The sequence below is a fragment of the Actinomadura verrucosospora genome (assembly GCF_039540335.1).
GTDB classification, from domain to species: Bacteria; Actinomycetota; Actinomycetes; order Streptosporangiales; family Streptosporangiaceae; genus Spirillospora; species Spirillospora verrucosospora.
This window is the reverse complement of sequence record NZ_BAABEV010000052.1, coordinates 1-54,865: the sequence shown is the minus strand read 5'-3', so window position 1 is coordinate 54,865 and position 54,865 is coordinate 1. Positions and strand designations below refer to the sequence as shown.

Here is a 54,865-nt window from a genome sequence, read left to right as displayed (position 1 = left end):
TGATCCTGCTCGGCCTGGTGTTCCTGGACGGCGGCCTCTACGCCGACGCCGGCCTCCAGGTCGTCTACGTCGCGCTCCAGCTCTACGGCTGGTGGGTGTGGCTGTACGGCGGGGACGGCCGCGACCGGCTCCCGGTGCGGCGCACGCGGGGCGCGGAGTGGGCCGCCCTGATCGCCGCGGGCGCCGCCGGCACCGCGTTCCTGACCTGGGCGCTGTCGGCATGGACGGACTCCACCGTCCCGTTCTGGGACGCCCTCACCACCGCGCTCTCCCTCATGGCGACCTACGGGCAGTCGCGCAAGCTGCTGGAGTCGTGGTGGCTGTGGATCGCCGCCGACCTCGTCTACATCCCGCTGTACTTCGCCAAGGACCTCAAGCTCACCAGCGCCCTCTACGTCGTGTTCCTGGCGCTGTGCGTGTCCGGGCTGCTGGCGTGGCGCCGCGACCTGCGCGCGCGGCCCCTCGCCCCGGCGGTGGCCGCGTGAAGCACGAGCACGGCCTGGTCATCGGCAAGTTCTATCCGCCGCACGCCGGGCACCACCATCTGATCGACACGGCCGCCGCGTCCTGCGCCCGGGTGAGCGTCGTCGTGGCGGCGTCCACGGCGGAGAGCATCCCGCTGGCGCTGCGCACGGCGTGGCTGCGCGAGGCGCACCGGCAGCCGCACGTGGAGATCGTCCCGGTGGTGGACGACGCGGAGATCGACTACGAGTCCGACGAGGCCTGGTCGGCGCACGTCGCGGCGTTCCGGGCGGGCCTGGCGATGCGGTCGGGGCTCGGCGCGTCCGTCCCGCCGGTGGACGCGGTGTTCAGCTCGGAGGCGTACGGACCGGAACTGGCCGAGCGCTTCTCGGCCGCGCACGTCCCGGTCGACCCGCCGCGCGAGCGCTTCCCGGTGAGCGGCACCGCCGTGCGGGAGGACCCCGTGGCCCACTGGGAGTACCTCTCGCCGCCCGTCCGGGCGTACCTGGCGCGGCGGGTGGTGGTCGTGGGCGCCGAGTCGACCGGCACGACCACGCTGGCCCGCGCGCTCGCGGCCCACTACGCGCGGCGGGGCGGGGTGTGGGAGGCGACCCGGTGGGTGCCGGAGTACGGCCGGACGTTCACCGAGGAGAAGCTGGCCGCCGTCCGGCGGCGGGACGGCGACCCGTCCCTGCGCCTGGAGGACCTGGTGTGGAAGTCGGCCGAGTTCACCCGGATCGCCGAGCACCACGCGGCCCTGGAGGACGCGGCGGCCCGGTCGGGCTCGCCGCTGCTGGTCTGCGACACCGACGCGTTCGCCACGGTGATCTGGCACGAGCGCTACGTCGGCGCGTCGGCTCCCGAGGTCGAGGCGGTCCACGGGCGGACGCCGCACCACCTGTGGATCGTGACCGATCACACGGGCGTCCCCTTCGAGCAGGACGGCTGGCGCGACGGCGAGCGGATCAGGTCGTGGATGTCGGAGCGCTTCCAGGAGGAACTGGAGAAGCAGGGCCTCCCCCACCTCACCGTGACGGGCCCCCACGAACGGCGCCTGGCCGCCGCCGTCGAGGCGATCGACGCCCTGCTCGCCGAGGGCTGGCACTTCGACCCCCCGCTCACCCCCTAGCCCCCGCCCACCGAGCCAACCGGCGTCAGGTCAGGCGACGTCGGGTCAGCCGGCCCAGCTGATATCGGTGATGTGGAACTCCTTGATATCGCGGACGACCAGATACTCGATGGACGCGTCGATGTCGTCGAGCGAGACCGCATAAGCGACTCCGGCCTCGTCGAGCGGCTTCCCTGGCGGCGGTAACCCCAGGTCGACCGCGGCACCACCCTGCCAGGCCAGCTCGCAGAGGTACTCGACAAGGCGGTCTTCGATCTGTTTCGGGAGGGAGGAGTGGAGGATCAGGCCCGCCGTCTCAGAGCAGAAGACCGTCCAGCCGCTCTTGCGAGCGGTCACTCGTTTCCGCTGCGAAAGCGGCGTCCGGCCCTGATCTCCTCCAGGGAGATCTTTCTTCCCGCCCTCATCTCCTCGGTCGCCCTCGCGCGACGCTCCTCGCGGTCGGGCACCTGGCCGAACATCGCTTCCGCATGCCATCCCGACAGCAGGTTCGTCAGTTCAGGGCCGAACCTGGCGTCCATGACCTCGCCGAGAAACTGATCCCGCTTCTCCCGGGGCAGGCAGTCGGCGATGCCCTTGATCGTTCTCGGGACGCGGTGGACCTGCCCGGGGAGGAGTGGCTCTACGGGTTGTGCGCTCATGTCGCTCCTGTCCGTTCGTCGTCCCCTCTCCACCAGTACACCGGAGACCTTACCGGGCCCCACCGACAGCACAGAGGGTCATTTCGCGGTACGCAGCGTCCTGATCTCCTAAGAACTCAAGGGGCGCAAAAGCGGTTTGTAGGCACAGGTTCGTTTCGGGCGGTTTTATCATTCGCGCCGGTCAGCCCTTCACGCCGATGCGGGCGGGCGGGCCCGGGGCTCCTCGCCGGGGTCGGACGGGGGCGCGAGACGGAACAGGTCCTCGTCGATCCTGTCGAGGGCGAGGCGGACGGCGCCGAGGGCCACCGACTCGTCCCCGAGTTCGGAGCCCTCGATCCGGACCGGGCTCAGGGACAGCGGGGCGACCCGCTCGCGCAGCGCGGCGACCAGCGGCGCGCCGGCCCCGGCCAGGGGGCCGCCGACCACGATCGTCTCCGGGTCGAGGGCGAGGGCCATCGCCGCGACGCCGCGCGCCATCCGGGCGGCGAGCCGCTCCACCCGCTCCCGCGCCTCGGCGGACCCGCGCCCGGCCGCGTCCAGGACGCGCTCCGCCTCCTCGACGAGGAGGGGGCCGGATCCGGCGTCCGGCACCAGGGAGGCGGCCGTGTCCCGCAGGCCCAGCTCGTCCAGCATGCCGATCTCGCCCGCCGCCCCCCAGCGGCCCCGGTGCAGGCGGCCGCCGATGATCGCGCCCATGCCGGTGTGCAGGGCGGCGTAGACGCAGACGACGTCGTCGGCGTCGCGGGCGGCGCCGCGCCACCGCTCGGCCATGGCGGCGAGGTTGGCGTCGTTCTCGACGAGGACGGGGCAGGAGAACGAGCGGCCCAGCTCGCGGGCCAGGTGGACGCCCTCCCACCCGGGCACGACCGTGCAGGACGTGATCGTCCCGTCGGGGGCGACGACGCCGGGGGTGCCGACCGCGACGGCCCGCAGCGACCGCCGGTCGACGCCCGCCCCGGCCAGGCACGCCCTGACCGCGGCGCGCACCGCCGCGATCCGCTCGCCGGGCTCCGCGCCCCCGGGGAGGCCGGCGCGGTGCCCGCCGACGACCTCGCCGGAGAGGTCGGCGAGGAGCAGCCGCACCCGGTGCGCGTCGACGTCGACGCCGAGGGCGTGCCCGGCCTCCGCGCGGAACCGGTAGCGGCGGGCGGGACGGCCGAGCCCGCCGCCCGGGCGCGGCGCGTCCTCGGCGGCCAGGCCGCGGTCGATCAGCTCGCCCAGCACGCCCTCGGTGGTGGGCCGGGACAGCCCGACGCGCCGGGCCAGCTCCGACAGCGTCGCCTCGCCGCCGTCGCGCAGCGCCCGCAGCGTCGCGGCGGAGTTGAGCCGGCGGAGCACCGAGGGGTCGCCTCCGTGGAGAGAGTGGTGCGGCACGGGTACCCCTTGACAGCGTTCGGCGGACGGACGACATTATGGCCAGACTACTTATGAAAGCACCTTGCGTAAGTCGGCCCCCGGTTCCCCGGCGGCGCGGACGGCCAGGTCGGAAGGGCGCGGCGATGCAGCGGACGGGGCCGACGATCGCGGTGGCCGGAGCGGGGCTGCGCGGCCGCGCTTACGCGGCACGGATCCGGGAGGCCGGGATCGGCCGGATCGTCGCGGTCGCCGAGCCCGACCCCGCGCGGCGCGCCCGGTTCGCGGCCGAGCACGGCCTCGCACCGGATCAGGTCTTTCCCGGTTGGCGGGAGATGGCCGCCGGGGGCCGCCCCGCCGACGGAGTGATCATCGCGACGCAGGACGCCGAGCACGCCGAGCCCGCGATCCGGTTCGCCGGCCTCGGCTGCCACATCCTGCTGGAGAAACCCATGGCGACGTCCGAGGCGGACGCGCTGCGCATCGTCGACGCCGTCGAGCGCGCCGGGGTGATGCTCGCCGTCTGCCACGTGATGCGCTACAGCCGGTACACCCGCGCGTTCAGGAGGCTGATCGAGGACGGCCGGATCGGCGCCCCGGTCAGCGTCCAGCACCTCGAACCGGTCGGCTGGTGGCACCACGCCCATTCCTACGTGCGCGGCAACTGGCGGCGGGCGGACGAGTCCGGGCCGATGCTGATGACGAAGTCGTGCCACGACCTCGACTGGCTGATCCACGTGATGGGCGAGGTCCCCGCGCGGGTGTCCTCGTTCGGGCGGCTGTCGCACTTCCGCCCGCGGGAGCGGCCGCCCGGCGCCGCCGACCGCTGCGTCGACTGCGCCGTGGAGCCCCGCTGCCCCTACTCCGCGACCCGGCTGTACCTGGCGTGCCTCGGCGATCCCGCCCGCGAGAGGTGGCCGCTCGGCGCGGTCACCGACGACCGCACCGAGGCGGGCGTCCTGCGGGCGCTGCGCGAGGGCCCGTACGGGCGCTGCGTCTACGCCTGCGACAACGACGTGGTCGACCACCAGGTCGTGAACATGGAGTTCCCGTCCGGCGCGACCGGCGTGTTCACCATGACCGCGTTCGCGGCGGCCGCCCCGCGCCAGACGCGCGTCTTCGGGACGTCCGGCTCCCTGGAGGGCGACGGCCTCCGCATCACGGTCCGCGACTTCGTCACCGGCGAGAGCGAGACCGTCGAGCCCGGCGCCGCCCCTCCCGGCGGCGCGTCCGACGGACGGCACGACGATGACGACGACGCGCTGGCCGACGCGTTCGTCGCCGCGCTGGCGGCGGGCGACCCCGCCCCGCTCAGCACCGGTCCCCGGGAGAGCCTCGCCTCGCACCGCGTCGTGTGGGCGGCCGAACGGGCCCGGCTGGACGGCGCCGTCATCGAACTCGACCCGCGGTCGTCCCCGGCGAAAGGCGCGGTGAGCCCATGACCACCAGACTCCTGCCGGCCGTCGCCGCGGCGCTGTCCCTGGCCCTCGCGGCGGCCGCGTGCGGCGGCTCGTCCGGCGGGTCGTCGCCCGCGCGCAACGACGGCCGGGGGCCCATCACGGTCGCCACCGGCAAGGACCTCACCGGGACCGTGCAGCGGCTCGTCGCCGCGTGGAACGACGGCCACCCAAAGGAGAGGGTCCGGCTCGTCGAGCTGCCCGAGGACGGCGACCAGGCGCGGCAGCAGCTCGTCCAGAACATGCGGATCGAGTCGGACGCCTACGACGTCGTCCGGCTGGACGCGGTGTGGACGGCGGAGTTCGCCGCGCGCCGCTGGATCCTGCCATTGCCGGACGGGCTGGTCGACGCCTCCTCGTTCGTCCCGGCGGCCCTGGAGACCGGGAAGTACCGCGGCAGGCTGTACGCGGCGCCGTGGCTGACCGGGACCGGCGTCCTCTACTACCGCGAGGACCTCCTCGCCGAGGCCGGGGTGAAGGGGCCGCCGAAGACGTGGGCCGAGCTGCGCGACGCCTGCGCGAAGGTCCGCCGGACGCCCGGGGGCAGGGGCGTCGACTGCTACGCGGGCCAGTACGGGAAGTACGAGGGGCTCACGGTCAACTACTCCGAGGCCGTCCAGTCCGCGGGCGGAGAGGTCTTCGACTCGTCGGGCAGGCCGCGGGTGGACACCCCGCAGGCCAAGGCCGGGCTGAGGTTCCTCGTGGACGCTTTCCGGAACGGCACCGTCCCGCGGAAGGCCATCACCTTCAAGGAGGAGGAGGGCCGCCGCGCGTTCCAGGAGGGGCATCTCGTCTTCCACCGCAACTGGGCCTACGTCTACGCCCTCGCGGCCGGGAAGGACGGCTCGGAGGTGGCCGGGAAGTTCGGCGTCGCGCCGATCCCGGGAGAGGACGGGCCGGGCTCGGGGACGCTCGGCGGCAACAACCTGGCCGTGTCGGCGTTCTCCAGGCACCAGGCCACCGCCCGCGACTTCGTCGCCCACATCGTCAGCCCGGCCGTCCAGAGGGAGTACGGCAGGGCCCAGTCCTTCCCGCTGTCCCTCGCCGCCCTCTACGGCGACCCCGAAATGATCAAGCGGTACCCGTACCTGCCGGTGCTGAGGCAGGGCATGGACAAGGCGCGGCCGCGCCCGGTCGTCGTCCGCTACAGCGAGGTCAGCGCCGCCGTCCAGGAGCACGTCACCGCGGCGCTCACCGGGAAGAAGCCGGCAGACCAGGCGTCCGAGGACCTCCAGCGGGCACTGGCCGCGCTCGCCGACTAGCGGAGCGGTAGGCGCTCGGGGTCACGCCGAGCCTGCGGACGAAGTGCAGGCGCAGGGAGTCGGCGCTGCCGAGGCCGCAGCGGCGGGCGACCTGCTCCATCGGGAGCGCGGTGCCCTCCAGCAGCTCGCGGGCCCGGTCGATCCGCTGGTGCAGCAGCCACTGCAACGGGCTGTGGCCCGTCTCCGCGTGGAACCGGCGCGTCAGCGTGCGGGTGCTGACGCGCGCGTGCCGGGCCAGGTCGGCGAGGGTGAGCGGCTCCCCCAGGCGCCGCACGGCCCAGGCGCGGGTCTCGGCGAGCGACACGTCCGGTCCGGCGGGCAGCGGGTCTTCGAGGCGCTGGACCTGGCCGGCGGGACGCGGGGGCGCCGCGACCGTCAGCCGCGCCGCCCCGGCCGCCACCGCGGCGCCGTGGTCCTCGCGGATCAGGTGCAGGCACAGCTCGATCCCGGCGGCGGCCCCGGCCGAGGTCAGCACGGTTCCGTCCGTGACGTACAGGACGTCGGGGACGACCTTCGCGGCGGGGAAGCGGCGGGCCAGGTCGCCGGTGAGGCCCCAGTGCGTCGTGGCGCGGCGCCCGTCCAGCAGGCCCGCCTCGCCCAGCACGAAGGCCCCCGTGCAGATGGCCGCGACGCGTTTCCCCGTGCCCTCCGCGGCGCGCAGGGCGTCCAGGACGGGCCGCTCGATGCCGGTGCGGCCCCCGCTGCCCACCACGATGACGCTGTCCGCGCCGCGCACGGCGTCCAGCCCGTGCTGGGCGACGACGTCCAGGCCGCCGACGGTCTCCAGCGGACGCCCCGGCTCGGCGGCGCAGAGCAGCAGCTCGTAGGCGGGACCGCCGCCCGCCTCGGCGGCGCCCAGCACCATCTCCGGGATCGTCACGTCGAAGCTCATCACCGGCGGGACGACGACGACCGCGACCGTGTGCATCTGGCCAGAACCTCCGGACGATTGGCGATCGGGCCCCTGCCGCCCGGGGGCGGCGGACCGCAGAGTGGAGCGTGCGACGGCCGGATGCCCGGCCGCTACCTCACTGGAGTGAATCATGCCGTTTCATGTCGTCGTCGGCAGGGGAGCCACCGCCACCGCCACCGCTCTCCTCCTCGCCGACGCGGGCGACCGCGTCCGGATGGTGTCCCGCAGCGGAGCGGGGCCGGAGCACCCGCTCATCGAGCCGCTCGCGCTGGACGCCACCGACACCGGCGCGCTCAGCCGGCTCGCCGAGGGCGCCGCGACCGTGTTCAACGCGGCGGCGCCCGCCTACCACACGTGGCCGGACCTGCTGCCCGCGCTGTTCGGCTCGATCCTGACCGCCGCCGAACGGTCCGGCGCGGGGTACGTCATGCTGGGCAACCTCTACGGATACGGGCCGGTGGACGGCCCGGTCACCGAGGAGCGCCCGCTGGAGGCGACCGGGTCCAAGGGGCGGGTGCGCGCCGAGATGTGGCTTCGGGCCAAGGAGGCGCACGACGCCGGTCGGGTGCGGGCCGCGGAGGTGCGCGCCGGCCAGTTCATCGGCGCCGGGGCCTACTCCGTCTTCACGCTCATGGTGCAGCCGAAGGTGCTCGCCGGACGCCCGGCGCTCGTCCCGGCGGAGCTCGACGTCCCGCACGCCTACTCGGCGATCGGCGACACCGCCCGCGCGCTCGTCGCCGTCGCCCGCGACGCGCGCGGATGGGGCCGGCCGTGGCACGCCCCGACGATCACCGCGTCGGTGCGCGAGGTCGCCGGACGCCTCGCCGCGCTCGCCGGCGTCCCCGAACCGCGCCTGGACACCATGACGGACCGCGAACTGACCCTGCTGAGCCTCACGGACCCGTTCTGGGAGGAGATGTGGGAGACGCAGCACATGTCGCACCGGCCGTTCACCGCCGACTCCTCAGCGATCGAGGAGACGTTCGGGGTCGCCGCGTCGCCGCTAGACGACGTCCTGAAGGAGGCGCTCACTCGTACGTGAGGCCGTAGCCGAAGGGGAACAGGGGCTTCTTGCCGTCGCCCCTGTTGATGGGCTGCTGGGAGGCCGCTCGCATCCACGTCACGGGAAGCCTGCCGGTGGGTGCGGCGGCCCCGTACAGGACGTCGGCGACGCCCGCCCCCTCGCTGCCCGGCAACCACGCCTCGACGAGCGCGCTCCACTTCGGCAGCTGCGAGGCGATGTCCAGCGGACGTCCCGACACCAGCACCACGACCACCGGGACGCCGGACGCCCGCAGCCGGTCGATCGTCTTCAGGTCGGCGTCGTCGAGGCCCATGCCGCCGGTGAGGTCGCCGTGGTACTCGGCGTACGGCTTCTCGCCGACGACCGCGATCGCCGCGTCGTAGGACCTGTCGATGCCCGTCCCGTCCCTGCTGTAGGCGACGGTCGCGGACGGGTCCGCCGCCCTGCGGATGCCCTGCAGGATCGTCGTGCCCTTCGTGACCGGGCCCGGCGCGCCCTGCCAGGTGATCGTCCAGCCGCCCGACTGCATGCCGATGTCGTCGGCGCTGCGACCCGCGACGAAGACCTTGTCGTCGTCGTCCAGGGGCAGGACGCCGCCGGCGTTCTTCAGCAGCACCTGCGACCGGGCGACCGCGCGCCGGGCGAGCGCGCGGTGCGCGGTGCTCCCCACCGTCCTCAGGTACGAGCGGTCGGCCAGCGGCCGCTCGAACAGGCCCAGCTCGAACTTCTTCGTCAGGATGCGGCGGTTCGCGTCGTCGACGCGCGACATCGGGACGGCGCCGTCCTTCACCGCGTCCCGCAGGTGGTCGATGAACCGGCGCCACTCGGTCGGCACCATGACCATGTCGATCCCGGCGTTGACCGCGGCGGCGACCTCCTCCTCGGTGAACCCCCGCTTCCCGTCGATCTCGTCGATGCCGTTGTAGTCGGAGACGACGAAGCCCGTGAAGCCCAGCTCGCGCTTGAGGACATCGCTGATCAGATACTTGTTCCGGTGCATCTTCAGCCCGTTCCACGAGCTGTAGGAGACCATCACCGAGCCGACGCCGCGCTTCACGGCCTCGCGGAACGGCGGCAGGTGGACCGCGCGGAGCTCCTTCTCCGAGATCCGGGTGTCGCCGCGGTCGTCGCCGCCCTCGGTGCCGCCGTCCCCGAGGTAGTGCTTCGCCGTGGCCAGGACGGACGCGGGGCCGCCCAGCCGGTCCCCCTGGAGCCCCTCGACGAGCGTCGTCATCATCGCGGGCAGCTCGGGCACCTCGCCGAACGACTCGTACGTCCGGCCCCAGCGGTCGTCGCGGACCACGCACACGCAGGGCGCGAAGTCCCAGTCCGCGCCCGTCCCCGTCATCTCCTCCGCGGTCGCCGCGCCGATCCGGCGGACGAGGGCCGGGTCGCGGGCCGCGCCGAGCCCGATGTCGTGCGGGAAGATCGTCGCCCCGGCCACGTTGTTGTGGCCGTGTACCGCGTCGACGCCGTACATCATCGGGACGCGCAGCGGCGCGGCGAGCGCGGCCCGCCGGAGGCCGTCGGTCATGTCCGCCCAGCTCCGCGGCGTGTTCGGGCTGGGCGACGACCCTCCGCTGGACAGCACCGACCCGATCCGGTAGCGGGTGACCTCCTCCGGCGTCACGTAGCGCCGCTCCGGCTGCGTCATCTGGCCGAGCTTGTCGGCGAGGCTCATCCGGTCGAGCAGGTCGTCGACGCGGTCCTCCACCGAGAGCCGCGGGTCGAGGTAGGGCGCGGGGCCCGAGGCCGCCCGGGCGGGACCGCCGTGGACGGTCAGCGCCAGCACGGCGAGCAGGCTCAGGCCGACGACGCGGGTCCGCAACGCCCGCGGGGAGGAACAGTACATGCGGAAGGTTTTTCCAGGTTCGATCAAACGCAACGCAACCGGATACCAGCACCTGAGCAATATCTGCCGGTCACGGTCGGACAAAATGCATAGGGCTCTCGGTCGGGATCGAACCGACACTTCCAGGACCACAACCTGGTGTGCAGACCACTACACCACGAAAGCCGTATCTCCGGCAGGAATCGAACCTGCGACCTCCGGGTCCGCAACCCGGCGCGCTCTCCACTGCGCCACGGAGACGTGTTCTTGCGTGCTGAGCGCAGGAATCGAACCTGCCTGCTGCGGTTTATGAGACCGCCGGACGCACCAGCGTCCCTGCTCAGCGCGGAGGGTGCGAGATTCGAACTCGCGCAGGGGTGACCCTGACCACGGCTTAGCAAGCCGCTGCCTTTCCGCTCGGCCAACCCTCCGGAAACGAAAAAGACCGCCCGTGGTCTTCGGGCGGTCGGCGTCAGGACGTGCGGGTCACGTCCGTCGGCGGCTCCCGAGACCGGAATGGCTGCTGCGCATTCGACGTCGCATCGCGACTCCCCTTCCCGATCCCGTCTTTCCGGCTTTCTCCCCTACGACGTCCATGGTGCCGGGGCGGTTCCGCCCCGGCAACCCATTTATCGGCTCATTCCTCGAAATCGGTGCCCCGGGAGATCGGCTCCCAGGCCGCGAACTCCTTCCGCGCTCCGGCGAGGGCGGCGTCCACGGCGTCCGCGGCGTCGTTGCCCAGCGGCAGCCTGAGCGGCGTGTCGTCGGCGTCGAGCGCCTTCAGGATCGCCGCGGCGGCCTTGGCCGGATCGCCCGGCTGCCTGCCGTCGCTGCCCGGCAGGTTCGCCCGGACCGGGCCGACGCTGCCCGCGTACTCCGGCATCGCGGCCGTCTGGTGAAGGCCGCCGCCGGCGAACGACGTCCGGAACGCCCCCGGCTCGACCACCAGAACCTTGATCCCGAAAGGCGCGACCTCCTGCGCCAGCGCCTCCGACAGGCCCTCCAGAGCGAACTTGGTCGCCGAGTAGGCGCCCACGCCGGGGAAGGAGAACCGGCCGCCCATGCTCGACATCTGCACGACGGCGCCGCTCCCCTGCCGGCGCATGTGCGGCAGCACCGCCCGGACCAGCGCCGCCGGACCGAAGAAGTGCAGGTCCATCAGCTCGCGCAGCTCGCGGTCGGTGGTCTCCTCCACGGCGCCGACGACACCGCGCCCGGCGTTGTTGACCAGCACGTCGATCCGCCCGTGCCACAGCACCGCGTCCGCGACCACGTCCGCGACCCTCGCCTGATCGGTGACGTCCAGCGCGACCGCGGCGACCCGCCCCGGGTGGCGCGCCACGAGGTCGTCCAGCGTCTCGGGCCGCCGCGCCGCCGCGACCACCGTGTCCCCGGCCGCCAGCGCCGCCTCGGCGATCGCCCTTCCGAAGCCCGAGTTCGCCCCGGTGATCAGCCAGACACGTCCATTATCAGAAATGTTCGTCATGACCACAGTTATCGCAGCTCAGCGGCCCCGCCGTCCAAGACAGAACTTCTCCCGCCCGATAAAGAGCGTTTATGATGCCCGGATGGAGCTGCGCCAGCTGCGCTACCTCGCCGCGATCGCGGACGCGGGCAACCTCGGCCGGGCGGCCGAGGCCCTCTACGTCAGCCAGCCCGCGCTCTCCTACGCCCTGCGCAGGCTCGAAGCCGAGCTCGGCGTCCGGCTGTTCGACCGGCACGCGGGCGGCGTGACCCCCACCCCGGCCGGCCGCGACGTGATCGCCGAGGCGCGCCGCACCGTCCGGCAGGCCGACCGCGTCGCCGCCGTCGCCGAGCGGCACCGACGCGGGCAGACCGGCGTCCTGCGCGTCGGGTTCGAGGCCAGCGGCGCCGGCGAGCTGACGACCCGGGCCCGCGCCGAGTTCGCCCGCGCCCACCCCGGCGTCCGCGTCGAGCCCAAGCGCTTCGACTGGGGCGGCGAGACCGCGGCTCTCCGCGCCGGGCAGGTGGACGTGGCGTTCGTGTGGCTCCCCGCCGACCTGGGCGGCCTGCACTCCGAGACCGTCCACACCGAGCCCCGCGTCGTGGGCCTCCCCGCGGGCCATCCGCTCGCCTCCGCCGAGGGCGTCTCCATCATGGACGTCAAGGACGAGCCCCTCATGTGGACCGAGCGCGCCCCCCGCGAGTGGGTGGACTGGTGGGCGGTCAACCCCCGCCCTGACGGGTCCGCCCCGCGCTGGGGGCCCACCAACGACAACGTCGAGGAGATGCTCGAACAGGTCGCCGAGGGCACGGCCATCTGCTTCGCGCCGTCCAGCATGGCGCTGTACTACGCGCGTCCCGGACTGTCCTGGGTGCCGCTCACGGACGTGGAGCCGCTGCGCGTCGCGCTCGCCTGGGCGGACGGAGGCCCGCTCGTCGAGGCGTTCGCCGCCATCGTCCGCAGCCTCGCGGGCGTCACGCGAACGTCCGCGGCGTCTCCACGGCCGCGCTGAGCGCCCGGAGCGCGTGGTAGACGCGGACCTTGACCACGTCGACCGGCACCCCCAGCGAGGCGGCGGCCTCGTTGACCGACCGGTCCCGGAAGACCGTCTCGGTGAGGATCTCGCGGTGCGCGGGCGGCAGCCCCTGGAAGGCCCGGGCGACCACCGCGGGGCGCATCCGCTCCCCCGGCTGACCGAGGGCGAACGAACCGGTGTCTTTGCCCATTCGCAGTGCCACACCACGAACCTCGCACCGTTCCCCGGCCCCGCCGCCCTCCTTATGGCGTCTTTAAGGAAGCGTTGAGGGTCTGGTTCAGGAGGTGGGGCGCAGGGGTTCGCCGGAGGCGAGGAGGGCGAGGGCGGCGGCGCCGTAGAGGCCGGCGTCGCGCTCCAGGGTCGTGGAGGACACGCGCAGGTCGCGCAGGTGCGGCATGCCGGCGCGGGCGGTGATCGCGGCGCGCAGCGGATCGAGGAGCAGGTCGCCCGCGGCCGCGACGCCGCCGCCGATGACGACGTCGCGGACGTCGAGGACGGAGGCGGTGTTGAGGATCGCGGTGGCGAGGGCGCCGGCGGCGCGCCGGAAGGCCGCGAGCGGGACCGGGGCGCCGGCCCGGGCGGCGGCGGCGAGGGCGCCGGCGTCGGGGCGGCCCGTCGCGGGGGCGAGCGTCCAGCCCTGGGCGAGCGCCCAGCGGACCATGCCGAGGCCCCCGGCGACCGTCTCCAGGCAGCCGCGGGCGCCGCAGACGCACGCCTCGCCGTCGAGGTCGACGACGACGTGACCGATATGGCCCGCGTTGCCGGTGCGCCCCGTCCAGGGGCGGCCGTCCATGACGAGGCCGCCGCCGACGCCGGACGACACCACGACGCCGAGCAGGGACCCGCAGTCGTGGCCGCCGCGCCACCACTCGCCGAGCGCCATGCACTGGGCGTCGCCCGCGAGGGTGACGGGGACGCCGGGGACGAGGCGCTGGACGGCCGCGACGAGCCGGTAGCCGCGCCAGCGGGGGATGTTGCTCGGGCTGACGGTGCCGGCGGCCGCGTCGATCGGGCCGGCCGAGCCGATGCCGACGCCCGTCAGGGAGCGGCGCGTCCGGCCGTCCCCGGCGAAGTCGGCGACGAGGCCGCGCAGGGTCGCGGTGGGCGCCTGGCCGACGGGGTGCTCGGCGCGGTCGAGGAGCCTGCCGGCGGCGTCGACGCGGGCGACGGCGAACTTGGTGCCGCCGATGTCGAGGGCGAGGACGGTCATGACCCGATCCCCGGGAGCACGCGGTAGAGCGTGCCGTGTCCGGTGAGGCGGGTCGCGGGGGCGCCGGCGGGGACGAAGGCGGCCTCGCCCCGGGCGAGCGTCAGGGCCGGCTCCGCGGTGAGGCGGGCCTCGCCCTCCAGGCAGAGGAGCGTCTGCGGGAGGCCGGCGGGCAGGTCCTCGAGGACGCCCGCGAGGTCGTGGCGGACGAGGGTGAACTCCTCGGCGGCCGTGCGGTACCGGTGGTCGGCCGTGGGCTCGACGCGGTGCGGCCGGGACGGGGCGAACTCGACGACGCGCATCAGCTCGGGGACGTCGATGTGCTTGGCGGTGAGACCGCAGCGCACGACGTTGTCGGAGTTGGCCATGACCTCGATCGCGAGGCCGCCCAGGTAGGAGTGGGGCACTCCGGCGCCGAGGAAGAGGGCCTGGCCGGGCTTGAGCTCGACGTGGTCGAGCAGGAGCGCGGCGAGGACCCCCGGGTCGCCGGGGTGGGCGCGGGCGATGTCGGCGTAGACGCCCGTCAGGGCCGGCTCGACCGCGGTCTGGAGGGGGCGGGAGCGCTCGTCCAGCATCTGGGTGAGGACGGTCCGGAGCGCATCGGCGGGCGGCTCGGCGCGGAGCGTCTTGATCCACGCGTCCAGTTCGGGGACCTTCAGGTCTTCGAGGAGCGCGGCGGTCTCGGCCGGGTCGCGGAAGCCGCACAGGCCGTGGAACTCGGTGAGGGCGCAGACCATCTCGGGCTTGTGGAAAGGGTCCTTGTAGGTGCGGGCGGCGTCGTCGACGGGGATGCCCTGCGCCTCTTCACGGGCGAAGCCGGCCTCGGCCTGCGCCGTGGTCGGGTGCACCTGCAGCGACAGCGGCTTCTCGACGGCCAGCACCTTGAGCAGGTAGGGCAGCGTGGGCCCGAACCGCTCCACGCTCGGGGCGCCGAGCATCCCGATGGGGTCGCGGTCGATGAGGACGTCGAGGGGCGTCCCGTCCACGCGGGAGGGGGCGGCCGGGTGTGCGCCCGCCCACAGCTCGGCCTGCGGGCGCCCCGTCGGCTCGACGCCGAGCAGCTCGGCCAGGGCGGTCCGCGATCCCCAGTCGTAGGGACGGATCGCGGTGGTCAGCGGCAATGGCACCAACCTGCGCGATCTCCTTGCTCGGGGCACCGTGACCGGACGACGGCGCGCGTGAGGGACAGCGTACAAGCGTCGGAGGGGAAGGCGAACGCGACTCGGCGGGGCGCGCCGCGACGTCGTCCGGCCCCGGTTCGGGGGTTCGCCGGAGCTCGGGGTGAACCCGGAGGGCCCTGTCAGCGAACTGATAAGCGGGCACGGCATGCGAACTGCCGAGCCCTTAGGATGAACTCCCAGGGGGTGGTGGACTTGGGCAAGCACAACAAACCGGCGACGCGGTCGTGCCCCGGTTGCAACGGCACCGGCACCAGCACCGCCACCCACGAGCGGTGCAACGTCTGCCGCGGCACCGGCCGCATCTGACCCGGATCACGTCCGTCCGATCTCCTGCCCGGCCTGCTCGGCCCCGGGCGCGCGGCGGCGGGCCTGCCCGGCCGCGACGGCGACGGCCCCGGCGCACGACGCCCAGGCCAGGACGGCGTACCCGCCCGCCGACAGCACCGCCGTGGACAGCAGGCTCGCGGCCGCGGCGATCGTCCAGACGGCCGCGTCGACGGCTCCCTCGACGTGCGGGCGTTCCGCCTCGGGCAGGTCGCGGGCGAGGCGTGCGCTGCCGCCGACGAAGCACAGGTTCCAGCCGTACCCGAGAAGGAAGAGCGCCGCGACGCGCCCCGGCGACCCGGTCGCGACCGCCGCGAGCGCCGTGGAGAGGGCGAGCACGGCGAGACCCGCGAGGATCACCGGGTGCGCGCCGTACCGGTCGGTCATCCGCCCCGTGAGCGGTGACAGGGCGAACATCCCGAGGGTGTGCGCGGACAGCGTCATGCCGACCGTCCCGAGGCCGTCGCCGTGCATGTGCATGTCCAGAGGCGCCGCCGTCATGACGGCCACCATCACGACCTGCGCCGTGACCATCACCGCCAGCGCGGAGCGGGCGGCCGGCGTACGGGCGAGGCGGCGCAGCGGCGGCGGCGAGCCCTGGGCCCCCGCCCTGCCGCCGGGTCCGCCGGTCGCGGCGGCGGCGGCGACCGCGCAGGTCAGGACGGCCAGCAGGAACGGGCCGGTGAACGCGGGCAGGCCGGCGTCCGCGGCGGCCTCGCCGGACGGGTCGAGCAGCAGCGGCCCGCCGACCGCGCCGGCGGCCGCGCACCCCACCACGAGCCCGATGGCGAAGCCGCGCCGTCCCGCCGGGTGCAGGTCCGCCGCCGCGTACCGGGAGAGCTGGGCCCCCGCGTTGCCGAGGCCGAGCAGCAGCATCCCGAGGCACAGCCCCGCGACGTCGCCCTTCGCGACCGCGAGGGCGGCCAGGCAGGCGCCCGCCGCCGCGGCGGCGTAGCCGAGGACGAAGGCGCGGCGCCGGCTCGCCCGCACGAGCCGGGTCAGCGCCAGGGCGCCGGCGCCCGTCCCGACGATGCCGGCGGTGTTCGGCACGCCTCCCCACGCGGCACCGAGCCGGTCCGCGGCGACCAGGGTCGCGGTCGCGCTCGCCACCGCCATGGACGCGTTCATCAGGGCGACGCCCGAGCAGAGGGCGGCCATCGGACGGGATCGTTTCTCCATGCCTTAACGCTAGAAAGGCTATTTACCGGAAGGAATGGATGATCCCTGGCCTTCAGCTCTTTCGGCCTATAGATTGCAAAGCGATTTCCCGAAGGGACTTTCCACATGGACCAGACGGACTGGCGGATCCTCGCCGAGCTGCAGCGGGACGGCCGCCTGTCGTTCAACCGGCTCGCGGCCCTGGTGAACCTGTCGTCCCCGGCGGTCGCCGAGCGGGTGCGGCGCCTTGAGGAGGCCGGTGTCATCACCGGTTACCAGGCGCGCGTCGATCCGGCCAGGGTCGGCCAGCCGCTGACGGCCTTCGTGCAGATGCGGTGCGCCCTCGGCCGCTGCCTGCTCAAGACGTCCGCCGCCGAGGACCTGCCCGAGGTCACCGAGGTCCACAAGCTGAGCGGCGGCTGGTGCTCGATGCTGAAGGTGCGGGTGGCGTCGATGCAGCACCTGGAGGGGCTCCTGGAACGCCTCGGGGAGCACGGGGAGATGAACTCGCACATCGTCCTGTCGACCGCCTACGAGGGCCGCGCGGTGGAGCCGCCCGCCCCCGGCGCCCGTACCGTCACCCGCTCGGAGGGCTGGACGCGCTGAACCGGCGCGCCCGGCGGCCCGCGGGTTCGCGTTTCTTCGCCCGGCGCGGCGGTGCCGGAGATGATTCAATCGGGCGTTATGTGGCACTCGTCACTGCGCTCCTCGCCCTGGCACCAGTGGTATCAGCCCGGGGTCCCCCGGGAGGTCGACATCCCGGACGTCCCCGTCACGCGCCTGCTCGACGACGCCGCGGACCGGTTCCCCCGCAACCACGCGCTGATCTTCTTCGGCCGGCGGATCTGCTACCGGGACCTGCGCGAGGCCGTGGACCGGTTCGCCGACGGCCTGCACCGGCTGGGAGTGCAGCCCGGCGACCGGGTGGCGCTGATCCTCCCGAACTGCCCGCAGCAGGTCATCGCGTTCTTCGGCGTGCTGCGCAGGGGCGCGATCGCGGTCCAGCACAACCCCCTCTACACCGAGGAGGAGATGCTCAGGCAGCTCGCCGACTGCGGCGCGCGCGTCGCCGTGGTGCTGGATCGTTCCTACGAGACGGTGAAGGCCGTGCGGTCCCGGGCGGGTCTGGAACACGTCATCGTGACGTCCCTGGCCGACTTCCTCCCGGCCACCAGGCGGCTCGCCCTGCGGCTCCCGCTCGTGCAGATGCAGCGGCGGCGCGCGGCCATCACCGCCGACGTGCCGCGGGAACCCGGCGTGGTCCCGTTCAAGGAGTTGCAGAGGCCGCCCGCGCGCCGCGTCCGGCAACTGCCCCTGGACCCGTCGAGGCATCTGGCCGCCATCCAGTACACCGGCGGGACGGAGGGGCGGCCCAAGGGCGCGATGCTGACGCACCGCAACCTCGTCGCGAACGCCTGCCAGCAGCACGCGTGGGACCTCGAAGGGCGTCCCGGCGAGGACGTGACGCTGGCGGTGCTTCCGCTGTTCCACTCGTTCGGGCTGATGAGCTGCCTCGTCGCGCCCGTCATGACCGCCGGGGCGGTGGTGCTGCTCCCCCGCTACGACGGCGACCGCGTGGTCCGCGCGATACGCAGGTACCGGCCGACGATCTTCCCCGGGGTGTCGACGCTGTACGAGCAGGTGCTCGACAGCCCGCGGTTCCGGCCGGACGACCTGCGCTCCCTGCGCATCTTCATCTCCGGGGCGATGGGGCTGTCGCAGAGCACGATCGACCGGCTCGCCGAGGTCGGGGCCAAGGGCCTGATCAACTGCTACGGGCTGACCGAGGCGTCCCCGGCCGTCACCGCGAACCCGCTGGGCGGCGGGGCGCGCAACCTCACCGTCGGGCTGCCGCTGCCCATGACCGACGCCGTCATCGTCGACCAGGACGAGCCGACGAAGGTCCTGCCGCCGGGCGGGACGGGAGAGGTCGTCGTGCGCGGGCCGCAGGTGTTCGCGGGCTACTGGAACGCGCCGCTCGCCACCGCGCAGACCCTGTCGAAGGGCTGGCTCCGCACGGGTGACATAGGCGTGATGGACGAGAAGGGCTTCATCACCATCGTGGACCGCCAGCGGGACATGATCAAGGTGAGCGGCTTCACCGTGTCCCCGTCCGAGGTGGAGAAGGTGCTGCGCCGCCATTCCGCCGTGCACGACTGCGCCGTGGTCGGCGTGCCGGACGCCCGGCGGGGCGAGCGCATCATCGCCCACGTGGTGGAACACCCCGCCTACCCGTTCTCCGCGGACGAGCTGCGTCGGCATTGCGAACGCTTTCTGTCGCACTACAAGGTGCCCTCCGAGTTCCTGCCCCGGACGGAGCTGCCCCGGAACATGCTGGGCAAAGTCGTCCGGCAGCGGCTGCGGGACGAGTTCGCCGCCTCGTCGGCGCAGCGGATGGGCCCCGCGCGGAGTGGTTGACTGGTCGCGTGCAAACCGAGACCGTCCAGTCAGGGCTCTTCACGCGGCTCGCCGAGATCGGGCGTCAGAGGGCCACCCAGGACGGACGGCCGGAGACCTTGTACGACCGGCACGGTGTGCTCGTCGTCCGCGTCGGCGACGTGGTCGTGAAGGCGCACCAGGCCGACCGGGAACACGGCTCCCCCTTCCTCGCCCGGATAGCGCTGGCGGAGGCCCTGCCCGATCTGGTCGTCGGCGCCTTGGGGCCGCCGCTCACCGTGGACGGCCGCACGGTCACGCTCTCGGCGTTCGGTGAGCCGGTGGATCCTGCCGGGGAACTCCCCTGGGAGGAGGGCGCCCGGCTCCTGGCGGCGCTGCACGCGGTGCCCGTCCCGGCCGACGCGCCGCCGTGGGGACGTCCGACCCGCGTGGCGCGCCTGGTCTCCCGCCTACAGGACGGCCCCGCCGCGGACGCGGTGCGGCGCGCGTTCACCACTCTCCCCGCCTGGATACGCGGCGAGGAGAAGGAGCCCGAGGAGCGCGCCCGCCGCCTCATCCACGGCGACTGGCATCTGGGCCAGATGGTCCGCGCAGCGGACGGGCGGTGGCGGCTCATCGACATCGAGGACCTCGGCGCGGGCGACCCCGCCTGGGACCTCGCGCGGCCCGCGGCGCTCTACTCCGGCGGGGTTCTCCCGCCGCGGGACTGGGAGCGCTTCCTGGGCGCGTACAGGGAGACGGGCGGCCCGGCCGTGCCCGCGCAGGGCGATCCCTGGACGGCCCTGGACGTACCCGCGCGAAGTCTTGCGATCCAGATCGCGGCCACGTGCGTCATATCCGCGGGGAGGGAAGATCGGCCGCTCGACGGCGCGGAGCAGGCGATGGTCGACGCCTGCGTGAGAATATCCGCGGCGGGGGACGCGGCATGACGTGGCGCCCAACCTGTCCTACATTTAGCCTCTACCTGGGGATCCATACCGGAAGGATGACAAGGCGATGCACTGCCCTAAATGTCGTGGCGTGATGCGGACCTACACCCGCAGCGGCGTCCACATCGAGCAATGTGACAGCTGCCGGGGCATCTTCCTCGACTACGGCGAGCTCGAGGCCCTGAGCCAGATGGAGTCGCAGTACCGGGCGGCGCCCCCGCCCGCCGCGGCGCCCGGCTGGGGCGCCCCGGCGCCGGCGGTCCACCACCATCACCACGGCGGGCACCACCGCCCGCACCACGGCAGCGTGTTCCACATGCTCTTCTCGACCTGACCCGCGGCCACGGCCCGCCGCTCTGGGGCGGGCCGTGGCGCGCGGAACGGTCACAGGCGCGGGTCCACCGGCTCCGACTCCAGCGCCAGGACGGCGAAGACCGCCTGGTGGACGCGCCACAGCGGCTCCCCGCCGGCGAGCCGGTCGAGGGCCTCGACGCCCAGCGCGTGCTCCCGCATCGCCAGCGACCGCTTGCGCCCGAGCGACCTGCGGCGCAGCCGTCCGAGGTGCTCGGGCTCGCGGTAGTCGGGCCCGTAGATGATGCGCAGGTACTCCGGCCCCCGGCACTTGACGCCGGGCTGCACCTTGGCGCCCTCCGGAAGCGGCCCCAGCGGCTTGACGACCATGCCCTCGCCGCCCGCCGCGGTGAGCTTCTCCCACCACTCGGCGGCCGCGGCCTCCGACTCCGGCGCCCCCAGGTCGACGGTCATCGACCCCGTCCGCTGGACGAGCCCGCTCACGTCGCCGTCCGCCAGCCGCCCGGCCACGGACATGTGCCACTCGTGGTCGCGCAGGACCGCCCACGAGCGGCCCTCCCCCGCGAGGACCTGGAACGGCGCGAACCGCACGCCGGTCAGCCCGTCCACCGGCCAGCAGTAGCGCGCGTACGCGTCGCGGAACCGGAACGCGTTCGCGGCCCGCCGGTCGACGCGCTCGCGCAGCCCGCCGAGGTCGAGCCCCCGCCCGTCCGCCCGCGCGAGCGCGTCGGCCGCCACGGGCAGGGCGGCCCGGGCCGCCGCGCCGGTCGCCGCGTACTGGGTGCGGATGAGGTCCATCGCCTTCGCCGACCACGGCAGCATCTCGCCGTCGAGGACGAGCCATCCGGTGTCCAGCTCGTCCCAGAGCCCCGCCGCGCCGACGGCGGCGCGGAGCCGGTCCAGGACCTCGGCCGTGCGGGACGGGTCGCGGAAGAAGGACCGCCCGGTGCGGGTGTAGACGGCGCCGGTCGTCCCGTCGTCCACGCCGAACCGCTCGGCGGCCACCGAGGCGTCGCGGCACACGACCGCCACGGCGCGCGAGCCCATGTGCTTCTCCTCGCACACCACGCGCAGGACGCCCTTGTCCCGGTACGCGGCGAGGGCCTCGGCCGGATGCTCCAGGTATCCCGGCAGGGGCGACGTCTCGGCGGGGGCCATGGTGGGCGGCAGGTAGACGAGCCAGCGCGGGTCCACCGCGAACCGGCTCATCACCTCCAGCGCGGCCAGCGCGTTCTCCTCCCGGACCGAGACGCGGCCCATCAGGCGGGTCTCGACGCCCTGGTTCCCGAGGACGTCCCCGATGTTGAGGACGTCGTTCTCCCGGTGGCCGCCCGCGCTCGCCTTGGCCGGCGCCTCCAGCGGACGCGTCGGCTCGTACCAGACCTGCCGCGCCGGAACCGACGCCAGCTCGCGCTCCGGATACCGCAGCGCCGTCAGCTTCCCGCCGAACACCGCACCGGTGTCCAGGCAGATGGTGTTGTTCACCCACTCCGCCTCCGGGACGGGCGTGTGGCCGTACACGACCATCGCCTTGCCCCGGTAGTCGCGCGCCCACGGGTAGCGCACCGGAAGGCCGTACTCGTCGGTCTCCCCGGTCGTGTCGCCGTACAGCGCGAACGAGCGGACCCGTCCGGACGCGCGGCCGTGGTAGTCCTCCTTGAGCCCGGCGTGGGCCACGACCAGGCGTCCGCCGTCCAAGACGTAGTGGCTGATGAGGCCGTCCATGAACCGCAGCGCGCCGTCGCGGAAGTCCTCGTCCTCGGCGGCGAGCTGCTCCAGCGACTCGGCGAGCCCGTGCGCGAGCCGCACCTTGCGCCCGCGCAGCGCGCGGACGAGCTTGGCCTCGTGGTTGCCCGAGACGCACAGCGCGTCGCCGGCGGCCACCATGCCCATCACCAGGCGCAGCACGCCCGGCGAGTCGGGGCCGCGGTCGACCAGGTCGCCGACGAAGACGGCGGTCCGCCCGCCGGGGTGGCTCGCGCCGGCGGCGCGCCCCCGCGCGTCCCGGAGGATCTCGTAGCCGAGGTCGGCGAGGAGGTCCTCCAGCTCCGCGCGGCAGCCGTGCACGTCGCCGATGACGTCGAACGGGCCGGTCAGCTCGCGCCTGTCGTTCCAGGCCTTCTCGTACCGGATCGTCGCGGCGTCGATCTCGTCGGGACCGGTCAGGACGTGGACGCGGCGGAACTCGCGGCCCAGCGAGCGCATGCCGCGCCGCAGCTCGCGGCGCTGGCGCGGGATGACGTGGGGGGCCAGGTCGCGCTCCGGGCGCCCGGCGTTGCGCTCGGCGGCGAGGGCCTCGGGGACGTCCAGCACGATCGCCACCGACAGGACGTCGTGCTCCTTGGCCAGCTTGAGCAGCGACTCCCGCGCCTTGGTCTGCACGTTGGTCGCGTCCACCACGGTCAGCAGTCCGCGCCGGAGGCGCTTGCCCACGATGTAGTGCAGCAGGTCGAACGCGTCGCCGGTGGCCGACTGGTCGTTCTCGTCGTCCGACACGACCCCGCGGCAGAAGTCCGACGACACCACCTGGGTCGGCTTGAAGTGCTTGCGCGCGAAGTGCGACTTGCCCGACCCGGACACGCCGACGAGCACGACGAGCCCCATCTCCGGGACCTTGATCTCGGTCATCTGGATTCCTCCATGGATGCCCCGGCCGTCAGGCCAGGGAGAAAACGCGCCTCTGCGGAGCAGAGCGGCGAAGCCGGGGCGTTACGACTTCCGTCAGGTCGGCTCGCACCGAAGCTGTTAGAACGTGTGGCATGGCGCGGCAGGTCAAGCGGGCGTTCAAATACCGCTTCTACCCGACCGGCGAGCAGGCGGCTGAGCTGTCTCGCACGTTCGGCTGCGTGCGCATGGTCTACAACAAGGCACTGGAGGAGCGGACCCGGGCCTGGTACGGCGAGGGGCGCCGGATCTCCTACCCGCAGTCGTCCGCTCTTCTGACGCAATGGAAGAAGACCGAAGAACTCGCCTTCCTGGCCGAAGTGTCCTGCGTCCCGCTCCAGCAGGCGCTGCGCCATCTGCAGACGGCGTTCGCCAACTTCTTCGCCAAGCGGGCCGCCTATCCGCGGTTCAAGTCGCGCAAGCGGTCGCGTGCGTCGGCCGAGTACACCCGGAGCGCGTTCATTTGGCGCGACGGGCGCCTCACTCTGGCGAAGATGTCCGCGCCGCTGGACATCCGCTGGTCGCGTCCGCTGCCCGAGGGTGTGGAGCCGAGCACGGTGACGGTGTCGCGCGACAGTGCCGGGCGCTGGTTCGTGTCCCTGCTCTGCCAGGACTGCGTCGCCTCCGCCCCCACCACGGACGCGGCGGTCGGGGTGGACGCCGGGATCACTTCGCTGGTGACCCTGTCGACCGGGGAGAAGATCGCCAACCCCCGGCACGAGCGGCGTGACCGCGCCCGCCTGGCCAAGGCGCAGCGCGAGCTTGCCCGCAAGGCCCCCGGCTCGGCGAACCGCGACAAGGCCCGCCGCAAACTCGCCCGCTTGCACGCGCGAATCAGCGACCGGCGCCGCGACTTCCTGCACAAACTGTCGACTCGTCTCGTCCGTGAGAACCAAACGGTCGTGATCGAAGACCTCGCCGTCCACAACCTGCTCAGGAACCGCACGCTCGCGCGCGCCATCTCCGACACGGCGTGGGCGGAACTGCGCGCGATGCTGGAGTACAAGTGCGCCTGGTACGGCCGCGAACTCGTGGTGGTCGACCGCTGGTTCCCCTCCTCCAAGCTGTGCGGAACCTGCGGAACCATCCGCGCCAAGCTGCCGCTGGACGTCCGCGAATGGACGTGCGGCTGCGGCAGCGTGCATGACCGCGACGTCAACGCCGCGCGCAACATCCTGGCCGCCGGGCTGGCGGTGACCGCCTGTGGAGACGGTGTAAGACCTCAACGGGACGCCTCCCGGACGAGGCGGTCGTCGGCGAAGCAGGAAACCCAGCGAGCAAACGCTGGAACCCCCTGCCTCTAGGCCGGGGGAGGAAGTCAACGGGTGAACACTCCCATCTGCGTCGGCGCGCCGACCTCGGGGTCGTCGTCGCCGACGGGAACGTGGCGGACGCTGTAGCCGTGCTCGGCGGCGACCCGGTCCGCCCATGCGCGGAACTCCGGGCGCGTCCATTCGAAACGGTGGTCGGGGTGGCGCATCGCCCCGGGCGCCAGCCCCTCGTAGCGGACGTTGTGCTCGGCGTTCGGAGTCGTGACGACCACGACGCGGGGCGCGGCGTGGCCGAACACGACCCGCTCGACGGCGCCGAGGCGCGGCGGGTCGACGTGCTCGATGACCTCCATCAGCACGGCCGCCTCGTACCCGCGGAACCGGTCGTCGGCGTAGGTGAGCGCGCCCTGGAAGACGTCCCGCACGCGGTCGTTCTCGCGGCGCGGCTGCTTGTCCAGCCGCAGGCGGCGGGCGGCGTGGCCGAGCGCGCGGTACGAGACGTCCGAGCCGGAGATCTCGCTGAAGAACTCGTCCTTGGCCAGCCGCGCCATGAGCTTGCCCGAGCCGCAGCCGAGGTCGATGACCCGGCGGGCGTCCTCGTCATGCAGCGCCTGCACCACCGACCGCAGCCGCAGCTCCGCGAGCGAGACGGACGCCTCCTCGGGCGCCGCCTCCGCCTGCCCGTCCTCTTCCTCCTCGACCTCCACCGGGTCGAGCTCCTCGTCGGACGCGTCCTCGGCGTCGGCGAGACGGCCCAGCGCGGACTGCACGAGGCTGCGCCGGTTGGCCAGGTACCGGCGCGTGATGGCGCCGCGGTCGGGATGCGCGGCCAGCCAGCCCTCCCCCGCCCGGATGAGCTTGTCGACCTCGTCGGGCGCCATCCAGTAGTGCTTGGCGTCGTCGAGGACCGGCAGCAGGACGTACAGCTGGTTGAGGGCGTCGGCGAGCCGCAGCGTCCCGGTCAGGGTGAGCGTCACGTACCGGGAGTCGCCCCACTCGGGGAAGTCGGGGTCGAGCGGCACGGGCACCGCCGACACGTCCCAGCCGAGCGGAGCGAAGAACCGCTCGGCCTGGCCGGGCCCGCCCCTGCACGGGAGGGCGGGCAGGACGATCTCCAGCGGGACGGGCGTCTCCGCCAGTTCGGGACGCAGGTCGCAGCGTCCCCGCATGGCGGTGCGGAACACGTTCGCCATGGCCGACGCCAGGAGCGACGACGCCGCGTACGGGCGGTCGTTCACGTACTGGCCGAGAGAGAAGTCGGGCGTGCCTCTGCCGCGCGTGCGCACGAGCTGGACCGGGTCGACGTCCAGCAGCAGGGCCGCCGTGCAGCGCCCCTCCTCCGCGTCCGGGTAGAAGACGTGCGCCGTGCCGTAGGACTGCTCGAAGCGCTGCACCCGGTCCGGATGCTTGTGCAGGAGGAACCCCAGGTCGGTCGCCTGGCTCATCGTCGTGGTGATCGTCAGAAGCACGTCCCAAGTGTGGCGGAACGCATCGAACACCCCTATCCATTTTCCGGAACGCTGGACTTAAAGGGTTTGCGCCCGGTTCGCCTGACCAGCAGAATCCGGAGCGACATGAGCAGACACCCCCGCCGGATGACCGCGCAGGAGACCGTGGCCATCCTCGAACGCGGCGACTACACCGCGCCGTCCGGCCGCACCGTCCCGATCGCGGACGACCTGGCCGAGGCCGTCCGCCGCACCGTCCTCTACCGGCCGGGCGAGCTGGACACGCTGCTGGAGAACCTTCCTCCGGCCGGCCCCGGCACGCGCACGCGGATCGAGGTGACCGGCGAGACGACGCTCGCCGCCGCCCGACGGCTGCGCGCCCCCGGGACGACGCCGTTCGCGCTCAACTTCGCCTCCGCGAAGAACCCGGGCGGCGGCTTCCTCAACGGGGCGCACGCCCAGGAGGAGGGGCTGGCGCGCTCGTCGGGCCTGTACGAGTCGCTGCGCTCGGCCAGGGAGTACTACGACTTCCACCGCGCCCAGGGAGACCTCCTCTACAGCGACCACATGATCTACTCGCCGGACGTGCCGGTGTTCCGGGACGACTCCGGGCGGCTGCTGGAGGAGCCCTACGGCGTCACGTTCCTGACGTCGCCCGCGCCGAACCGCGGCGCGATCAGGGACGCCGCCACGGCCGAGCGGATTCCGGCGGCGCTGCGGCTGCGCGCCCGCAAGGTCCTCGCCGTGGCGCTGGCCAACGGGCACACCCGGATCGTTCTCGGCGCCTGGGGCTGCGGCGTCTTCCGCAACGACCCCGCCGAGGTCGCCGAGGTGTTCGCCGAGGCGCTGCGTCCGGGCGGAGAGTTCGCCGACCGGTTCGAGCACGTGGTCTTCGCCGTCTGGGACACCGCCAAGGGCGCCCCCAGGCACGCGGCCTTCGAGCGCGCCTTCGCCTAACCGTCCTCCTCGGGGCGGGACGCCTCCGCGGCGTAGGAGGCGATTCCCCGGACGAGCATGTCGAGGCCGAACTCGAAGCGCCCGTCGCCGCTCTCCGCGGTGAGCTCGTCCACCATGCCGGAGATCGTCGGGTAGCGGTCCTCGGGCAGGGCGGCGAAGTACTCGCGGATCTGGTCGAGGTACTTCTGGAAGTACGTCCACGGGTCCCCCGCTCCCGGGGGCGTCTTGGCGTGGTGGAGCGTGTCCTCGATGGCGTCGGCGTCGAGGAACATGCCGAGGGTGCTCACGGCCAGCCCGGCGATCCGCTTCGGGACGCCGCCGGCGCGCATGAGGGCGAGCTGCGTCTCGGCGACGTCCAGCAGGTGGGGCCCGGTGGGAATGAGCGCCATCGACACCACCGCGATGTCGCGGTGCGAGGTGTAGACGCGGCGGATCTCGCGCGCCAGCTCCTTCAGCTGCTCCTGCCAGCGCGCCGGGTCGGGGACGGGGAGCCGGATCTCGGCGGCCACCCGGTCGAGCATCAGCTCGCGCAGCTCCTCCTTGCCCGAGACGTGGGCGTAGAGGGACGCCGGACCCGTGCCGAGCTCCTGCGCGACGCGGCGCATGGTCACGGCGTCCAGCCCCTCGGCGTCCAGGACGCGGATCGCCGTGTCGACGACGAGCTCCTGCGTGAGCGGCTGGCGGGCGGGCGCGGCCCTGCGCGGCCTGCGGCCGGGCGGCGTCGGCATGTCCGGGCGTGCGGTGACCACGTCAGGACCTCCTGATCTCGCGATGCATCTTGACTATCGCGAATCGCGATATATCTTCTCTATCGGAGAGAGGATTTCTCGTACACGAACATCGTACTTGACACGAACAGCGTTCGCCCGTAGAACACTGTTCGTAGACAACGAACACTGTTCTCCCGGAGTGACCATGACCGAAACCCTGACCTCCCCCGCCCGGGGCACCGCCGACGGCGGCTACCGCTGGCGCTGGGTCGCCCTGTTCGTGATCCTCGCCGGCGAGGTCATGGACATGCTGGACGCCCTGATCACGGCCATCGCCGCCCCCACGATCCGCGCCGAGCTCGGCGGGTCGGCGGCCACCATCCAGTGGCTCGCCGCCGCCTACACCCTCGCCATGGCCGTCGGGCTCATCACCGGCGGACGCCTCGGCGACCTCTACGGCCGCAAGCGGATGTTCCTCATCGGCGCGGCCGGCTTCACGGTCGGCTCGCTGCTGTGCGGCATCGCCGGCTCCCCCGGGATGCTGGTCGGCGCCCGCGGCATGCAGGGCCTGTTCGGCGCGCTGATGCTGCCCCAGGGCATCGGAATGATCAAGCAGATGTTCTCGGCGAAGGAGATGGGCGCCGCGTTCGCCATGTTCGGGCCGGTCATGGGGCTGTCGTCGGTCGGCGGCCCGGTGCTGGCCGGCTGGCTGATCGACGCCGACCTGTTCGGCACCGGCTGGCGGATGATCTTCCTGATCAACCTGCCGCTGGGCGCCGCCGCCGTGCTCGCCGGGCTGAGGTTCCTGCCCGAGGGGCGCGCCGAGCACGCCTCCCGGCTCGACCTCACCGGCGCGGTCCTGGCCTCCCTCGGCGCCGGGCTGCTGATCTACCCGCTCGTCCAGGGCCGCGAGCACGACTGGCCCGCCTGGACGTTCGCCATGATGGCCGCCTCCCTCGTCGTGTGGGGCGTGTTCGCCTGGTACGAGACCCGCAAGCAGCGTCTCGGCGGCGACCCGCTGATCGTGCCGAGCCTGTTCCGCAAGCGGGGCTTCACCGGCGGCCTCGTCGTCGGCCTGGTGTTCTTCTCCGGCGTCGCCGGCCTCGGCCTGGTGCTGGCGCTGTTCTTCCAGCTCGGGCTGGGCTACTCCCCGCTCAAGGCCGGCCTCGCGCAGATCCCGTGGTCGGTCGGCATCGTCATCGGCTTCGGCCTCATGCAGGCCGTGCAGGGCCTCGGCCGCAAGGTGATCCATGCGGGCGCCGTCGTCATGGCCGCCGGGATCGCCGGGCTGTACTTCACCCTCCGGTACGCCGGGACCGACGTCACCCCCTGGCAGCTCATCCCCGCGCTGACCGTCACCGGGATCGGCATGGGCCTGCTGATGGGGCCCTTCTTCGACACCGTGCTGGCGGGCGTCGAACCCGAGGAGACCGGCTCGGCGGGCGGCACGCTCACCGCCGTCCAGCAGCTCGGCAGCGCGCTCGGCGCGGCCGTCCTCGGCACGGTCTTCTTCGGGCTGCTCGGCGGGCACGTCGCGTCCGCCGCCGACGACGGCGCCGCCGCCCTGCGCCGCGACCTCGCCGCCGCGTCCGTCCCGGCCGCGCAGCGGGACCGCGTCGTGGACGGCCTGCGCGACTGCGGCCGCGACCGCGCCACCGCCAAGGACGCCGCCGCCGTGCCCGCGTCCTGCGGCCGCCTGGAAAATGCCGTCGGCGCCGCCGTCGCCGCCGCGCCGCAGTCGGCTCCCGCCGTCCAGAAGGCGGTCGCCGGGGCGGGCGAGCACGCGGCCAAGGTCGGGTTCGGCGACGCCATGAAGTTCACGCTGTGGGTCGAGGTCGGGCTCCTCGGCCTGACCTTCCTGGTGACGTTCCTGCTTCCGATGCACGCGCGCCCGGAGGAGGAGACCGCCTGACGTGACGCACGGGGCCCGCGCCCAGGGGACTCCCCCGGGCGCGGGCCCCGCCTCGCCGTCAGAGCTTGCTCATCACCTCGGAGGCCAGCAGCTCCACGTGCTCCAGGTCGCTCATGTCGAGGACCTGGAGGTACAGGCACTCCGCGCCCAGCTCGCCGAACTGGCCGATCTTGTCGACCAGCTCCTGCGGGGTCCCGGCCAGCCCGTTCTCGCGCAGCTCCGGCACCTTCCGCCCGATGGCGTCGGCGCGCCGCTTCAGCTCCGCCTCGTCCCGCCCGCAGCACACGACCTGCGCGGCCGAGTACACCAGCGGCCTCGTCCGGCCCGCCTCGGCGACCGCCGCGCGGACCCGGTCGAACGCGCCGCCGGTGTCCTTGACCTGGTGGAACGGGACGTTGTACTCGTCGGCGTAGCGGGCGGCCAGCCGCGGCGTCCGCTTCGCCCCCGCGCCGCCGATGATGATCGGCGGCCCGCCCGGCCGCACCGGCTTGGGCAGCGCGGGCGACTCGGTCAGGGTGTAGTGCCGCCCGCTGAAGGAGAACGTCTCGCCGGACGGCGTCCCCCACAGCCCGGTGAGGATCTGCAACTGCTCCTCGAGCCGGTCGAAGCGCTCGCCGAGGCTCGGGAACGGGATGCCGTAGGCGGCGTGCTCCTCCTCGAACCACCCCGTCCCGAGGCCCAGGTCGACGCGCCCGCCGCTCATCTGGTCGACCTGCGCGACGGAGATCGCCAGCGGCCCCGGATAGCGGAACGTTCCCGCCGTCACCAGCGTGCCGAGCCTGATCCGGCTGGTCTCCCGCGCCAGCGCGCCCAGCGTGATCCAGGAGTCCGTCGGGCCCGGCTCGCCCGAGACGTCCCCCATCTTGACGAAGTGGTCGGAACGGAAGAACGCGTCGAAGCCGAGCTCCTCGGCCGCCTTGGCGACGGCGAGCTGTGTCTCATACGTCGCCCCCTGCTGGGGCTCGGTGAAGATTCGAAGTCGCATGTCCCCATCCTCGTACGGACCGGGCGGCGGTCGCGCGGCGGGTCAGCCCCCGCCCGGCGTCACCCCGAGCGACCGACCCTCCGCACCGCCGCCGGCACCTTCGCCTTGGGCTTCTTGGCGTCCGGCTTCTTCACATGCGGCTTCTTGACCGTCGGCTTCTTGGCTTCCGGCTTCTTCGCTTCGGACTCCTTCGCGTCCGGCACCTTCGCCTTGGGCTTCTTGGCGCCCGGCTTCTTCGCCTCGGGCTTCTTCGGGGACGCCTTGGAGTGTCCTTCCTGGGCGGACGTGGCGATGCGGACGGCTGGGAACATGCGCGCCGCGTGGGCGGCGCCCCACGTCACGGTTCCGCGCAGGCGGATCCGCTGACCGGGCCTGGCGTCGTCCGACACCTTGGCCTTGATCGCGCCGGTGACGGTCCCCCCGTCCCGCACGGCGCCGAGCTCGCACTCGACCGTCCACCCGGCGGCAGCGCAGTCCCTGTTCCCCGAGACGAACGCCAGCGATCTCGGCAGCGTCGTCCTGAACACCGCCTTGCCGGACTTGCCCGGCCCCTTGGCGGCCATCTTGAACGTCCACTCGTAGGTGCGCCCGGGGACGACGGCGCTCGCGGGCCCGCCCGTGCGGAGCGCCACGCCCGCGGCCTGCTTGCCGTGCTGCTTGGATTTCGGCTTCGGGCCGGGCCCGTCGGCCTGCGCTGCGGCAGGCAGGAGAACGCCTCCCAGCACCGGCGCGGCGATCGCCAGCACCATGCCCTGCACCCTCAACGTCCGGATCACTACGAACCCCCCGTGGCCTGCGGTTTTGTTGCGGTCACCGTCCGTTCTAGTGATCCGGAGGCGCGGCCGCCAACGCCGTGTCGGCGTGTCGCCACGCACGGTGACTCTTGACCGTCCACCCCCTTACGGACGGTCAACCTCCGCAATCTCCTGCGCCACAAAGGACAAAGCCTGTTAAATCGCCAAGACCCCGACAACCCGACACATGGAGCTGACATGGCTGTCTTCGGCGTCGACTACGCGTGGGGCCGCCCCGGCGCGTCCGCGCTGGAACGCGCCGGGGCGAAGTTCGCGTGCCGTTACCTGTCGCACGACACGAGCGGCAAGAACCTGACCCGCAAGGAGGCCGACGAGCTGTCAGCCGCGGGCATCTGGCTGGTGGTCGTGTGGGAGTCGACCGCCAAGCGCCCCCTCGCCGGCCGGTCCGCCGGCGCGGCCGATGCCCGGGACGCCGCCGCCCAGGCCAGGGCGTGCGGCATGCCGGACGACCGGCCGATCTACTTCGCCGCCGACTGGGACGCCACCTCCGGGCAGCAGGACGAGATCAACGCCTATCTGGACGGCGCGGCGAGCGTCCTCGGCCGCGACCGGGTCGGCCTCTACGGCGGCTACGGCCCGGTCAAGCGCGCCTTCGACGCCAAGAAGATCACCTTCGGCTGGCAGACGTACGCCTGGTCGGGCGGCAAATGGGACCCCCGCGCCCAGCTCCGGCAGTACTCCAACGACCACACGATCAACGGCGTCGGCGTCGACTACGACCGCGCCGTCAAGAGCGACTACGGGCAGTGGCGCGTCGGCGTCTCGCCCGAGGGAGAGGACGACATGCCCGACTACGTGTCCGTCGGCACCGGTGGCGACCACCAGGAGCTTCCTCCCGGAAAGTGGACCGAGGTCACCTGGAGCAAGGAGTACTCCGACAAGGAGCACCAGCACGGCGACTCGGGCGGCCCCGGCCTGCTGACCGGCTCGGCCCGCTACAGCGTGTCGGTGAGCGCGACGCTCAGCGGCGTCCCCGCGGGCACGCTCATCCAGGCCCGCGTGGTCGAGATGGCGGACGGCGACTCCTCCAGCCTGCAGATCGGCCCCGTCCAGGACTTCATCTCCGTCGGCGAACCCACCAACCTCCTCTACGGCCTCGCCGCCGACACCGTCGAGGCGGGCAAGCGCGTGCGCTTCCAGCTCCTCCACCAGGGCGCCGCCGCCGCGACGATCGCCAAGGCCAGCGCCAAGGTCTTCTTCTGGCGGTGACTCAGAAGTCGTCGTTGATGTAGGGCGCCAGCGGAACGGCCAGCGCGGCCTCCAGACGCGCGGCCGCACCCGGCGTGTGCTCGGTGACGGCGCCGATCCGGACCAGGGTGACCGGGCTCTGGCCGCCCAGGTAGACGGCCGCGAGATCGGCGGCGCTCAGGCTGAGGTCCGGTGGCCCGGAGGCCGGTTCGCAGGCAGGCGTCGCCCCGGTCGTGAGGCGCCAGCGGCCGGCGTTCGCCGGGATGCGCGGGTCCTCGATCTCCAGGACGAAGGCGTCCTCGGCGGCCCAGGAGCGGGCGCGAAGAGCGGCCGGCACGTCGATCAACCGCAGCCAGAGGGCGCCGAAGTCCCTCGTGACCTTGACCCGGTCGGGGTCGGCGACCATGTGCGGCAGCAGGTCGTCCACCGGACGGCCCAGCGCCTCGATGCGGGACGTCAGGTCGATCGACGCCAGGAACTTCCAGAGCGCGGCCTCCGCCTGCGGGGTGTCGGCGACGAGGTCGACCACCCGGACCGTCCCCTCGCGGACCCGGTAGACCACGTAGCCGGCGGGATGGACGACGATGCGCGGCGCGGTGTAACCGGGTGACTCCCGGTCGACAGGCCGCAGGATCGCCTTGGCCCACCACTCGGGATCGCGCACGAGCCCGCCCGGGCGCAGCGATCGCCGGTGGATCGGATCGACCAGCTCGGGCGCGGACGCGGCGTCGACGAGCCGCAGCGGCCGGTCGTCCGGGGCCGTGCGGAACTCCAGCGGACGCGACGTGGTCACTTCCAGGTCGATCGCCCGCGTGGCCAGCCCGAAACCGTACCGGCCGTAGATGGCGCCCTGCGAAGCCCAGAGCGCGGCCACCGGACGCCCCGCCGCGATGGCGTCGGCGTCCATCCGGTCCATCATGGACGTCAGGATTCCCCGGCGCCGATGCGTGGGCAGCACCCCGACGAACGTGACCGCCGAGCAGTCGAGCAGAGCGCCCGGGACCGCGAGCCGCATCGGCATGGCCGCGAGCTGCCCGACCCTCGTGTCGCCGTCATAGGCGCCGATCCGCTCGGCACGGGTGAGCGGCCACCCGTCCCGGTCGCGGTCGCCGTCCTCCATGGGCAGGTGGAACACCATCCCGGCGAAGTCGACCATGAGCGCGGCGTCGGCCTCCGGCACGTCCCTGATCTCGATCACACGTCCACGCTATGCGGCCGCGCAACAGGTTTTCCAAGGTCACGGGAGTCGGCCGGGGCATCCGGCTCAGTTCGCCCGCCGGGCGCCGTGGCGCAGGCCGTCGAAGAGGAGAGCGGTGATCTGCCGGGCCTCGACCTGCCAGCCTTCCGTGGCGCGCATCCCGCAGATGCCGCCCAGCGCGCGCAGCAGGGTGGAGCCCGTGACGTCGCCGCGGACGGCGCCGGCCTCGGCGCCCGCGGCGAGCAGCCGGTCGAGAGCGTTCGCCATCTGGGTGCGGGCGGTCCCGAAGACCGGTGAGTCCGTAGCCATGATGCTCTCCAAGGCGACGGACATCCCCTTGCCGACGGCCGCGTGGTCCACGAGCAGCAGCAGGAAGCGCCGCAGGGCCTCGTCGGGGGCGTGCCGGTCCAGAAGCTCCACGGGTGCGGCGCACAGTTCGTCGACCTCCTTGCGATAGACCTCCTCGATGAGGACCTCGCGTGTCTCGAAGTGGCGGTAGAACGTCCCGACCGCCACGCCGGCACTACGGGCGATCTCCTCGACATGCGCGTCGGTGTCGCCGCCGAGGAACGCCTCTCGCGCCGCGGCGAGGAGCGCCTCGCGGTTGCGTCGCGCGTCGGCGCGCAGCGGGCGTGATGACGACAACGGGACCTCCATAAGGTGAGTCCGGTTCCGTTTGTGTACTACTGTTTCCGGAGTCGGGTTCATGTTACGAGGGAGATTCCCATGACGATCACAGAAGAAGGACTGGGCGGCCTCCGAGTGCTGGTCACCGGCGGCAGCCGCGGCCTGGGCCAGGCCACCGTCCGCCGGTTCGCCGCCGCGGGCGCGACCGTGCTGACGGCGTCCCGGAGCAGGCCGAAGGAGGGGGACGGCGCCACGTTCATTCCGGCGGACCTCTCGACGGAGGAGGGCGCGGCGGAACTGGGCCGCCGCGTCGTCGACCTCGTGGGCGGAGTGGACGTCCTGGTGAACAACGCGGGCGCGGCGAGCGCACCGGCGCCGACGTTGACCCGGTCGGAGGAGTCCTGGCGCGCGGACCTTGAGATGAACCTCCTCAGCGCCGTGCGCCTGGACCGGGCGCTGGTACCGGGGATGGTCGAACGCGGCTCCGGCGTCGTCGTGCACGTCTCCTCGATCGCCAGCCGGCTCCCGCAGCGCACCGAGGCGTCCTACGCCGCCGCCAAGGCGGCGCTCAACGCCTACAGCCGCGAGCTGGCGACCGAGGTCGGCGAGCACGGGGTACGTGTGGTGTGCGTCCTTCCGGGCTTCGTCGTCACCGACGGCGCGGCCGCCCACCTCCAGCACATGGCCGACCAGCGAGGCGTCGGCCCCAACGAGATCGAGCGGCAGATCGTGGACGACCTGAAGGTCCCGATGGGCCGCGCGGGAGACCCCGAGGACGTCGCCGAACTGATCGCGTTCCTCGCCTCCCGGCGCGCGAAGTGGCTCACCGGAGCACAGTTCCGCGTCGACGGCGGCATCATCCCGACCGTCTGAGCACCGCCCGACTCGAAGAACGGGAAACCCGTGATCATCAACCTGAGTTCCGTGGTCATCGACGCCGCCGAACCGGAGCCGGAAGGCGCCTTCTGGCACCGGCTGCTCGGCGGCTCGATCACCCGCACGCCGAGCCACCACTTCGTCCAGGCCCCCGGCCTGCCCGTGCTCGTCATCCAGTCGGCCCCGGGACAGGTCGCCCCGAACTGGCCGGACGGCCTCCAGCAGATGCACCTCGACTTCACCGTCGACGACCTCGCGGCCGCGGACCGCACGGCGCTCGAAGCCGGTGCCACCAGGCTCCGGCCCGCAGACGACGTCCACCCGAACGGCAGCCGGGTCTACGCCAGTCCGGCCGGACACCCCTTCTGCCTGCGATCAGCCTAAGAGGGCGGCACACCGCCCGCCCGACCGAGCTGCTTGACCAGGAACCGCGCGGGGTCGACTACTTCATGGCGGGTCCCGTGGTCGTCGATGTAGTGGTACCGATCGAGGTAGCGGCAGCCGGTCTCCTGGTAACCGAGCCGGAGGTAGAGATCGGCTGCCCGCTGGTTGTCGTCGTCCACACCCAGCCCGATCCGGTCGTGACCGCGTTGGCGGACGAGGGCTTCGGCCGTGCCGATGAGCGCGCGCCCGATGCCCTGGGACCTCAGTTCGGGCGGCCAGACCCCCAGACCGTTGAGCTCGGGACAGTTCGGATAAAGCCGCCTCACCTCGGGAGCGGCGCAGCCGTGCCACAGGATCTGCCCGGTTCCGACGGGAACGGCTTCGGCGCAGGCGATCAGAAACGTGGTGAGCCCGCGCCGCTGCTGCTCGAACCGTGCCGCATGCCTCCTGGTCCGACCGGGCGAGGGAATGCAGGACTCCAGCAGCTCAAGATCTTCCTCCCTGCACTCTCGGATACCGACCATCCACCAAGCCCTCTCCAGAAGCCGACCTGCCAGCCCGCACGAACACCCCCGCCCCCAACCTCCCGAAGCAGGACGTTTCGTCCTACCAGAACGCCGATGACCCCCGCACGCGACTTCGCCCAGGCCGCTACTTCAAGTTCCGGGCCGGACTCTCATTCACACCTCCTTCCCCTGCTGGAAACCACCCCCGCCGAGCGAGGCACCGGCAGGCGCCAGGCTTCGGAACACGCCGAAGATGTCGGCACCGCTGTGCATGCGCACGATGACGCAGCACGGCCGCAGGCCGGCTTCCGCGCGGGTCGACTTCCGCTCGACCGCCCGGATCTCCGGGTTCCCCCCGTTGACGATGAGCGCGGCGAGGTGCTGCTCGATCAGGCGGATTGACGTCCGGCCCGAACTCGGCATTTCCGGCAGGGTCACCGGCACGGGCGGATCCCCAGTGACCGGGACCTCATCGTGCTCATCGCCCGACGACGGACTGGTCCGTACCCATTGCAGTTCGATCTGGGCGCCCGTGGTCAGAGTAATGATGTGCCCGAACCGGGGATCGGTGATCCCCGCGTCGCCGAAGGGCTTCACGCTGGTGATGGCCGGAGAATCGCTCAACACGCCCCCGACCCAAGGAGCCCATCGGGGCAGTCGCATATCCCCTCCTGTCATCACGCCACTCACACGCGCGAGTCACGCTACAGGGTCAAGCGGACACACTCTGTGTTGTATTCGCCCAGGCCTCAGCCGCTGTGGCATGGGTGGGCCCGGGTCATGGCTGGCGCCGATGTCCACGGCGTAACCGCGCACGCCCATGCGCCGGGCGAGCACCGACAGTTGCGGGTGCGGCTCCAGGCCGAGCAGCCGCACGATCTTCCCGGCGCCCTCGCCCACGTCGCCGGTCGGGCCGAGATCGAGCCCGGAGTCCCAGACGAACCGGCCCCGCAGCGCACCGACCGAACGAGCGACCCCGGTCCGCGTCCTGGTGACGATGCTGCCGTCGTGCTCGATGACCGTCGCCCCGCGCTCCACCAGCGCCTTGCCCAGCGCCAGAAGCGCGCGTCCGCTTTCAGCGGCGTCCTGCTGGGACCGCAGGTTCCACAGCGCGTCGGCGGAACCGGCACCCAGAATGATCGCCTTCTCGCCGCCCCCTTCCCGAACGGCGCGAAAAGGGAGGGACGGCAAGTCACTCCCCTCAATCCTCCACCCGGGGAACTCGTCGCGCAGCGTGGCGAGGCGCGCTGCCGGATCCTCGGGTGGCATTGGGTTGGGCGCCTCGCTCATATCCGGGCCTCGTTTCCGGTCAGGCCCGAGAGCAACCGGTGTTCGCGCACCGCCCGGGCCGTCATTGATCGCTCCAGGTCAGCTCGGCCCACATGGTCTGCCCGTCAGCGTCGGCGTCGTGGCCCACCCTGTCGGCCAAGGAGTAGACGATGAGCAGTCCGCGGCCATGGCCGTCCTCGTCCTCGGGAATGCACGGGACCGGATGCCACTGCCTGCCGTCGCCGGAGTCGTGGACGGCGATGCGGGCGCGGCCGGGCGCCACCTTCACGAGCATCGTGACCTCGCCGCCGTCGCCACTGGGCGTGTGCCGCAGGCTGTTGACGACGAGCTCGGCTGCGATGAGCTCGGCGTCCTCACGGCGCGGCGACTTTCTGACCATCGCTCGAACGAAGGCCCGGGCGACCGGCACCATGGAGACGCAGCCGGGGTAGGTCTGGCTCCACTCCACGGATACCTCCTACGGAACGTGCCCATGCCGTCACCCCCAACCTGTGTCCGAGCATTCGCACCCAGCGATCGGAGGCGCCGTGACCCAGCCCGCCTACCAGCGCATAGCCGATGATCTACGGCGCCAGATCATCGACGGCACACGCTCGCGCCGGGCGACCGCGTCCCCTCGCGGGCCCAGCTCCGCGAGCGCTACGAGGTTTCCGATCAGGTCGCCCTCGGCGCCGTCCGGCTGCTCACCACCGAAGGCTTCCTCGAAGCGCGGTCCGGCTCGGGGACGTACGTGCGGCGCAAGCCGGAGCTCAAGCGCCTCGCCCGGTCCTGGTACGGCTCCTCCGGCCGGGACGGGTCGCCGTTCCGCACGGAGATGCAGCGGCGGGGACGCGCCGGCACGTGGCGCGTCGCATCGGAGATGCGGTCCCGCGTCCCCGGCCGTGGCGGAGCGGCTCGACATCACGGCTGGGCGACCCCGTCATGTGCAGCCGCTACACCTTTCTGGCCGACGAGCAACCCGTGATGCTGTCCACGAGCTGGGAGCCGCTCGACCTGACGCACGGCACGCCGGTGATGTTCCCGGAGGAGGGCCCGCACGCCGGCGCCGGAGTGGTCGCGCGGATGCGGGCGATCGGGCAGCACATCGAGTCTGTGCAGGTGGTCGTGACGGCGCGGCCGGTGCTGCGGTCGGAGGCGGAGCCGCTCGGCGAGGCGCTCGGGTCCGTGGTCATGGTGATCCAGCGGACCTACCGCACGGCGGAGCGGGCGGTGGACGGCCGACATCGTGGTGCCCACGGACCGGTACGAGGTGGAGTACGTCCTGCCGGTGGAATGACTCCCGCCCACCGACCGAGGGCCGACGGGTGACGCGCGAGATCAGATGCGGGCGAGCAACTCGGCCTTCTTCGCCTCGAACTCCTCCGCGGTGACGACGCCGGCATCGCGAAGCTTCCCCAGCTTCTCCAGCGCGGCGAACACGTCTTCACGCTGGGTGGTCTGCGGCGATACCGCGGGCTGCTCTGCGGGCGGGGCGGGCGGTCGCCGAACCGGCGCGGGAGGCGGCGCTGCCGGGTGGCTAGGCCCGGACGCCAGGCGCTCGCGGATCGTGTCGGCGATGGTCTTGCCGCCCCGCTTCTGGACATTGATGATCTCCGCCTTGTTGCCGGAGGAGAACACCGTCAGCTTGCCTGACATCGGCCCGGATGACCACTGAACCGAGGAGATCTTGTCGAGCGGGAAATCTTCGGTGGTCTTAGACGTCCAGCCGTCCCTGACGAACAGCAGCCTTCGGTCGGTAAGGACGACCAAGCCCATCCCGTTCCCGTAGCTACCGGAGACCATGTGTCGGACGGTCTCCCCTTCCCAGAGATAGTCGGTCAGCTTCCGGATCTCCCGCTTTGCGCCGATCCTCTGTTCCATGCGGTCGGCGGCTGCCTGGATATCAGGACGTAGCGTTACGTTGGCGGCCATGGTGGACTCCTCACAGGTCCGGAGAAGTGCTCCTGTGACCCACGGTACGGCGGCGTCGTTCACAGGCGTGAGGAGCCCATCGCCTTCCGGCCATCCCGGACGCGCCGCGACCGTGCGCGGCCCCTGGTCTTGATCTTGATCTGCCGGAGATCACAGTGACGCATTCCCCGGAAGACACCGCAGGGCAGCGCCGGTTTCTAGCCCCTGACCAGGGTCGCCAAACACTCCACGTGGTGGGTCATGGGGAAGGCGTCGAAGGCGCGGAAGGTCTCCAGGGTCCAGCCGCGTTCGCTGAAGTAGGCGAGGTCGCGGGCGAGGGTGGCCGGGTCGCAGGAGACGTAGGCGATCTTGCGGCCGGCGAGGCGGGTGATGTGGTCGACGACCTCGCGGCCCGCGCCGGTGCGGGGCGGGTCGAGGACGACCAGGTCGGCCTTGCGGACCCGGGAACCGCCGTGGTGGCCCGTGCCGCGCTTGTTCTGCGTGCGGGAGCCCGAGGACGCGCGGCCGAACTCCAGGTCGGCGATGACCTCCTCGACGGGGCCGCGCTCGATCGAGACGTTCGAGAGGTCGCGCAGGTTGTAGCGGGCGTCGCGGACGGCCTGGCCGTCCGACTCGACGCCGACGACGAGGCCCTCGTCGCCGACGCGGTCGGCGAGGACGCCGGCGAACAGGCCGACGCCGCAGTACAGGTCGAGGGCGATATCGCCGGGCTTCGGTTCGAGGGCGTCCAGGACGGCGTCGGCGAGCAGCTGCGCCGCGCCCGGGTGCACCTGCCAGAAGCCGCTGCCGCTGACCTGGTAGAGCCGCCCGGAGACCTCTTCACGCACGTACGGGAGCCCGGCGCCCGGTTCGGGCTTGCCGCGCACGAGCCGGACCGGCACGTCCAGCCGGGGGACGCGGATCTTGCGGCGGTCGCGGCCGCGCAGCACGACGAGGCGGTCGCCCGTGCTCGCCGAGACCACGCCCTCGACGCCGGACGCGCCCGGCCAGCGCTTGCGCTCGATGCCCATCAGCTCCACGCCGGGGTGGGCGATCAGGCACTCGTCCACGGGCTCGATGTCGTGCGACCGGTGCTTGCGCAGGCCGACGACGCCGGAGGAGACCGAGAACTGGACGCGGGTGCGCCAGCCGAGCCCCGGCGGCGGCACCACCTCGCCGTCGACCGGGTACGGGACCTCCTCGACGACGACCGTGCGGGTGATCCCGGCGAGCCGCTCCAGCTGCTCCTGGACGACCGCGGCCTTCAGCGCCCGCTGGGCCGGCAGGGAGGCGTGCTGCCAGTCGCAGCCGCCGCACCGTCCGGGGCCGGCGAACGGGCAGGGCGCCTGCACGCGGTCGGGCGACGCCTCGATGATCTCCACGGCGTCGGCGCGGAGGAAGTTCTTGGTGCGGTCGGTGACGCGGGCCCTCACCCGTTCGCCGGGCAGGGCGTGCCGGACGAAGACCACGCGCCCCTCGTGCCGGGCGACGCAGAAACCGCCGTTGGCGACGTTGCCGACCTCCAGTTCGAGGACGTCGGGTTCGAGTTCAGTCACGGTCCGAAACACTACCGGCACCGGGGCGTGCCCCGGTCCGCGGCGGGCGCCGGGACGAGCCGGGGCCCGGGGGCTCCTTGCGCCCCTTGAGCCGGTCGGAGGACTGCAGCTGCCACGCGACGCTCGTCACCATCACGCCCGGCTGGAACAGCAGCCGCCCCTTCAGCCGCAGCGCGCTCTGGTTGTGCAGGAGGTGCTCCCACCAGTGGCCGACGACGTACTCGGGGATGAACACGGTGACGACGTCGCGGGGGCTCTTGCGCCGGACGCTCTTGACGTAGGACAGGACCGGGCGCGTGATCTCCCGGTACGGCGAGTCGAGGATCTTCAGCGGGACGGGGATGTCGAGGGCGTCCCACTCCTGCTGGAGGCGCTGCGACTCCTCGGCGTCCACCGCCACCGTCACCGCCTCCAGCGTGGACGGTCGGGTGGCGCGGGCGTAGGCCAGGGCCCGCAGCGTCGGCTTGTGGATCTTGGAGACGAGCACGATGCCGTGGTTGCGGGCGGGCAGCGCGACGTCCTCGCCGGAGGGAACCAGCTCGGCGGCGACCCGGTCGTAGTGCCGCCTGATGCCCTTCATCAGCAGGTAGAGCAGCGGCATCGCGATGCAGACGATGTAGGCGCCGAGCGCGAACTTGGTGATCAGCACGACGACCAGGACGATGCCGGTGAGGGTGGCGCCGAAGGCGTTGATCCCGCGGGAGGTGCGCATCCGGCGGCGCTGCGCCGGGTCCGGCTCGGTGGCCAGGAGCCGGTTCCAGTGCCGGACCATGCCGACCTGGCTGACGGTGAACGACACGAAGACGCCGACGGTGTACAGCGGGATCAGCCGGCTGACGGACGCGTCGTAGGCGTAGATCAGCAGCCCGGCCATGGTGGCCAGGATGATGATGCCGTTGCTGTAGGCGAGGCGGTCGCCGCGGGTGTGGAGCTGGCGCGGCAGGTAGCGGTTCTGCGCGAGCACCGAGCCGAGCACCGGGAACCCGTTGAACGCGGTGTTGGCGGCGAGGAACAGGATCAGCGCGGTCATCGCGGTGACCAGCGCGAACCCGGGGGTGAAGTTGCTGAACACCGTGTGCGCGACCTGCGCGATCACCGGGTCGGCGTCGGTCACGGGCCTGCCGGTGGACGGGTCGATCAGCTGGCTGCCCTGGTCGGGCTCGGCGAACTTGGCGTCGGTGATGTAGGCGAACGCGGTCACGCCGCCGAACAGCGTCATCGCGACGAGCCCGAGCATCAGCAGGGTCGTGGCGGCGTTCTCGCCCTTGGGCTTCTTGAACGCGGGCACGCCGTTGCTGATCGCCTCGACCCCGGTCAGCGCGGCGCAGCCCGAGGAGAAGGCCCTTAGCAGCAGGAACACCAGGGCGAACCCGGCGATGCCCATCTCGTCGCCGCGGACCTCGTAGTGCGCCGTCTCGGCCTGCAGGTGGGTGCCCGAGACCAGCCGGACCAGGCCCCACGCCAGCATGCCGAAGACCGCGAACATGAACAGGTAGGTGGGGATCGCGAAGGCGACCCCGGCCTCCTTGAGGCCGCGCAGGTTCCCGAGGGTGAGCAGCACGACGATGACGATCGCGACGACGACCTCGTGCGGCTGCATGAACTTCAGCAGCGCGCCGAGGTTCTCGACCCCCGACGACACCGACACCGCCACGGTGAGGACGTAGTCGACCAGCAGCGCGCTGGCCACGACGACGCCCCAGTTGCCGCCGAGGTTGGTGGTGGCGACCTCGAAGTCGCCGCCGCCGCTCTGGTAGGCCCGGACGTTCTGCCGGTAGGAGGCGACCACGGTCAGCAGGATGATCACGACGGCCGCGGCGATCCACGGGGTGTAGTGGTACATCACGAGACCGCCCGCGCCGAGCGCGAGCAGGATCTCCTGCGGAGCGTAGGCGACCGACGACAGCGCGTCGCTCGCGAAAACGGGCAGCGCGATGCGCTTCTTCAGCAGCTGCTCGCTCTGCTGGGCGCTGCTGAGCGCGCGGCCGAGGAGGAGCCGCTTCGCGAGGTCGGGAACCTTTGACACGCAACGAGACTCTAGCCCCTGCGGACCGCTGCGCAGCGCCCGGCCGCCACCCGATCCGCGGGCGCCTCGCCGCCCCGGCGGATAGCTGGTTGAGTAGTACTCGCCTGGGCGGATGTGTAGGTTTGCAGCCCGCAGGGATCATTCACAGGAAACGGTCCTCGGGTGCGGCGCGGTGTCGGCGGCGAATGCCGTGCCCGGCGCGGGGGGTAGAGGGGGAGCGTCCCCCTATGGAAGAGGGAACGGCCGTGCATATCGTGATCATGGGATGCGGGCGGGTCGGCTCGACGCTCGCCCACATCCTGGAGGACAAGGGTCACTCGGTGGCCATCATCGACCAGAGCCCGGAGGCGTTCCGCCGGCTGCGCAGCGGGTTCCGGGGCCGCCGCATCACCGGGTTCGGGTTCGACCGGGAGGTCATCGCCGAGGCGGGCATCGAGCGCGCGTCGGCGTTCGTGGCCGTCAGCAGCGGCGACAACTCCAACATCATCTCCGCGCGCGTCGCGCGCGAGACGTTCGGGGTCGACAACGTGGTGGCCCGGATCTACGACCCGCGCCGGGCGGAGGTCTACCAGCGCCTCGGCATCCCCACGGTCGCGACCGTGCGGTGGACGGCCGACCAGATCCTGCGCCGCCTGCTCCCCGAGGGCGCCGAGCCGCTGTGGCGCGACCCGACGGGCGCGGTCGTCCTCGCCGAGCTGGACTCCGGCCACCTGTGGGTGGGAGAGAAGGTCGGCGAGCTGGAGGAGCACGCGGGGACCCGGGTGGCGTTCCTGTCCCGGATGGGCGAGGCGCTCGTCCCCGAGCGGGACACGGTGATCCAGGACGGCGACATCGTGCACATCATGGCGGGGGCCGACGACCTGGAGCGGGTCAACGCCGCGGTCGCGGCGCGGAACGGGGAGGACGCGTGATGCGGGTCGCGATCGCCGGGGCCGGCGCGGTGGGCCGGTCCATCGCCCAGGAGCTGCTGGAGAACGGGCACGAGGTTCTCCTGATCGACAAGAACCCCAAGGCCATCAAGGTGGAGATGGTGCCGCGCGCGGAGTGGCTGCTGGCCGACGCGTGCGAGATCGCCGCGCTGGACGACGCGGCGCTGGAGCGCTGCCAGGTGGTGGTCGCCTCCTCCGGCGACGACAAGGTCAACCTGGTGGTGTCGCTGCTGGCCAAGACCGAGTACGGGGTTCCGCGCGTGGTGGCGCGGATCAACCACCCGAACAACGAGTGGCTGTTCAACGAGTCGTGGGGCGTGGACGTGGCGGTCTCCACGCCGCGGCTGCTGTCGGCGCTGGTGGAGGAGGCCGTCAGCGTCGGCGACCTCGTCCGGCTGATGACGTTCCGGCAGGGCGAGGCCAACCTGGTGGAGCTGACGCTGCCCGAGGACGCGCCCCTCGGCGGCGAGCGCGTCGGATCGGTGGCCTGGCCGCGCGACACCGCCCTGGTGGCGATCCTGCGCGAGGGCCGGGTCCTGGTCCCCACCGCCGACGACACCCTGGAGCCGGGCGACGAGCTGATGTTCGTGGCCAGCCAGGACGTCGAAGACGAACTCGCCGCACTCCTCGGCGGACGGTAGGGCTACGCGGGTTCTTCGTTATTGGCCGGGGCCCCGGGGGTGATGGGGGTGCGGCCGCGGGCGAGGAGCCAGGCCATGGCGGCCAGCGCGGCGACCTGGAGCGGCCAGCCCATCGCGATCTTGGCGGTGCCGAGCAGGCCGCTCTGGTCGCCGTCCGCGAGGTAGATCGGGTACTGGACGGCGACGCGCACGATGCAGGGCAGCACGAGCAGCCAGGTGAGCCGGGAGCACAGCCGGACGATCCCGGGGTCGGCCCGCCAGGCGGTCGGGTCGCCGGTGACCGAGCCGATGATGAAGCCGACGACCGGCCAGCGCACCGCGATCGAGAAGATCATCGCGGCGGCGTAGCCGGCGTTCAGCATGATGCCGGGCAGGAAGGCGTTCTCGGCCTTGCCCGAGCGCAGCGCGAAGAACGCCGCGATGGCGATGCCGAACAGGCTGTTCAGGACGAACTGCGGGCTGGAGCGCTGTGCGAGCCGGACCAGAAGGAGCAGCACCGCGGCGCCGACCCCGGCGCCGACGGCGAGCTTGACGTCCTTCGCGGCGACGTAGGTCGCGGTGAAGGCGATCGTCGGCACCGCCGCCTCGACCATGCCGCGCACGCCGCCGAGCGCCTTGTTGAGCTGGGCGCGGACGGCCGCCTCGACGGTGTCGTGCGCGGCGGTCTCCCGCGCGGTGCCCGTTTCCGTTTCGCTCACGTCGCTCTCCCGGCGGCTCGCCGCGGCCTCACGCGCCGCCGCGCAACTCGTATCGCGGATTGAACATGACCTTGCGCCCGTCCTGCTCGCTCACCAGTCCCTCGGCGCGCAGCCGGCGCCCCGGGTCGATCCCGGCGATCTTGCGGCGGCCGAGCCAGACCAGGTTGATCACGTCGGTGCCGTCGTAGAGCTCGGCCTCCAGGGCGGGGGCGCCGCCCCGCGGACGGAGCGTCACCGTACGTAGCGTACCCGCCACGCAGTGCCGCTTGCGCGCGGCGCAGTCGGTGATCGGCGTCGCGCCCTCGTCGCCGGTGGTCTTCTGCAGCTCCTCGGCCTCGAGCTCGGCCTTGGTGGACGCCATGCGCCGCAGGAAGCGCCGAAGCCCGCCCTTGCCGCGCTCGCGCCCGCCGGGCCCCGCCCCGGGCGGAGTGCTGGCCGAAACCTCGTCCATACCTCGAAGCGTATGGCATCCCCGGACGAAGCGGACCCCTTGCGCCGCCGCCGAAATCCACGCCGGCTCATTGTGGAATGAAGCGTTCCGTTCTGCTACTATCGGAACAGAGCATTCCGCTCCGTGAAGGAAGGACGGACCATGACCGCCACCCTCGAAATCCCGGCCCCCGCGGCCGGGACGACGCGCCCCGGCGACGGCGCGGCGCCCGCCCCGCGCCGCTGGCTCGGCCTGTCGGCGATCCTGGCCGCCACGCTGCTGAACCTGCTCGACTCCACCGTGGTGAACGTGGCCGCGCCCGCGATCCGCGCGGACCTCGGGGGCTCGTTCTCCGCGCTGCAGTGGACGGCCGCCGGCTACACGCTCGCCCTCGCGGTGGCGCTGCTGACCGGCGGTCGGCTCGGCGACATGTTCGGGCGGCGGCCCGTCCTGCTGGCGGGCGCGGCCGCGTTCACGGTGATGTCGGCGGCCTGCGCGTTCGCCTGGTCGCCGGAGAGCCTGATCGCCGCCCGGGTCGCGCAGGGCCTGTGCGCCGCGGTGATGATCCCGCAGGGCTTCGGGCTGATCCGCGACCTGTTCGGCACCGACACCGGCAAGGCGTTCGCCCTGTTCGGGCCGGTGATCGGCCTGGCCACGATCCTCGGCCCGGTGGTGGCCGGCCTGCTGATCGACGCCGACCTGTTCGGCACCGGCTGGCGCGCGATCTTCCTGGTGAACGTGCCGGTCGGCGTCTACGCGCTGGTCGTGGGCGCCCGGGCGCTGCCCGCGCCGGTGTCGGCCGACCGCTCGGGCGGCCTGGACGCGGGCGGCATGCTGCTCGGCGGCCTCGGGATGAGCATGCTGGTCCACCCGCTCGTCCAGGGCCGCGAGCTGGGCTGGCCCGCCTGGTCGCTCGCGCTGCTCGCCGGCTCGGTCCCGGTCCTCGCCCTGTTCGTCCTGCACCAGCTGCGCCGCACCCGCCGGGGGCGGACCCCGCTGCTCCGGCTGAGCGTGTTCGCCAACCGGGCCTTCGGCTCCGGCGTCCTGTTCGTCGTCGTCTTCTTCGGCGCGATCGCCGGGTTCTCCCTCGCCACCGGCCTGTTCCTCCAGCTCGGCCTCGGCTACACGCCGCTGGCCGCGAGCCTGGCGATGTCGTCCTGGGCGGTCGGGGCGTTCGCCGGGTCGGCGTTCAGCGGCATGACGATGGCCAGGCTGGGCCGCAGGATCCTGCACCTCGGCCTGGTGCTCATGGTCGCCGGGCTGGCCGCGCTCTACGCGGTGTTCGAGGCCGCCGGGACGGGCGTCGGCGGCTGGCACCTGGCCGCGCCGCTGCTGCTGTTCGGCGCCGGCATGGGCATGATCTTCGTCCCCCTGTTCGACGTGATCGTGGCGGGCATCGCCGACCACGAGGTGGGCTCGGGCTCGGCCGCGCTGGAGTCGGTCCAGCAGCTCGGCGCGTCGCTCGGCGTCGCGGTGCTCGGCACGGTCTTCTTCGGGGCGGTCGGCGCGCCGGTGGCCGGGCGGTTCGCCGCGCCGGCCGCGCTGGAGGCCGCGAAGCAGGTCACCGCCCTGACCGCCGGGCTCACCGTCGCCGCGTTCCTGGTCGCCTTCCTCCTCCCCCGCCGCGCCCGCGCGCACTGACCCCCTCCTCCGCCGAACTCGCCGTCCGCGAAGGGCGGCGAGTTCGGCGTCGGCGGGGCAGGGCTCAGGCCGCGGCGAAGCGCACGGCGGCGACCGCGATGACCAGCGCCGCCACCGCCCAGTAGGCGCCGGAGGCGAGGGCGACCGCCCGGACGCGGCGGGCCTCGGGCAGGCCGGTGAAGGTGAGCAGCCAGGCCAGCAGCGGCAGGACGAGGATCGCGTGCATGGTCACGAAGTGCGCGGGCTTCAGCGCGGCGACCACGTGGTAGGCGGCCTGCTGGTCGCCGGAGCGCACCGTGGCGACCCCGCGGGCGATCATCGCCGCACCGGAGGCCAGCGCGAGCATCAGCGCGGCGAAGCCGGACCGGACGGCCAGCCGCATGCTCGGCGCGGTCCCCGCGTCGCGGCGGAAGGCGGCGACCGCGAGCGCGACCAGCGCGACGATCAGGATCCCGCCGCCCGCCGCGAGCATCCGGGTGACGACCGTGTCGAACGCTGTCTCCTCGTTGAAGTGGGACGGCGCCCTGCGCCACGCCTGCAGGGTGATGAGGGAGACCTCCGCGACGCAGTCGGCGGCGAACACGCCGAGGATCGCGGTCCGCGCGCGGTCGCCCAGCCGGACGAACCCGCTGACCCACGCGATCGTGATGAGCGTCAGGCCGAACGAGAGCCCGAACGTGACGGGCTTGCGCCAGGAGACCGGTCCCGTCCAGGGCCCGCCGTCCACGGCGAACACCACCAGGTGCAGCAGGCCCGAGGCGATGAGCGCGGCGCCGACGGCGTAGGCGGCGCGCTCGACCCGGCGGCCGCCCGTCCAGGACGCCCCCAGGCCCCGGACGGCGGCCGCCGCCGGAAACCTGCCGCGCGAAGTCTCCACCGATCCCGCCATGACCGCTCCTCCAAAAATGAGTGAGTGCTCACCCAGTATGGGCGAGCACCCACGCGAAGACAAGCCGTGCGGTCAGCGGAGGGCGGCCTCCACGGCGGGGACGCCGATCGCGCGGCGGGTGGCCGCCCACGTCGTGGCGCCGGTCAGCGCGGCGGCGAGCGCGACGACCGCGAGGTAGGTCCACACGTCCCCGGCCGGGACGGCGGAGTCGCGGCGGGCCAGCCCGAAGGGCACGATCGTGAACACCGAGGCGACCGTTCCGCAGGCCGCGCCGGTGACCGTCAGCACCGCCGACTCCAGCGCCACCGAGGCGAGCACCTGGCGCGGGGTCGCGCCGGCGAGCCGCGTCTGCCCGAACTCGCGGCGCCGGTGCGCGGTCGCCGCCACCAGCGTGTTGACCAGCATGATCGCCGTGAACAGCACCACCATGCCGATGACGACGAAGTTGAGCGTCTCGATGCTCTTCTGCTCGGCCGTCTTGGCCAGCCCGGCGGCCTCCATCGCCGCGTTCTCGGTGGCCTGGAGGTAGAGCGTCCCGACGGCGGTGCCGACGAACAGGATGACCGGGGTGACCGCGGACGCCAGCGCGCCCGTCCGGCGGCGCATGGTGGCGGCCGCCAGCTCGCCGGCCGCGCCGAACGCGCGCAGCGGCCGGGCCAGCAGGGACGTCGCCCGCCGCATGATCGCCGGAGCCAGCAGCGCCAGCCCGATCGCGGCGAGGATATCGGCCTGCCCGGACGTCGCCATCACGTCGCTGCCCTTGCCGTCCATCAGCGTGACCGTGATGACCGCCTCGTCCAGCGCCAGCAGCAGGAACAGGACCGCGAAGACGATGCGCTTCCTGCTCAGCCTCCCGGTGTCCACCGCCGCGGACCGCATCGAGTCGGCGACGCCGGCGCGGGTGGCGCGCCGGGCGGTGATCAGCGCGGCGGCGGTCGCGGAGACCGTCGTGATGCCGATCCCCATCGACAGCGCGACCGGGCCGAAGCTGTGGCCGATCTCCGCGGGCACCTGGCCGGTGTCGTGCAGCAGGCCGAGCACGCCCCGGCCGGCCAGCATCCCGGGGACGATCGCGAGCAGCGCCGCGGCCACCGCCAGCACGGCCGCCTCACCGACGATCATCCGGGAGAGCTGCGCCGGGGTCGCGCCGACGCTCTTGAGCAGCGCGATCTCCGACGCCCGCTGCCGCACCGACAGGGTCAGCGTGGAGGTGACCGCGAACACCACGAGCAGCAGCCCCCAGCCGCCGACGACGTTCGCCATGACGACCAGCGTGCTCCGGGCCTCCCCGGTCGCGCCGCCCGACGCGGCGGTGTCCAGCATCGAGGCGAACGCCATGATGATCGTCGAGCCGAGGAACAGGGCGAGGAAGCTCGCCGTGAACGCGCCCGCGCGCCTGCGCAGGGAACCGATCGCCAGTGCGAACATGTCACGCCCCCGCCGTCATGCGCTGGCGCTCGACCTCGTCGGCCAGGTGCGTCATCCGCTCCGCGACGGACTCGGCGGTCGGCGCGGGCTGGTGGCCGACGATCCGCCCGTCGGCCAGGTACAGCACGGCGTCGGCGAAGGACGCGGCGACCGGGTCGTGGGTCACCATCACCACCGTCTGCCCGAACGCGGCCACCGACTCTCGCAGCAGGCCGAGCACGTCGCGGGCGCTGCGGGTGTCGAGCGCGCCGGTCGGCTCGTCGGCGAACAGCACCCGCGGGCGGGCCAGCAGCGCCCGCGCGATCGCCACCCGCTGCTGCTGCCCGCCGGACAGCTCCGCGGGCAGGTGCCCGAGCCGCTCGCCGAGGCCCACCCGCTCGAGGACGGCCCGCGCCCGGTCCTTGTCGACCTTGCGGCCGGCGAGCTTCAGCGGCAGCACCGTGTTCTGCACGACCGACAGCGTCGGCAGCAGGTTGAACTGCTGGAAGACGAAACCGATCCGCTCCCGCCGGAACTTCGTCAGCTCCGCCTCCCCGTCGCCCGTCAGCTCCGCGCCGTCGACGAAGACGCGGCCCCCGGTCGGACGGTCCAGGCCCGCGGCGCACTGGAGCAGCGTGCTCTTGCCGGACCCGGACGGGCCCATGACCGCGGTGAACGACCCGGTCGGCAGCGACAGCGACACCCCGTCCAGCGCGACGACCCGGTTGCCCTCGGGGCCGTACACCCGGCGCACGTTCTCCAGCCGGAGCGCCTCACCCGGGGCCTGGCGCCCCGGTTCCGGTCCCCTGCGTCCGAACATCGTCCTCACCTCCGCCCGGGCGCCCCCTCGCGGAGCGCCTCCGGACACGAAACTACGGACGCGCGGGGCCGGCGAGGATGGGTCCAGCACTCCGATCGGGGTAGGCAAAACCCCACCATCGCCCGGCCCCGGTCTCGCCCGCGGCGTGCCGTGACGGTTAGAGTCGCCCGTGGTGCGCCGGGAAGTCTGGTCGGCAGGTCCCGTCATCCGCATGCCGTCCGGGAGGTTCCGTGCAGGCCACCGCCGCGATCGTCATCTTCGTCTGCGCGTACGTGCTGATCGCGTCGGAGAAGGTGCACCGGACGGCGGTGGCGCTCGGCGGCGCGGGCCTGATGCTCCTGCTGCACATCACCGACGCCCGGGGCGCGTTCTTCTCCTCCGAGTCCGGGATCGACTGGAACGTCATCTTCCTGCTGCTCGGCATGATGGTCATCGTCTCGGTGCTGCGCCGGACGGGCGTGTTCGAGTACGTGGCGATCTGGGCCGCCAAGCGCGCGCGGGGACGCCCCTACCGGCTCATGGTGATGCTGGTCGTGCTCACGGCGGGGGCGTCGGCGCTGCTCGACAACGTCACCACCGTCCTGCTGGTCGCGCCCGTGACGTTCCTCGTCTGCGAGCGACTCGCCCTCGCGCCCGAGCCGTACCTCATCGCCGAGGTCATGGCGTCCAACATCGGCGGCACCGCGACCCTCGTCGGCGACCCGCCCAACATCATCATCGCCAGCCGGGGCGGCCTGTCGTTCAACGACTTCCTGGTCCACCTGGCCCCGCTGGTCGTGGTGCTGATGATCGTGTTCTGCGTGCTGTGCCGGTGGCTGTTCCGCTCGGCGTTCCGCTACGACCCGGAGCTCGCCGCCGAGGTCATGGAGCTGGAGGAGCGGGAGGCCATCACCGACCGCCGCCTGCTCGCGCAGGGGCTCGCCGTCCTCGCCGTCGTGATCGCGGCGTTCGTGCTGCACCCCGTCCTGCACTACGAGCCGTCCGTGGTGGCGCTGCTCGGCGCCGGTCTGCTCGTCGCCGCGACCAAGGTGACGACCGAGGAGGCGCTCAGCGAGGTCGAGTGGCCCACGCTGGTGTTCTTCGCCGGCCTGTTCGTGATGGTCGGCGGCCTCGTCGAGACCGGCGTCATCGGCGAGATCTCCCGGGCGGCGGCGGACGCCACCGACGGCCGCCTCGGCGTGGCCGCGATGCTGCTGCTGTGGGCGTCCGCCGGGCTGTCGGCGATCGTGGACAACATCCCCTACGTGGCGACGATGAGCCCGATCGTCTCCGACCTCGTCCAGCAGCACCCCGGCACGGACGGGCACGTGCTGTGGTGGGCCCTCGCCCTCGGCGCCGACCTCGGCGGGAACGCCACCGCCGTCGGGGCCAGCGCCAACGTGGTCGTCCTCGGCATCGCCGCCCGCAACGGCACGCCCATCAGCTTCTGGCGCTTCACCCGCTACGGCATCGTCGTCACCCTCGTGACGGTCGCCCTGGCCACCCCGTACCTCTGGCTCCGCTACCTGTGACGGTCCACCGCCCCGTCCGGGAGGATGGGGGGATGGACGAGGTGCCTGAGGACTGGGAACGCGCGCTCGCGATCGTGGCGCACCCCGACGACCTGGAGTACGGGACGTCGGCGGCGGTCGCCAAGTGGACGGGGCAGGGCAAGACCGTGACGGAGGTGCTGGCCACCCGCGGGGAGGCCGGGATCGACTCGATGGACCCCGCCGAGGTGCGGCGGATCCGCAGCGCCGAGCAGGTCGAGGCGGCGCGGATCGTCGGCGTCCGCGAGGTCGAGTTCCTCGACCTGCCGGACGGCACGCTGGAGTACGGGCTGCCGCTGCGGCGGACGCTCGCCGCGGCGATCCGGCGGCACCGGCCCGAGGTGGTGCTGTCCATCAACTTCCGCGAGACCTTCCCCGGCGGCGGCTTCAACATGGCCGACCACCGGGCCCTCGGCCTCGCGGTCGCGGACGCGGTCCGGGACGCGGCCAACCGGTGGGTGTTCCGCGACCTCGGCCTCGAACCGTGGCGGGGCGTCCGGTTCGCGCTGTTCGGCGGGTCGCCGCAGCCCACCCACTACGTGAACGTCACCGGCCATCTGCGGGCCGGCATCGACTCGCTGCTCGCCCACCGCGTGTACTTCGCCGAACTCGGCGCCGGGTTCGACGCGGAGGCGTTCCTCACCGGCGCGGCCGAGGCGGGCGGGAAGCAGGCGGGCGTCGAGCACGCGATGACGTTCGAGATGATCGAGAGTTAGCGGCGGGCGTTGGGCCGCTTGCCCTTGTTGTGCTTGCTCCGCTTGCGGGCCCGGCGTTTGCGCGTCTTCTTCGACATGCACTGATTGACCGCCCGGAGGCCGGTGCAGGGCAAGCGATGGGCCGGGCGCAGACGCCGCGAACCCGCCCGGCCGCACGTCCGAAAAGCGTGCGGCCGGACGGGTCCGGTGTGCGTGCGGTCAGCGGACCTCGGTGATCTCGGGGCCGCGCTCGAAGGGGTCGAAGGTCTCCACGGCCCCGTCCTCGCCGTCCTCGCCGGCCTCGCTGAACTCCTGCGGGATCTGCAGTTCCAGCAGCTCGCGGGGCGGCATCGGGGCGTCGCCGCGGTGCACCACCACGCCGCGCAGCACGTCCTCCAGGACCTGCCACTGCTCCTCGTCCTCGATCGCGGCGCCCTGCACCACGGCCTGCAGGAACCAGCGGGGGCCGTCCACGCCGAGGAAACGGATGATCTGCGGCGCCCAGCCCTGCTCGACGAACTCCGCCGGGATCTGCTCGCGGACCTCCGGCGGCATCTCGGCGAGGACCTCCTCGGTCAGCGCCGCCGGGACCATCGCCAGCAGTTCGGAGCCGAACGGGCCCTCGCCCTCCTGGGTCTGGCCCTGCGCCTCCTCCTGGATGTCCTTGGCGGTCTCGCGGCGCACGTCGTCCCAGATGCCGCTGCGCTTCGGCGCGGCGAACACCTGGAGCTGCATGGCGCTCTCCTCGTACTGCACCAGCACGGCGACGGGGCGCCCGTCCAGCGGGTTGCCCTCCTCGTCGACCTGGGTCGCCTCGAAGTTCACCTGGAAGCCCAGCCCCGGCGCCACCGGCACCTGGAGGGCCCCGAAGTCGAGCCGCTGCAGCTCGGGGAAGGAGTCCTCGGAATCCCACGGGCCGCCCGCCGCCGATTCCGCCTTGGCCGACCCCGCCTCGGCGGGAGCCTCCTCGGCGGTCTCCGCCGGCTCCTCGGTCACCTCGGGACCCTCAGCGGGCTCCTCGGCCTGCCGGCGACGTCCAAAAGCCACGACTCACGCTCCTTCTCTACTGTGCTCGTTGTCCCCGGATCGCGGGGCAGGGCCGAATCCGCCGGTGGAGCCGAACCCGCCGGTTCCGCGCGCCGATCCGGGAAGCTCGGTGACCTCGTGGAACACCGCGTGCTCGACCCGCTGGACGACCATCTGCGCGATGCGGTCTCCGCGCCGCAGTCTCACCGTGGCGCGGGGGTCGGTGTTCAGCAGGGTCACCTTGATCTCACCCCGATAGCCGGCGTCGACCGTACCGGGTGCGTTGACGATGGTCACCCCCAACTTAGCGCCCAATCCGGACCGGGGGTGAATGAAAGCCGCGTAGCCGTCCGGCAGGGCGATCGCCATCCCGGTGGGGACGACGGCGCGCTCCCCCGGCGGCAGTTCCACGTCGGCGGCCGCGACCAGATCGGCGCCCGCGTCGCCCGCGTGGGCGTACTGGGGCAGGGGCAGCTCCGGATCCAGCCGCCGGACCAGCACATCGACCTTGCTCACGGGCTCCACCTCACGCGCCTACCTGCCGGAGAACCACACGACCCTATCCAGGGCGCCGGGGACGGCCGCCGCTGAAACGCCGCTGCCGCGCGAGTCCGGCAGTTGACCCTACCCGGTCCCGGGCGTGACCACTTCCGGAAGGTTTGACCCTGAAGCGAAGTATCACGCGTAGCGTCGCAATTCTTACCCGCGGCGTTTCTGTGGGGCGCGTCCCCCGGGAAGGGGGCGGCATGGGAAAACCGGGAGAGGGCACACGGGAGCAGGGCGCGGGGGGCCGGAGCGTCACCCACCGCTCGCTGGACGGGGTGCGGGTCCGGCTCGCCGGCGACCACGACCTGCGGCGGCCGTGCACGTCGGTGGCGCGGATCGCCGACGGCGGGCGGCTCCACGAGATCTCCAGCGGCACCCGCGAGGACGCGCTGGCCTGGGCCGCCGACATCGGGGTCGACCGCTTCGAGCAGGAGTTCCGCGTCCAGGGCGGCCGGCTGCGGGTCGGCGGGACGGCGACCCGCGACGCCGAGACGGGCCTCAGCGACCCCGTTCTCGCGGCCGTGTGGGAGGGGCGCCGCCACGCGGTGTTCACGCACCTCTACCACGGGCGCCCCGCGGACGCGGTCGCCTTCTTCGGCACCCTGCGCCTGACCGAGCACGAGGACGGGGTCACCGCCGTCCCGCGCGGCCGGGCCAGGCGCCCCGAGCCCGCCGAGATGGTCAAGGAGGTGCCGGGGATCGGCCTGCTGGAGATCACCGCGCTGACCACGGTGACGCGCAGGCGGCTCCCGCCGTGGCGCGGCGCCCCGGTCGCGGGCGGCGAGCTGTTCCGCGACACCGTGGAGGGCCAGGGCCCCTACTTCCTGCTGGCGCTGGCGTCGCTGCTGGTGACCGTGCTGCCCGAGGAGGACCGGGTCCGCGACGTCCCGCGCCGGCTCGCGGGGCTGGCGGTCGAGGCGGTCCGGTGACCGGACTCCTCGCCGGGATCGCCGCCGTCACCGTCCCGCTCGTCCTGCTGGCGTCGCTGGCCGGGCAGGTCAGGCGCCCGGCGGCGCTGGCCGCCGCGGTGCGGGCGCACCGGGTGCTGCCGCCCGCCCTCGCCGGGGCGGCCGCGGCTGCCGTGATCGCCGCGGAGGCGCTGATGGGCGTCGCCGGGGCGGCGGGGCCGCTGCTCCGGCTCGACGGCCCGGATCGTAGCCATGTCGTTCCTTAGGAAGACAATTGTGAGCCAGGAGTTGTGTCTGCGAATTGTCTTCCTCCTAACACCGCTTT

56 protein-coding genes, 4 tRNA genes and 1 pseudogene (1 of these 61 cut by a window edge) are annotated in these 54,865 nt (G+C 72.9%); 25 read left to right on the top strand and 36 right to left on the bottom strand.

Going from position 1 to position 54,865, the window contains the following annotated elements; translation table 11 throughout:
• Both pnuC and ABD944_RS36550 read left to right on the top strand, forming a co-directional pair.
• Nucleotides 1-485: the 3' portion of a nicotinamide riboside transporter PnuC gene (pnuC, locus tag ABD944_RS36555; RefSeq protein WP_345184914.1), read on the top strand. 163 nt of this gene lie to the left of the window's left edge; the window shows 485 of its 648 coding nt (coding positions 164-648); its start codon lies off the left edge, out of view; it ends in the stop codon at nt 483-485.
• Nucleotides 482-1,591, top strand: a complete 1,110-nt coding sequence (locus tag ABD944_RS36550) for an AAA family ATPase (protein ID WP_345184912.1) — start codon at nt 482-484, stop codon at nt 1,589-1,591. The genes pnuC and ABD944_RS36550 overlap by 4 nt, the downstream gene beginning before the upstream one ends.
• Before the next feature lie 45 nt (nt 1,592-1,636).
• On the opposite strand, the gene ABD944_RS36545 is transcribed toward ABD944_RS36550, so the two are convergent.
• From ABD944_RS36545 to ABD944_RS36535, 3 genes are all read right to left on the bottom strand, one after another.
• Nucleotides 1,637-1,927, bottom strand: coding sequence for a hypothetical protein (locus ABD944_RS36545; protein ID WP_345184910.1), 291 nt, complete (start codon nt 1,925-1,927; stop codon nt 1,637-1,639).
• Complete coding sequence (locus ABD944_RS36540; protein WP_345184908.1) at nt 1,924-2,301, bottom strand: hypothetical protein; 378 nt, start codon at nt 2,299-2,301, stop codon at nt 1,924-1,926. Before ABD944_RS36540 ends, ABD944_RS36545 begins: the two co-directional genes overlap by 4 nt.
• A gap of 117 nt (nt 2,302-2,418) precedes the next feature.
• Complete coding sequence (locus ABD944_RS36535) at nt 2,419-3,603, bottom strand: ROK family transcriptional regulator (RefSeq protein ID WP_345184905.1); 1,185 nt, start codon at nt 3,601-3,603, stop codon at nt 2,419-2,421.
• Nucleotides 3,604-3,728: 125 nt separating this feature from the next.
• Here ABD944_RS36535 and ABD944_RS36530 point away from each other — a divergent pair, with 125 nt between their 5' ends.
• Both ABD944_RS36530 and ABD944_RS36525 read left to right on the top strand, forming a co-directional pair.
• Entirely contained in the window at nt 3,729-5,024 is a 1,296-nt protein-coding gene (locus tag ABD944_RS36530; RefSeq protein ID WP_345184903.1) for a Gfo/Idh/MocA family protein, read from the top strand.
• A complete protein-coding gene (locus ABD944_RS36525; protein WP_345184899.1) occupies nt 5,021-6,301 on the top strand; it encodes an ABC transporter substrate-binding protein in 1,281 nt (426 codons plus the stop codon). The genes ABD944_RS36530 and ABD944_RS36525 overlap by 4 nt, the downstream gene beginning before the upstream one ends.
• On the opposite strand, the gene ABD944_RS36520 is transcribed toward ABD944_RS36525, so the two are convergent.
• Nucleotides 6,231-7,229 (bottom strand): GlxA family transcriptional regulator, encoded by a 999-nt coding sequence (locus ABD944_RS36520; protein WP_345184896.1) that lies wholly within the window; start codon nt 7,227-7,229, stop codon nt 6,231-6,233. The genes ABD944_RS36525 and ABD944_RS36520 overlap by 71 nt on opposite strands.
• A 115-nt stretch (nt 7,230-7,344) precedes the next feature.
• On the opposite strand from ABD944_RS36520, the gene ABD944_RS36515 reads away from it, so the two are divergent.
• Nucleotides 7,345-8,256 (top strand): Rossmann-fold NAD(P)-binding domain-containing protein, encoded by a 912-nt coding sequence (locus tag ABD944_RS36515; protein WP_345184894.1) that lies wholly within the window; start codon nt 7,345-7,347, stop codon nt 8,254-8,256.
• Here ABD944_RS36515 and ABD944_RS36510 read toward each other — a convergent pair.
• From ABD944_RS36510 to ABD944_RS36485, 6 genes are all read right to left on the bottom strand, one after another.
• Nucleotides 8,243-10,090, bottom strand: a complete 1,848-nt coding sequence (locus ABD944_RS36510; protein WP_345184892.1) for a glycoside hydrolase family 3 protein — start codon at nt 10,088-10,090, stop codon at nt 8,243-8,245. The genes ABD944_RS36515 and ABD944_RS36510 overlap by 14 nt on opposite strands.
• A 93-nt stretch (nt 10,091-10,183) precedes the next feature.
• Nucleotides 10,184-10,255 (bottom strand) — tRNA-His (locus ABD944_RS36505).
• 2 nt (nt 10,256-10,257) lie between these two features.
• Nucleotides 10,258-10,330 (bottom strand) — tRNA-Arg (locus ABD944_RS36500).
• Nucleotides 10,331-10,341: 11 nt separating this feature from the next.
• Nucleotides 10,342-10,414 (bottom strand) — tRNA-Met (locus tag ABD944_RS36495).
• A 1-nt stretch (nt 10,415) separates the two neighbouring features.
• A tRNA-Ser gene (locus ABD944_RS36490) sits at nt 10,416-10,500 on the bottom strand.
• A 206-nt stretch (nt 10,501-10,706) separates the two neighbouring features.
• Nucleotides 10,707-11,555, bottom strand: a complete 849-nt coding sequence (locus ABD944_RS36485) for an oxidoreductase (protein WP_345184890.1) — start codon at nt 11,553-11,555, stop codon at nt 10,707-10,709.
• A gap of 82 nt (nt 11,556-11,637) precedes the next feature.
• On the opposite strand from ABD944_RS36485, the gene ABD944_RS36480 reads away from it, so the two are divergent.
• Complete coding sequence (locus ABD944_RS36480) at nt 11,638-12,546, top strand: LysR family transcriptional regulator (protein ID WP_345184888.1); 909 nt, start codon at nt 11,638-11,640, stop codon at nt 12,544-12,546.
• Here the strand turns inward: ABD944_RS36480 and ABD944_RS36475 are convergent.
• The 4 genes from ABD944_RS36475 to ABD944_RS36460 all read right to left on the bottom strand — a co-directional run bounded on the left by ABD944_RS36475 (nt 12,509) and on the right by ABD944_RS36460 (nt 16,461).
• Nucleotides 12,509-12,772 (bottom strand): sigma factor-like helix-turn-helix DNA-binding protein, encoded by a 264-nt coding sequence (locus ABD944_RS36475; protein WP_345184885.1) that lies wholly within the window; start codon nt 12,770-12,772, stop codon nt 12,509-12,511. The genes ABD944_RS36480 and ABD944_RS36475 overlap by 38 nt on opposite strands.
• 75 nt (nt 12,773-12,847) lie before the next feature.
• Entirely contained in the window at nt 12,848-13,780 is a 933-nt protein-coding gene (locus ABD944_RS36470; RefSeq protein WP_345184883.1) for an ROK family protein, read from the bottom strand.
• Complete coding sequence (manA, locus tag ABD944_RS36465; RefSeq protein WP_345184880.1) at nt 13,777-14,904, bottom strand: mannose-6-phosphate isomerase, class I; 1,128 nt, start codon at nt 14,902-14,904, stop codon at nt 13,777-13,779. Before manA ends, ABD944_RS36470 begins: the two co-directional genes overlap by 4 nt.
• A gap of 366 nt (nt 14,905-15,270) precedes the next feature.
• Nucleotides 15,271-16,461, bottom strand: a complete 1,191-nt coding sequence (locus ABD944_RS36460; RefSeq protein ID WP_345184878.1) for an MFS transporter — start codon at nt 16,459-16,461, stop codon at nt 15,271-15,273.
• A gap of 105 nt (nt 16,462-16,566) precedes the next feature.
• Between ABD944_RS36460 and ABD944_RS36455 the strand changes: the two genes are divergently transcribed.
• From ABD944_RS36455 to ABD944_RS36440, 4 genes are all read left to right on the top strand, one after another.
• Nucleotides 16,567-17,046, top strand: coding sequence for an Lrp/AsnC family transcriptional regulator (locus ABD944_RS36455; protein WP_345184876.1), 480 nt, complete (start codon nt 16,567-16,569; stop codon nt 17,044-17,046).
• A 78-nt stretch (nt 17,047-17,124) separates the two neighbouring features.
• A complete protein-coding gene (locus tag ABD944_RS36450) occupies nt 17,125-18,858 on the top strand; it encodes an AMP-binding protein (RefSeq protein WP_345184874.1) in 1,734 nt (577 codons plus the stop codon).
• Nucleotides 18,859-18,866: 8 nt separating this feature from the next.
• The gene (locus tag ABD944_RS36445) at nt 18,867-19,766 is read left to right on the top strand and encodes a phosphotransferase family protein (protein ID WP_345184871.1); all 900 of its coding nucleotides are present in this window, start codon (nt 18,867-18,869) and stop codon (nt 19,764-19,766) included.
• 67 nt (nt 19,767-19,833) lie between these two features.
• A complete protein-coding gene (locus tag ABD944_RS36440; protein WP_345184869.1) occupies nt 19,834-20,100 on the top strand; it encodes a TFIIB-type zinc ribbon-containing protein in 267 nt (88 codons plus the stop codon).
• Nucleotides 20,101-20,150: 50 nt separating this feature from the next.
• Here ABD944_RS36440 and ABD944_RS36435 read toward each other — a convergent pair whose 3' ends face one another.
• Entirely contained in the window at nt 20,151-22,706 is a 2,556-nt protein-coding gene (locus ABD944_RS36435) for a polynucleotide kinase-phosphatase (protein ID WP_345184867.1), read from the bottom strand.
• Nucleotides 22,707-22,837: 131 nt separating this feature from the next.
• Between ABD944_RS36435 and ABD944_RS36430 the strand changes: the two genes are divergently transcribed.
• Complete coding sequence (locus ABD944_RS36430; RefSeq protein WP_345184865.1) at nt 22,838-24,046, top strand: RNA-guided endonuclease InsQ/TnpB family protein; 1,209 nt, start codon at nt 22,838-22,840, stop codon at nt 24,044-24,046.
• 14 nt (nt 24,047-24,060) lie between these two features.
• Here the strand turns inward: ABD944_RS36430 and ABD944_RS36425 are convergent, their stop codons facing one another.
• The gene (locus ABD944_RS36425; protein WP_345184862.1) at nt 24,061-25,482 is read right to left on the bottom strand and encodes a 3' terminal RNA ribose 2'-O-methyltransferase Hen1; all 1,422 of its coding nucleotides are present in this window, start codon (nt 25,480-25,482) and stop codon (nt 24,061-24,063) included.
• Between the two features lie 105 nt (nt 25,483-25,587).
• Here ABD944_RS36425 and ABD944_RS36420 point away from each other — a divergent pair, with 105 nt between their 5' ends.
• The gene (locus ABD944_RS36420; RefSeq protein ID WP_345184860.1) at nt 25,588-26,418 is read left to right on the top strand and encodes a TIGR02452 family protein; all 831 of its coding nucleotides are present in this window, start codon (nt 25,588-25,590) and stop codon (nt 26,416-26,418) included.
• Here the strand turns inward: ABD944_RS36420 and ABD944_RS36415 are convergent.
• Nucleotides 26,415-27,167 (bottom strand): TetR/AcrR family transcriptional regulator C-terminal domain-containing protein, encoded by a 753-nt coding sequence (locus ABD944_RS36415; protein WP_345184858.1) that lies wholly within the window; start codon nt 27,165-27,167, stop codon nt 26,415-26,417. The two genes, ABD944_RS36420 and ABD944_RS36415, sit on opposite strands and share 4 nt — an antisense overlap.
• A gap of 166 nt (nt 27,168-27,333) precedes the next feature.
• On the opposite strand from ABD944_RS36415, the gene ABD944_RS36410 reads away from it, so the two are divergent.
• Nucleotides 27,334-29,040, top strand: coding sequence for an MFS transporter (locus ABD944_RS36410; protein WP_345184856.1), 1,707 nt, complete (start codon nt 27,334-27,336; stop codon nt 29,038-29,040).
• A 58-nt stretch (nt 29,041-29,098) separates the two neighbouring features.
• Here the strand turns inward: ABD944_RS36410 and ABD944_RS36405 are convergent, their stop codons facing one another.
• Nucleotides 29,099-30,025, bottom strand: coding sequence for an LLM class F420-dependent oxidoreductase (locus tag ABD944_RS36405; RefSeq protein WP_345184853.1), 927 nt, complete (start codon nt 30,023-30,025; stop codon nt 29,099-29,101).
• Between the two features lie 59 nt (nt 30,026-30,084).
• Nucleotides 30,085-30,774: a hypothetical protein gene (locus ABD944_RS36400; protein ID WP_345184850.1), complete on the bottom strand. Its 690-nt coding sequence runs from the start codon at nt 30,772-30,774 to the stop codon at nt 30,085-30,087.
• Nucleotides 30,775-31,017: 243 nt separating this feature from the next.
• Between ABD944_RS36400 and ABD944_RS36395 the strand changes: the two genes are divergently transcribed.
• Nucleotides 31,018-32,049: a glycoside hydrolase domain-containing protein gene (locus ABD944_RS36395; protein WP_345184848.1), complete on the top strand. Its 1,032-nt coding sequence runs from the start codon at nt 31,018-31,020 to the stop codon at nt 32,047-32,049.
• Between the two features lies 1 nt (nt 32,050).
• Here the strand turns inward: ABD944_RS36395 and ABD944_RS36390 are convergent, their stop codons facing one another.
• Together ABD944_RS36390 and ABD944_RS36385 are read right to left on the bottom strand one after the other, a co-directional pair.
• Nucleotides 32,051-33,226: a GNAT family N-acetyltransferase gene (locus ABD944_RS36390; RefSeq protein ID WP_345184846.1), complete on the bottom strand. Its 1,176-nt coding sequence runs from the start codon at nt 33,224-33,226 to the stop codon at nt 32,051-32,053.
• Between the two features lie 66 nt (nt 33,227-33,292).
• Nucleotides 33,293-33,871, bottom strand: coding sequence for a TetR/AcrR family transcriptional regulator (locus tag ABD944_RS36385; RefSeq protein ID WP_345184844.1), 579 nt, complete (start codon nt 33,869-33,871; stop codon nt 33,293-33,295).
• 81 nt (nt 33,872-33,952) lie between these two features.
• Here ABD944_RS36385 and ABD944_RS36380 point away from each other — a divergent pair, with 81 nt between their 5' ends.
• On the top strand, nt 33,953-34,726 hold the full coding sequence (locus ABD944_RS36380) for an oxidoreductase (protein ID WP_345184842.1): 774 nt from the start codon (nt 33,953-33,955) through the stop codon (nt 34,724-34,726).
• A 30-nt stretch (nt 34,727-34,756) separates the two neighbouring features.
• Nucleotides 34,757-35,113 (top strand): VOC family protein, encoded by a 357-nt coding sequence (locus ABD944_RS36375; RefSeq protein WP_345184839.1) that lies wholly within the window; start codon nt 34,757-34,759, stop codon nt 35,111-35,113.
• Here the strand turns inward: ABD944_RS36375 and ABD944_RS36370 are convergent.
• From ABD944_RS36370 to ABD944_RS36355, 4 genes are all read right to left on the bottom strand, one after another.
• Nucleotides 35,110-35,637, bottom strand: coding sequence for a GNAT family N-acetyltransferase (locus ABD944_RS36370; protein WP_345184837.1), 528 nt, complete (start codon nt 35,635-35,637; stop codon nt 35,110-35,112). The two genes, ABD944_RS36375 and ABD944_RS36370, sit on opposite strands and share 4 nt — an antisense overlap.
• A 156-nt stretch (nt 35,638-35,793) precedes the next feature.
• Nucleotides 35,794-36,246, bottom strand: coding sequence for a hypothetical protein (locus tag ABD944_RS36365; RefSeq protein WP_345184835.1), 453 nt, complete (start codon nt 36,244-36,246; stop codon nt 35,794-35,796).
• Nucleotides 36,247-36,318: 72 nt separating this feature from the next.
• Entirely contained in the window at nt 36,319-36,909 is a 591-nt protein-coding gene (locus ABD944_RS36360) for a hypothetical protein (protein WP_345184833.1), read from the bottom strand.
• A 61-nt stretch (nt 36,910-36,970) separates the two neighbouring features.
• On the bottom strand, nt 36,971-37,357 hold the full coding sequence (locus ABD944_RS36355; RefSeq protein ID WP_345184832.1) for an ATP-binding protein: 387 nt from the start codon (nt 37,355-37,357) through the stop codon (nt 36,971-36,973).
• 198 nt (nt 37,358-37,555) lie between these two features.
• Here ABD944_RS36355 and ABD944_RS36350 point away from each other — a divergent pair.
• Together ABD944_RS36350 and ABD944_RS36345 are read left to right on the top strand one after the other, a co-directional pair.
• A pseudogene (locus tag ABD944_RS36350) lies at nt 37,556-37,873 on the top strand (hypothetical protein); the annotation flags it as partial.
• Nucleotides 37,831-38,217: a UTRA domain-containing protein gene (locus tag ABD944_RS36345; RefSeq protein ID WP_345184830.1), complete on the top strand. Its 387-nt coding sequence runs from the start codon at nt 37,831-37,833 to the stop codon at nt 38,215-38,217. The pseudogene ABD944_RS36350 and the gene ABD944_RS36345, both read left to right, overlap by 43 nt.
• Nucleotides 38,218-38,226: 9 nt before the next feature.
• On the opposite strand, the gene ABD944_RS36340 is transcribed toward ABD944_RS36345, so the two are convergent.
• The 3 genes from ABD944_RS36340 to ABD944_RS36330 form a co-directional block, all read right to left on the bottom strand.
• On the bottom strand, nt 38,227-38,820 hold the full coding sequence (locus tag ABD944_RS36340; protein WP_345184829.1) for a PH domain-containing protein: 594 nt from the start codon (nt 38,818-38,820) through the stop codon (nt 38,227-38,229).
• A 197-nt stretch (nt 38,821-39,017) separates the two neighbouring features.
• A complete protein-coding gene (locus ABD944_RS36335) occupies nt 39,018-40,355 on the bottom strand; it encodes a class I SAM-dependent RNA methyltransferase (RefSeq protein ID WP_345184826.1) in 1,338 nt (445 codons plus the stop codon).
• Nucleotides 40,348-42,381, bottom strand: coding sequence for an APC family permease (locus ABD944_RS36330; RefSeq protein ID WP_345184824.1), 2,034 nt, complete (start codon nt 42,379-42,381; stop codon nt 40,348-40,350). Before ABD944_RS36330 ends, ABD944_RS36335 begins: the two co-directional genes overlap by 8 nt.
• Before the next feature lie 245 nt (nt 42,382-42,626).
• On the opposite strand from ABD944_RS36330, the gene ABD944_RS36325 reads away from it, so the two are divergent.
• Together ABD944_RS36325 and ABD944_RS36320 are read left to right on the top strand one after the other, a co-directional pair.
• The gene (locus tag ABD944_RS36325; RefSeq protein WP_179836369.1) at nt 42,627-43,292 is read left to right on the top strand and encodes a potassium channel family protein; all 666 of its coding nucleotides are present in this window, start codon (nt 42,627-42,629) and stop codon (nt 43,290-43,292) included.
• The gene (locus ABD944_RS36320) at nt 43,292-43,951 is read left to right on the top strand and encodes a potassium channel family protein (RefSeq protein ID WP_345184821.1); all 660 of its coding nucleotides are present in this window, start codon (nt 43,292-43,294) and stop codon (nt 43,949-43,951) included. Before ABD944_RS36325 ends, ABD944_RS36320 begins: the two co-directional genes overlap by 1 nt.
• Nucleotides 43,952-43,953: 2 nt before the next feature.
• Here the strand turns inward: ABD944_RS36320 and ABD944_RS36315 are convergent, their stop codons facing one another.
• Together ABD944_RS36315 and ABD944_RS36310 are read right to left on the bottom strand one after the other, a co-directional pair.
• Nucleotides 43,954-44,649, bottom strand: coding sequence for a DUF3159 domain-containing protein (locus tag ABD944_RS36315; protein WP_345184819.1), 696 nt, complete (start codon nt 44,647-44,649; stop codon nt 43,954-43,956).
• A 28-nt stretch (nt 44,650-44,677) separates the two neighbouring features.
• Nucleotides 44,678-45,100 (bottom strand): OB-fold nucleic acid binding domain-containing protein, encoded by a 423-nt coding sequence (locus ABD944_RS36310; RefSeq protein ID WP_378188924.1) that lies wholly within the window; start codon nt 45,098-45,100, stop codon nt 44,678-44,680.
• Nucleotides 45,101-45,241: 141 nt separating this feature from the next.
• On the opposite strand from ABD944_RS36310, the gene ABD944_RS36305 reads away from it, so the two are divergent.
• Nucleotides 45,242-46,720 carry an MFS transporter gene (locus ABD944_RS36305; RefSeq protein ID WP_345184816.1) on the top strand — a complete coding sequence of 493 codons (1,479 nt, stop codon included), beginning with the start codon at nt 45,242-45,244 and terminating at the stop codon, nt 46,718-46,720.
• A 64-nt stretch (nt 46,721-46,784) separates the two neighbouring features.
• Here ABD944_RS36305 and ABD944_RS36300 read toward each other — a convergent pair whose 3' ends face one another.
• From ABD944_RS36300 to ABD944_RS36290, 3 genes are all read right to left on the bottom strand, one after another.
• Nucleotides 46,785-47,609 carry a hypothetical protein gene (locus ABD944_RS36300; RefSeq protein WP_345184814.1) on the bottom strand — a complete coding sequence of 275 codons (825 nt, stop codon included), beginning with the start codon at nt 47,607-47,609 and terminating at the stop codon, nt 46,785-46,787.
• A 72-nt stretch (nt 47,610-47,681) separates the two neighbouring features.
• Nucleotides 47,682-49,037, bottom strand: coding sequence for an FtsX-like permease family protein (locus tag ABD944_RS36295; protein ID WP_345184812.1), 1,356 nt, complete (start codon nt 49,035-49,037; stop codon nt 47,682-47,684).
• 1 nt (nt 49,038) lies between these two features.
• Complete coding sequence (locus ABD944_RS36290; protein ID WP_345184808.1) at nt 49,039-49,836, bottom strand: ABC transporter ATP-binding protein; 798 nt, start codon at nt 49,834-49,836, stop codon at nt 49,039-49,041.
• Between the two features lie 230 nt (nt 49,837-50,066).
• Here ABD944_RS36290 and ABD944_RS36285 point away from each other — a divergent pair, with 230 nt between their 5' ends.
• Together ABD944_RS36285 and ABD944_RS36280 are read left to right on the top strand one after the other, a co-directional pair.
• On the top strand, nt 50,067-51,347 hold the full coding sequence (locus tag ABD944_RS36285; RefSeq protein ID WP_345184806.1) for an ArsB/NhaD family transporter: 1,281 nt from the start codon (nt 50,067-50,069) through the stop codon (nt 51,345-51,347).
• Nucleotides 51,348-51,421: 74 nt separating this feature from the next.
• A complete protein-coding gene (locus ABD944_RS36280) occupies nt 51,422-52,081 on the top strand; it encodes a PIG-L deacetylase family protein (RefSeq protein WP_378189033.1) in 660 nt (219 codons plus the stop codon).
• On the opposite strand, the gene ABD944_RS42640 is transcribed toward ABD944_RS36280, so the two are convergent.
• The 3 genes from ABD944_RS42640 to dut form a co-directional block, all read right to left on the bottom strand.
• A complete protein-coding gene (locus ABD944_RS42640; RefSeq protein ID WP_486303772.1) occupies nt 52,078-52,158 on the bottom strand; it encodes a 50S ribosomal protein bL37 in 81 nt (26 codons plus the stop codon). The two genes, ABD944_RS36280 and ABD944_RS42640, sit on opposite strands and share 4 nt — an antisense overlap.
• A gap of 121 nt (nt 52,159-52,279) precedes the next feature.
• The gene (locus ABD944_RS36275) at nt 52,280-53,107 is read right to left on the bottom strand and encodes a DUF3710 domain-containing protein (protein WP_345184801.1); all 828 of its coding nucleotides are present in this window, start codon (nt 53,105-53,107) and stop codon (nt 52,280-52,282) included.
• 3 nt (nt 53,108-53,110) lie between these two features.
• Entirely contained in the window at nt 53,111-53,602 is a 492-nt protein-coding gene (gene dut / locus ABD944_RS36270) for a dUTP diphosphatase (protein ID WP_378188920.1), read from the bottom strand.
• A 230-nt stretch (nt 53,603-53,832) separates the two neighbouring features.
• On the opposite strand from dut, the gene ABD944_RS36265 reads away from it, so the two are divergent.
• Together ABD944_RS36265 and ABD944_RS36260 are read left to right on the top strand one after the other, a co-directional pair.
• The gene (locus ABD944_RS36265) at nt 53,833-54,561 is read left to right on the top strand and encodes a hypothetical protein (RefSeq protein WP_345184796.1); all 729 of its coding nucleotides are present in this window, start codon (nt 53,833-53,835) and stop codon (nt 54,559-54,561) included.
• Nucleotides 54,558-54,806, top strand: coding sequence for a hypothetical protein (locus ABD944_RS36260; protein WP_345184794.1), 249 nt, complete (start codon nt 54,558-54,560; stop codon nt 54,804-54,806). The genes ABD944_RS36265 and ABD944_RS36260 overlap by 4 nt, the downstream gene beginning before the upstream one ends.
• Nucleotides 54,807-54,865: the final 59 nt, after the last annotated feature.

Coding starts and splice junctions, on each gene's coding strand:
- ABD944_RS36530 (WP_345184903.1), top strand. CDS start 3,729: ATGCAGCGGACGGGGCCGACGATCGCGGTGGCCGGAGCGGGGCTGCGC.
- ABD944_RS36525 (WP_345184899.1), top strand. CDS start 5,021: ATGACCACCAGACTCCTGCCGGCCGTCGCCGCGGCGCTGTCCCTGGCC.
- ABD944_RS36520 (WP_345184896.1), bottom strand. CDS start 7,229: ATGCACACGGTCGCGGTCGTCGTCGTCCCGCCGGTGATGAGCTTCGAC.
- ABD944_RS36515 (WP_345184894.1), top strand. CDS start 7,345: ATGCCGTTTCATGTCGTCGTCGGCAGGGGAGCCACCGCCACCGCCACC.
- ABD944_RS36510 (WP_345184892.1), bottom strand. CDS start 10,090: ATGTACTGTTCCTCCCCGCGGGCGTTGCGGACCCGCGTCGTCGGCCTG.
- ABD944_RS36485 (WP_345184890.1), bottom strand. CDS start 11,555: ATGACGAACATTTCTGATAATGGACGTGTCTGGCTGATCACCGGGGCG.
- ABD944_RS36480 (WP_345184888.1), top strand. CDS start 11,638: ATGGAGCTGCGCCAGCTGCGCTACCTCGCCGCGATCGCGGACGCGGGC.
- ABD944_RS36470 (WP_345184883.1), bottom strand. CDS start 13,780: ATGACCGTCCTCGCCCTCGACATCGGCGGCACCAAGTTCGCCGTCGCC.
- ABD944_RS36460 (WP_345184878.1), bottom strand. CDS start 16,461: ATGGAGAAACGATCCCGTCCGATGGCCGCCCTCTGCTCGGGCGTCGCC.
- ABD944_RS36455 (WP_345184876.1), top strand. CDS start 16,567: ATGGACCAGACGGACTGGCGGATCCTCGCCGAGCTGCAGCGGGACGGC.
- ABD944_RS36450 (WP_345184874.1), top strand. CDS start 17,125: ATGTGGCACTCGTCACTGCGCTCCTCGCCCTGGCACCAGTGGTATCAG.
- ABD944_RS36440 (WP_345184869.1), top strand. CDS start 19,834: ATGCACTGCCCTAAATGTCGTGGCGTGATGCGGACCTACACCCGCAGC.
- ABD944_RS36435 (WP_345184867.1), bottom strand. CDS start 22,706: ATGACCGAGATCAAGGTCCCGGAGATGGGGCTCGTCGTGCTCGTCGGC.
- ABD944_RS36430 (WP_345184865.1), top strand. CDS start 22,838: ATGGCGCGGCAGGTCAAGCGGGCGTTCAAATACCGCTTCTACCCGACC.
- ABD944_RS36420 (WP_345184860.1), top strand. CDS start 25,588: ATGAGCAGACACCCCCGCCGGATGACCGCGCAGGAGACCGTGGCCATC.
- ABD944_RS36410 (WP_345184856.1), top strand. CDS start 27,334: ATGACCGAAACCCTGACCTCCCCCGCCCGGGGCACCGCCGACGGCGGC.
- ABD944_RS36405 (WP_345184853.1), bottom strand. CDS start 30,025: ATGCGACTTCGAATCTTCACCGAGCCCCAGCAGGGGGCGACGTATGAG.
- ABD944_RS36400 (WP_345184850.1), bottom strand. CDS start 30,774: ATGGTGCTGGCGATCGCCGCGCCGGTGCTGGGAGGCGTTCTCCTGCCT.
- ABD944_RS36395 (WP_345184848.1), top strand. CDS start 31,018: ATGGCTGTCTTCGGCGTCGACTACGCGTGGGGCCGCCCCGGCGCGTCC.
- ABD944_RS36380 (WP_345184842.1), top strand. CDS start 33,953: ATGACGATCACAGAAGAAGGACTGGGCGGCCTCCGAGTGCTGGTCACC.
- ABD944_RS36370 (WP_345184837.1), bottom strand. CDS start 35,637: ATGGTCGGTATCCGAGAGTGCAGGGAGGAAGATCTTGAGCTGCTGGAG.
- ABD944_RS36360 (WP_345184833.1), bottom strand. CDS start 36,909: ATGAGCGAGGCGCCCAACCCAATGCCACCCGAGGATCCGGCAGCGCGC.
- ABD944_RS36345 (WP_345184830.1), top strand. CDS start 37,831: ATGTGCAGCCGCTACACCTTTCTGGCCGACGAGCAACCCGTGATGCTG.
- ABD944_RS36340 (WP_345184829.1), bottom strand. CDS start 38,820: ATGGCCGCCAACGTAACGCTACGTCCTGATATCCAGGCAGCCGCCGAC.
- ABD944_RS36320 (WP_345184821.1), top strand. CDS start 43,292: ATGCGGGTCGCGATCGCCGGGGCCGGCGCGGTGGGCCGGTCCATCGCC.
- ABD944_RS36310 (WP_378188924.1), bottom strand. CDS start 45,100: ATGGACGAGGTTTCGGCCAGCACTCCGCCCGGGGCGGGGCCCGGCGGG.
- ABD944_RS36305 (WP_345184816.1), top strand. CDS start 45,242: ATGACCGCCACCCTCGAAATCCCGGCCCCCGCGGCCGGGACGACGCGC.
- ABD944_RS36300 (WP_345184814.1), bottom strand. CDS start 47,609: ATGGCGGGATCGGTGGAGACTTCGCGCGGCAGGTTTCCGGCGGCGGCC.
- ABD944_RS36295 (WP_345184812.1), bottom strand. CDS start 49,037: ATGTTCGCACTGGCGATCGGTTCCCTGCGCAGGCGCGCGGGCGCGTTC.
- ABD944_RS36290 (WP_345184808.1), bottom strand. CDS start 49,836: ATGTTCGGACGCAGGGGACCGGAACCGGGGCGCCAGGCCCCGGGTGAG.
- ABD944_RS42640 (WP_486303772.1), bottom strand. CDS start 52,158: ATGTCGAAGAAGACGCGCAAACGCCGGGCCCGCAAGCGGAGCAAGCAC.
- ABD944_RS36265 (WP_345184796.1), top strand. CDS start 53,833: ATGGGAAAACCGGGAGAGGGCACACGGGAGCAGGGCGCGGGGGGCCGG.